At 68.2% G+C, this 43420-nt stretch carries 53 protein-coding genes (1 of these 53 only partly in view); 43 read left to right on the top strand and 10 right to left on the bottom strand.

The genetic code is table 11. From position 1 onward, the window contains the following. The coding region (locus tag ABD331_RS54165; RefSeq protein ID WP_486348512.1) for a DNA-directed RNA polymerase subunit beta at window positions 1-452 on the top strand (452 nt) is incomplete at its 5' end. Window positions 453-469: 17 nt separating this feature from the next. Beyond that, window positions 470-4345, top strand: a complete 3876-nt coding sequence (locus tag ABD331_RS54160) for a DNA-directed RNA polymerase subunit beta' (RefSeq protein ID WP_344494239.1) — start codon at window positions 470-472, stop codon at window positions 4343-4345. Window positions 4346-4625: 280 nt separating this feature from the next. On the opposite strand, the gene ABD331_RS54155 is transcribed toward ABD331_RS54160, so the two are convergent. Together ABD331_RS54155 and ABD331_RS54150 are read right to left on the bottom strand one after the other, a co-directional pair. Beyond that, on the bottom strand, window positions 4626-4994 hold the full coding sequence (locus ABD331_RS54155) for a DUF5955 family protein (protein ID WP_344494237.1): 369 nt from the start codon (window positions 4992-4994) through the stop codon (window positions 4626-4628). Then, entirely contained in the window at window positions 4991-6829 is a 1839-nt protein-coding gene (locus tag ABD331_RS54150) for an FHA domain-containing protein (protein WP_344494235.1), read from the bottom strand. The genes ABD331_RS54155 and ABD331_RS54150 overlap by 4 nt, the downstream gene beginning before the upstream one ends. 550 nt (window positions 6830-7379) lie before the next feature. On the opposite strand from ABD331_RS54150, the gene rpsL reads away from it, so the two are divergent. The 38 genes from rpsL to truA all read left to right on the top strand — a co-directional run bounded on the left by rpsL (window position 7380) and on the right by truA (window position 30857). Continuing rightward, window positions 7380-7754 (top strand): 30S ribosomal protein S12, encoded by a 375-nt coding sequence (rpsL, locus tag ABD331_RS54145; protein ID WP_020542315.1) that lies wholly within the window; start codon window positions 7380-7382, stop codon window positions 7752-7754. 2 nt (window positions 7755-7756) lie between these two features. Beyond that, window positions 7757-8227: a 30S ribosomal protein S7 gene (gene rpsG / locus ABD331_RS54140; protein ID WP_043623423.1), complete on the top strand. Its 471-nt coding sequence runs from the start codon at window positions 7757-7759 to the stop codon at window positions 8225-8227. Window positions 8228-8311: 84 nt separating this feature from the next. After that, window positions 8312-10360, top strand: coding sequence for an elongation factor G (gene fusA, locus ABD331_RS54135; RefSeq protein WP_425566266.1), 2049 nt, complete (start codon window positions 8312-8314; stop codon window positions 10358-10360). 150 nt (window positions 10361-10510) lie between these two features. Further along, window positions 10511-11704 carry an elongation factor Tu gene (gene tuf / locus ABD331_RS54130; protein WP_344494229.1) on the top strand — a complete coding sequence of 398 codons (1194 nt, stop codon included), beginning with the start codon at window positions 10511-10513 and terminating at the stop codon, window positions 11702-11704. 255 nt (window positions 11705-11959) lie between these two features. Beyond that, on the top strand, window positions 11960-12268 hold the full coding sequence (gene rpsJ / locus ABD331_RS54125) for a 30S ribosomal protein S10 (RefSeq protein WP_012887830.1): 309 nt from the start codon (window positions 11960-11962) through the stop codon (window positions 12266-12268). A 14-nt stretch (window positions 12269-12282) separates the two neighbouring features. Next, the gene (gene rplC, locus ABD331_RS54120) at window positions 12283-12936 is read left to right on the top strand and encodes a 50S ribosomal protein L3 (RefSeq protein ID WP_148439698.1); all 654 of its coding nucleotides are present in this window, start codon (window positions 12283-12285) and stop codon (window positions 12934-12936) included. Beyond that, window positions 12933-13580, top strand: coding sequence for a 50S ribosomal protein L4 (rplD, locus tag ABD331_RS54115; protein WP_344494226.1), 648 nt, complete (start codon window positions 12933-12935; stop codon window positions 13578-13580). The genes rplC and rplD overlap by 4 nt, the downstream gene beginning before the upstream one ends. Next, window positions 13580-13882, top strand: a complete 303-nt coding sequence (rplW, locus tag ABD331_RS54110) for a 50S ribosomal protein L23 (RefSeq protein WP_111180891.1) — start codon at window positions 13580-13582, stop codon at window positions 13880-13882. The genes rplD and rplW overlap by 1 nt, the downstream gene beginning before the upstream one ends. A gap of 105 nt (window positions 13883-13987) precedes the next feature. Continuing rightward, window positions 13988-14824, top strand: a complete 837-nt coding sequence (rplB, locus tag ABD331_RS54105; protein ID WP_043623439.1) for a 50S ribosomal protein L2 — start codon at window positions 13988-13990, stop codon at window positions 14822-14824. An 11-nt stretch (window positions 14825-14835) separates the two neighbouring features. Beyond that, window positions 14836-15114, top strand: coding sequence for a 30S ribosomal protein S19 (rpsS, locus tag ABD331_RS54100; RefSeq protein WP_012887835.1), 279 nt, complete (start codon window positions 14836-14838; stop codon window positions 15112-15114). 24 nt (window positions 15115-15138) lie between these two features. Next, window positions 15139-15492, top strand: coding sequence for a 50S ribosomal protein L22 (gene rplV, locus ABD331_RS54095; RefSeq protein WP_148439696.1), 354 nt, complete (start codon window positions 15139-15141; stop codon window positions 15490-15492). Continuing rightward, entirely contained in the window at window positions 15492-16337 is an 846-nt protein-coding gene (rpsC, locus tag ABD331_RS54090) for a 30S ribosomal protein S3 (RefSeq protein ID WP_080043234.1), read from the top strand. Before rplV ends, rpsC begins: the two co-directional genes overlap by 1 nt. 2 nt (window positions 16338-16339) lie before the next feature. Further along, entirely contained in the window at window positions 16340-16759 is a 420-nt protein-coding gene (rplP, locus tag ABD331_RS54085; RefSeq protein WP_125644673.1) for a 50S ribosomal protein L16, read from the top strand. Then, window positions 16759-16995 (top strand): 50S ribosomal protein L29, encoded by a 237-nt coding sequence (gene rpmC / locus ABD331_RS54080; RefSeq protein ID WP_080047279.1) that lies wholly within the window; start codon window positions 16759-16761, stop codon window positions 16993-16995. Before rplP ends, rpmC begins: the two co-directional genes overlap by 1 nt. Next, window positions 16988-17293: a 30S ribosomal protein S17 gene (gene rpsQ, locus ABD331_RS54075; RefSeq protein WP_344494218.1), complete on the top strand. Its 306-nt coding sequence runs from the start codon at window positions 16988-16990 to the stop codon at window positions 17291-17293. The genes rpmC and rpsQ overlap by 8 nt, the downstream gene beginning before the upstream one ends. A 191-nt stretch (window positions 17294-17484) precedes the next feature. After that, a complete protein-coding gene (gene rplN, locus ABD331_RS54070) occupies window positions 17485-17856 on the top strand; it encodes a 50S ribosomal protein L14 (protein WP_090769698.1) in 372 nt (123 codons plus the stop codon). Window positions 17857-17868: 12 nt separating this feature from the next. Next, window positions 17869-18162 (top strand): 50S ribosomal protein L24, encoded by a 294-nt coding sequence (gene rplX / locus ABD331_RS54065; protein WP_262380101.1) that lies wholly within the window; start codon window positions 17869-17871, stop codon window positions 18160-18162. Then, on the top strand, window positions 18162-18749 hold the full coding sequence (gene rplE / locus ABD331_RS54060) for a 50S ribosomal protein L5 (protein WP_148439692.1): 588 nt from the start codon (window positions 18162-18164) through the stop codon (window positions 18747-18749). The genes rplX and rplE overlap by 1 nt, the downstream gene beginning before the upstream one ends. A gap of 4 nt (window positions 18750-18753) precedes the next feature. Further along, complete coding sequence (locus ABD331_RS54055) at window positions 18754-18939, top strand: type Z 30S ribosomal protein S14 (protein ID WP_020542298.1); 186 nt, start codon at window positions 18754-18756, stop codon at window positions 18937-18939. A 146-nt stretch (window positions 18940-19085) separates the two neighbouring features. Further along, window positions 19086-19484 carry a 30S ribosomal protein S8 gene (gene rpsH, locus ABD331_RS54050; RefSeq protein WP_219467986.1) on the top strand — a complete coding sequence of 133 codons (399 nt, stop codon included), beginning with the start codon at window positions 19086-19088 and terminating at the stop codon, window positions 19482-19484. A 16-nt stretch (window positions 19485-19500) separates the two neighbouring features. Next, window positions 19501-20043, top strand: coding sequence for a 50S ribosomal protein L6 (gene rplF / locus ABD331_RS54045; protein WP_344494212.1), 543 nt, complete (start codon window positions 19501-19503; stop codon window positions 20041-20043). 2 nt (window positions 20044-20045) lie between these two features. Then, window positions 20046-20429 (top strand): 50S ribosomal protein L18, encoded by a 384-nt coding sequence (rplR, locus tag ABD331_RS54040; protein WP_344494210.1) that lies wholly within the window; start codon window positions 20046-20048, stop codon window positions 20427-20429. Window positions 20430-20457: 28 nt separating this feature from the next. Continuing rightward, window positions 20458-21087 (top strand): 30S ribosomal protein S5, encoded by a 630-nt coding sequence (gene rpsE / locus ABD331_RS54035; RefSeq protein WP_043623468.1) that lies wholly within the window; start codon window positions 20458-20460, stop codon window positions 21085-21087. Between the two features lie 2 nt (window positions 21088-21089). Beyond that, window positions 21090-21272, top strand: coding sequence for a 50S ribosomal protein L30 (rpmD, locus tag ABD331_RS54030; RefSeq protein ID WP_080043226.1), 183 nt, complete (start codon window positions 21090-21092; stop codon window positions 21270-21272). A gap of 2 nt (window positions 21273-21274) precedes the next feature. Continuing rightward, entirely contained in the window at window positions 21275-21730 is a 456-nt protein-coding gene (rplO, locus tag ABD331_RS54025) for a 50S ribosomal protein L15 (protein WP_344494207.1), read from the top strand. A 170-nt stretch (window positions 21731-21900) separates the two neighbouring features. Then, window positions 21901-23205, top strand: a complete 1305-nt coding sequence (gene secY / locus ABD331_RS54020) for a preprotein translocase subunit SecY (RefSeq protein WP_344494205.1) — start codon at window positions 21901-21903, stop codon at window positions 23203-23205. Beyond that, window positions 23205-23855 (top strand): adenylate kinase, encoded by a 651-nt coding sequence (locus tag ABD331_RS54015; protein WP_080043223.1) that lies wholly within the window; start codon window positions 23205-23207, stop codon window positions 23853-23855. The genes secY and ABD331_RS54015 overlap by 1 nt, the downstream gene beginning before the upstream one ends. A 111-nt stretch (window positions 23856-23966) precedes the next feature. After that, window positions 23967-24776, top strand: a complete 810-nt coding sequence (gene map / locus ABD331_RS54010; RefSeq protein ID WP_344494203.1) for a type I methionyl aminopeptidase — start codon at window positions 23967-23969, stop codon at window positions 24774-24776. A gap of 15 nt (window positions 24777-24791) precedes the next feature. Next, window positions 24792-25223, top strand: coding sequence for a DUF1707 SHOCT-like domain-containing protein (locus tag ABD331_RS54005; protein WP_344494202.1), 432 nt, complete (start codon window positions 24792-24794; stop codon window positions 25221-25223). A gap of 101 nt (window positions 25224-25324) precedes the next feature. Beyond that, window positions 25325-25726 carry a hypothetical protein gene (locus ABD331_RS54000; RefSeq protein ID WP_344494201.1) on the top strand — a complete coding sequence of 134 codons (402 nt, stop codon included), beginning with the start codon at window positions 25325-25327 and terminating at the stop codon, window positions 25724-25726. A 279-nt stretch (window positions 25727-26005) separates the two neighbouring features. Continuing rightward, window positions 26006-26227 (top strand): translation initiation factor IF-1, encoded by a 222-nt coding sequence (gene infA, locus ABD331_RS53995; protein ID WP_012887858.1) that lies wholly within the window; start codon window positions 26006-26008, stop codon window positions 26225-26227. Window positions 26228-26251: 24 nt separating this feature from the next. Then, window positions 26252-26365, top strand: a complete 114-nt coding sequence (rpmJ, locus tag ABD331_RS53990; protein ID WP_003956441.1) for a 50S ribosomal protein L36 — start codon at window positions 26252-26254, stop codon at window positions 26363-26365. A 213-nt stretch (window positions 26366-26578) separates the two neighbouring features. Beyond that, on the top strand, window positions 26579-26959 hold the full coding sequence (rpsM, locus tag ABD331_RS53985; RefSeq protein ID WP_132617274.1) for a 30S ribosomal protein S13: 381 nt from the start codon (window positions 26579-26581) through the stop codon (window positions 26957-26959). 43 nt (window positions 26960-27002) lie between these two features. Continuing rightward, window positions 27003-27407: a 30S ribosomal protein S11 gene (gene rpsK, locus ABD331_RS53980; RefSeq protein WP_020542285.1), complete on the top strand. Its 405-nt coding sequence runs from the start codon at window positions 27003-27005 to the stop codon at window positions 27405-27407. A gap of 23 nt (window positions 27408-27430) precedes the next feature. Then, window positions 27431-28057, top strand: a complete 627-nt coding sequence (rpsD, locus tag ABD331_RS53975; protein WP_344494198.1) for a 30S ribosomal protein S4 — start codon at window positions 27431-27433, stop codon at window positions 28055-28057. A gap of 105 nt (window positions 28058-28162) precedes the next feature. After that, on the top strand, window positions 28163-29179 hold the full coding sequence (locus tag ABD331_RS53970) for a DNA-directed RNA polymerase subunit alpha (RefSeq protein ID WP_043623495.1): 1017 nt from the start codon (window positions 28163-28165) through the stop codon (window positions 29177-29179). Between the two features lie 122 nt (window positions 29180-29301). Next, a complete protein-coding gene (rplQ, locus tag ABD331_RS53965) occupies window positions 29302-29838 on the top strand; it encodes a 50S ribosomal protein L17 (protein WP_344494194.1) in 537 nt (178 codons plus the stop codon). A 62-nt stretch (window positions 29839-29900) separates the two neighbouring features. Then, window positions 29901-30857, top strand: coding sequence for a tRNA pseudouridine(38-40) synthase TruA (gene truA, locus ABD331_RS53960; RefSeq protein WP_344494192.1), 957 nt, complete (start codon window positions 29901-29903; stop codon window positions 30855-30857). Here the strand turns inward: truA and ABD331_RS53955 are convergent. From ABD331_RS53955 to ABD331_RS53945, 3 genes are all read right to left on the bottom strand, one after another. After that, window positions 30822-33632, bottom strand: coding sequence for a chromosomal replication initiator protein DnaA (locus ABD331_RS53955; protein WP_344494190.1), 2811 nt, complete (start codon window positions 33630-33632; stop codon window positions 30822-30824). The two genes, truA and ABD331_RS53955, sit on opposite strands and share 36 nt — an antisense overlap. 101 nt (window positions 33633-33733) lie before the next feature. Continuing rightward, the gene (locus tag ABD331_RS53950) at window positions 33734-35986 is read right to left on the bottom strand and encodes a hypothetical protein (protein ID WP_344494188.1); all 2253 of its coding nucleotides are present in this window, start codon (window positions 35984-35986) and stop codon (window positions 33734-33736) included. Window positions 35987-36010: 24 nt separating this feature from the next. Next, a complete protein-coding gene (locus tag ABD331_RS53945) occupies window positions 36011-36694 on the bottom strand; it encodes a CAP domain-containing protein (RefSeq protein ID WP_344494187.1) in 684 nt (227 codons plus the stop codon). 385 nt (window positions 36695-37079) lie between these two features. Here ABD331_RS53945 and rplM point away from each other — a divergent pair, with 385 nt between their 5' ends. The 3 genes from rplM to glmM are packed head-to-tail and all read left to right on the top strand — an operon-like array spanning window position 37080 to window position 39422. After that, a complete protein-coding gene (rplM, locus tag ABD331_RS53940) occupies window positions 37080-37523 on the top strand; it encodes a 50S ribosomal protein L13 (RefSeq protein WP_148439680.1) in 444 nt (147 codons plus the stop codon). A gap of 26 nt (window positions 37524-37549) precedes the next feature. Beyond that, complete coding sequence (rpsI, locus tag ABD331_RS53935; protein WP_148439679.1) at window positions 37550-38074, top strand: 30S ribosomal protein S9; 525 nt, start codon at window positions 37550-37552, stop codon at window positions 38072-38074. A gap of 1 nt (window position 38075) precedes the next feature. Beyond that, window positions 38076-39422: a phosphoglucosamine mutase gene (gene glmM, locus ABD331_RS53930; RefSeq protein ID WP_344494184.1), complete on the top strand. Its 1347-nt coding sequence runs from the start codon at window positions 38076-38078 to the stop codon at window positions 39420-39422. 344 nt (window positions 39423-39766) lie between these two features. Here the strand turns inward: glmM and ABD331_RS53925 are convergent, their stop codons facing one another. The 5 genes in view from ABD331_RS53925 to ABD331_RS53905 are tightly spaced (at most 40 nt apart) and all read right to left on the bottom strand, a layout consistent with a single transcriptional unit that may run on beyond the window. Next, a complete protein-coding gene (locus ABD331_RS53925; protein ID WP_344494182.1) occupies window positions 39767-40483 on the bottom strand; it encodes an ABC transporter permease in 717 nt (238 codons plus the stop codon). After that, on the bottom strand, window positions 40484-41398 hold the full coding sequence (locus ABD331_RS53920) for an ABC transporter ATP-binding protein (RefSeq protein ID WP_344494180.1): 915 nt from the start codon (window positions 41396-41398) through the stop codon (window positions 40484-40486). Beyond that, entirely contained in the window at window positions 41395-42255 is an 861-nt protein-coding gene (locus tag ABD331_RS53915; protein ID WP_344494178.1) for an ABC transporter permease, read from the bottom strand. Before ABD331_RS53915 ends, ABD331_RS53920 begins: the two co-directional genes overlap by 4 nt. Continuing rightward, on the bottom strand, window positions 42248-43156 hold the full coding sequence (locus ABD331_RS53910; protein WP_344494176.1) for an ABC transporter ATP-binding protein: 909 nt from the start codon (window positions 43154-43156) through the stop codon (window positions 42248-42250). Before ABD331_RS53910 ends, ABD331_RS53915 begins: the two co-directional genes overlap by 8 nt. Window positions 43157-43196: 40 nt before the next feature. Next, window positions 43197-43420: the final stretch of a DUF389 domain-containing protein gene (locus ABD331_RS53905; RefSeq protein ID WP_344494174.1), read on the bottom strand. The gene runs 703 nt beyond the window's last position; only the last 224 of its 927 coding nucleotides appear in the window; its start codon lies beyond the right edge, outside the window; it ends in the stop codon at window positions 43197-43199.

Genomic DNA, 43420 nt, shown 5'->3' with positions numbered 1-43420 from the left:
ACATCTACATCCTCAAGCTGCTGCACCTGGTCGACGACAAGATCCACGCCCGGTCGACCGGCCCGTACTCCATGATCACCCAGCAGCCGCTCGGCGGTAAGGCCCAGTTCGGCGGCCAGCGCTTCGGTGAGATGGAGGTGTGGGCGCTGGAGGCGTACGGCGCCGCGTACGCGCTGCAGGAGCTGCTGACCATCAAGTCCGACGACGTTCTCGGCCGGGTGAAGGTCTACGAGGCCATCGTCAAGGGCGAGAACATTCCCGAGCCGGGCATCCCCGAGTCCTTCAAGGTGCTCATCAAGGAGATGCAGTCGCTGTGCCTCAACGTCGAGGTGCTCTCCAGCGACGGCATGTCCATCGAGATGCGTGACACCGACGAGGACGTCTTCCGCGCGGCGGAGGAGCTCGGTATCGACCTGTCCCGGCGTGAGCCGAGCAGCGTGGAAGAAGTCTGAGGGGGAGATCGCACACAATGCTAGACGTCAACTTCTTCGACGAGCTCAGGATCGGCCTTGCGACCGCAGACGACATCCGTCAGTGGTCGCACGGCGAGGTCAAGAAGCCCGAGACGATCAACTACCGAACCCTCAAGCCGGAAAAGGACGGGCTCTTCTGCGAGAAGATCTTCGGTCCGACCCGCGACTGGGAGTGCTACTGCGGTAAGTACAAGCGCGTCCGGTTCAAGGGCATCATCTGTGAGCGCTGTGGCGTCGAGGTGACCCGGGCCAAGGTGCGTCGTGAGCGGATGGGCCACATCGAGCTGGCCGCGCCCGTCACGCACATCTGGTACTTCAAGGGCGTCCCCTCGCGCCTCGGCTACCTGCTCGACCTGGCCCCGAAGGACCTGGAGAAGGTCATCTACTTCGCGGCGTACATGATCACGCATGTCGACACCGAGATGCGTGAGCGTGACCTGCCCTCGCTGGAGGCGAAGATCTCCGTCGAGCGGCAGCACATCGAGCAGCGCCGCGACGCCGACGTCGAGGCCCGGCAGAAGAAGCTCGAGGCCGACCTGGCCGAGCTGGAGGCCGCCGGAGCCAAGGGCGACCAGCGCCGCAAGGTCCGCGAGGGCGCCGAGCGCGAGATGCGTCAGCTGCGCGACCGCGCCCAGCGCGAGCTGGACCGGCTCGACGAGGTCTGGAGCCGCTTCAAGAACCTCAAGGTCCAGGACCTCGAGGGCGACGAGCTGCTCTACCGCGAGATGCGCGACCGCTTCGGCCGCTACTTCAAGGGCGGCATGGGCGCGCAGGCGATCCAGGACCGGCTGATCAGCTTCGACCTCGACGCCGAGGCCGAGAACCTGCGCGAGACGATCCGCAGCGGCAAGGGCCAGAAGAAGGCCCGCGCCCTCAAGCGGCTCAAGGTCGTGTCGGCGTTCCTGAACACCACCAACTCGCCGCGCGGCATGGTGCTCGACTGCATCCCGGTCATCCCGCCGGACCTGCGCCCGATGGTGCAGCTCGACGGTGGCCGGTTCGCCACGTCCGACCTCAACGACCTGTACCGCCGGGTCATCAACCGCAACAACCGCCTCAAGCGTCTGCTCGACCTCGGCGCGCCCGAGATCATCGTGAACAACGAGAAGCGGATGCTGCAGGAGGCCGTGGACGCGCTGTTCGACAACGGCCGCCGCGGTCGCCCGGTCACCGGTCCCGGCAACCGGCCGCTGAAGTCCCTCAGCGACATGCTGAAGGGCAAGCAGGGTCGTTTCCGCCAGAACCTGCTGGGCAAGCGAGTCGACTACTCCGGCCGTTCGGTCATCGTCGTCGGCCCGCAGCTCAAGCTGCACCAGTGCGGTCTGCCCAAGCAGATGGCGCTGGAGCTGTTCAAGCCGTTCGTGATGAAGCGGCTCGTGGACCTCAACCACGCGCAGAACATCAAGTCGGCCAAGCGGATGGTCGAGCGCGCCCGCCCCGTGGTGTGGGACGTGCTCGAAGAGGTCATCACCGAGCACCCGGTGCTGCTCAACCGCGCGCCGACGCTCCACCGCCTGGGCATCCAGGCGTTCGAGCCGCAGCTCGTCGAGGGCAAGGCCATCCAGATCCACCCGCTCGTCTGCACCGCCTTCAACGCGGACTTCGACGGCGACCAGATGGCCGTGCACCTGCCGCTGTCGGCTGAGGCCCAGGCCGAGGCACGCATCCTGATGCTCTCGACCAACAACATCCTCAAGCCGGCCGACGGCAAGCCCGTCACCATGCCCACCCAGGACATGGTCATCGGCCTCTACTGGCTGACCACCCAGAAGGACGGCGCGATCGGCGAGGGCCGCGTGTTCGGCTCCATCGCCGAGGCGCAGATGGCCTTCGACCGCCGCGAGCTGGAGATCCAGGCGAAGATCCAGATCCGGCTCAAGGACGTCCTGCCGCCGCGCGAGTGGGTGGCCCCCGAGGGCTGGGAGCAGGGCGACCCGATCCGGCTCGAGACCACCTTCGGCCGGTGCCTGTTCAACCAGACGCTGCCTGACAGCTACCCCTTCGTCGACTTCCAGGTCGGCAAGAAGCAGCTGTCCACGATCGTGAACGAGCTGGCGGAGACCTACCCCAAGATCGAGGTCGCCAACTCGCTCGACGCGCTCAAGGACGCCGGCTTCCGCTGGGCGACCCGCTCCGGTGTCACGATCTCGATCGAGGACGTCGTCGCGCCTCCGAACAAGCAAGACATCATGGAGAACTACGAGCGCCGGGCCGACAAGGTTCAGCGCGAGTACGAGCGCGGTCTGATCACCGACGAGGAGCGCCGTCAGGAGCTCATCGAGATCTGGACGCACGCGACGGCCGACGTCGAGACCGACATGGTCAACGCCTTCCCGGCGACCAACCCGGTCTGGATGATGGTCAACTCCGGCGCCCGCGGTAACAAGATGCAGGTCCGGCAGATCGCCGGCATCCGCGGCCTGGTGTCCAACACCAAGGGTGAGACGATCCCGCGGCCGATCAAGGCCTCGTTCCGCGAGGGCCTGTCGGTGCTGGAGTACTTCATCTCCACCCACGGTCAGCGAAAGGGTCTGGCCGACACCGCCCTGCGTACCGCCGACTCGGGTTACCTGACCCGTCGTCTGGTGGACGTGGCGCAGGACGTCATCGTCCGCGAGATCGACTGCGGCACCGACCGCGCGGTCCCGCTGCACGTGGCCGACCGCGACCCGGCGGGCAACCTGGTCAAGGCGGAGAACGCCGAGTCCAACGTGCACGGCCGCATCCTGGCCGAGGACGTCGAGGTCGACGGCAAGATCATCGCCCCGGCGGGTGTCGACATCAACGACATCCACGTGACGAAGCTGGTCGAGGCCGGCGTCGAGACCGTCCGCACCCGCAGCGCGCTCGTCTGCGAGGCCAAGATCGGTGTCTGCGCGACCTGCTACGGCCGCTCGCTGGCCACCGGCAAGCTCGTGGACGTCGGCGAGGCCGTCGGCATCATCGCCGCCCAGTCGATCGGTGAGCCCGGCACGCAGCTGACGATGCGTACCTTCCACACCGGTGGTGTGGCCGGCGCCGACATCACCCACGGTCTGCCCCGTGTCACGGAGCTCTTCGAGGCGCGCATCCCCAAGGGTGTCGCCCCGATCTCCGAGGCCGAGGGCCGGGCTCGCATCGACGAGACCGACAAGACCAGGAAGATCGTCATCACGCCGGACGACGGCTCGGAGGAGATCGCCTACCCGGTCTCGATGCGCTCGCGCCTGCTCGTGCAGGACGGGCAGCGCGTCACGGTCGGGCAGCAGCTCGTCGCCGGTGCCGTCAACCCCAACGAGGTGCTGCGCATCCTCGGCCCGCGGGCCGTGCAGCTGCACCTGGTGGCGGAGGTCCAGCAGGTCTACCGCTCGCAGGGTGTGTCGATCCACGACAAGCACATCGAGATCATCGTGCGGCAGATGCTCAAGCGCGTGAACGTGCTGGAGTCCGGTGACACCGACCTGCTGCCCGGCGAGCTCGTCGAGCGTCCGCGCTTCGAGAACATGAACCGCGAGACCGTGGCCGAGGGTGGCTCGCCCGCCGCCGGCCGTCCGGTCCTCATGGGCATCACGAAGGCGTCGCTGGCCACCGAGTCGTGGCTGTCGGCGGCCTCCTTCCAGGAGACGACCAGGGTGCTGACGGACGCGGCGATCCACGCCAAGTCCGACTCGCTGCTGGGCCTGAAGGAGAACGTCATCATCGGTAAGCTCATCCCGGCCGGTACGGGCATGCCCCAGTACCGCAACATCCGGGTCGAGCCGACCGAGGAGGCCAAGGCGGCCATGTACACCGTCGGCGGCTACGACGGCTCCGCGGCCGACTACACCTTCGGCACGGGCAGCGGCGAGGCCGTCCCGCTCGAGGAATACGACTTCGGCCAGTACAACCGGTAATTGCTCCAGGTGATGCGCCCGGGTCTCGTTTTCGAGAGGCCCGGGCGCGTTGCTTTTCCGGTGTGAGTGACGAGCCCGCGCACGGCCGTGCTGCTCCGACGTGAGTGGCGCGCCCGCGCGTGGGTGCGCTGCTTTCCGTGTGAGTGACGCGCCCGCACGCGGGCGCGCTTTTGTCTTTACGGCAAGCCGCCCCTCCACCACCCCCCGCACGGGGCTGAGGGCCTTCCAGGGAGACGCCCTCTGAGCCCTTCAGTGGCGGGCCGCCGTCACGGCGCCAGGTTCACAGCATCGCCGTGACGAGGTCCCTGACCTTGGTGGCCGCTTCGCTGATCGCCGTCACCCCGCCGGCCGAGGCCGTCAGCATGGTGAGGAAGCCCATGAGGCGGTTCGGCCGCTGGTCGCCCGCCACCTCCTCCCGCAGCAGCTCGACCGCCGTGCTCGCGCCGTCCGGGTCGGCGAGCTGGTTGTGGTGGCGGGCGACGGCGTTCATCAGCCCGTCGATGAGGGCGCGCAGCTCCTCCTGCTGGGCGGCGGTGCCGTGGTCGTGGACCACGCCGTGGAAGCGGGAGCCGGGGGCGTGGCCGAAGTTGGAGCCCGGGGCGTTGCCGTAGTTGGCGCCGCCGTGGTTGCCGCCCTCGTGGTGGGTCATGGGGTGTCGCCTTTCTGGGCTGGGCCGGTGTTGCCGCGGAAGTGGGAGCCCGGGGCGTTGCCGAAGTTGGAGCCGGGAGCGTTGCCGAAGTTCGAGCCGCGGGCGTCGATCTTGTTGTTGGTGATCTGGGTGATGCGCTGGGCGACCTCGCCGGTGTCGATGCCGTGCTCGACGAGGAAGCGGCTGATGGCCTTGAACACCGCCTCGTGCACGACCTGGTCGAACATCTCGACGTCGCGTTCGATGAAGAAGCGGCGCAGGTCGTCGCCCATGGCGAGCTCCCGCACGCTCCTGGAGGCGCCGTAGTCGTACAGGCCGCGGTTCTGGATGACGGTGCGGTCGTCGCGCTCCTGGCGGCGCAGGGCGGCGCCTCTGCCCCAGCGCCTGGCGATCCGGTACGGGGCGGTGACCAGCAGGGGGATCGTCCTGACGGCGCCGGCGCCGATGGCGACGGCGATGCCGGTGAGGACGTCGGAGGAGATCCGGTCCACCTGGGAGTACTCCGGCGCCAGCGGATACAGCATGTACGTGCTGCCCTCCAGGAACAGGGAGCCGCGCAGCCGGATGGCCCTGATGAAGACGGTCACGATGAGCTGGCCGCCCCAGCCGAGCACCTCCACGCAGAGGTAGACGCGGGCGGAGGACTCGGGGGTGCGCGACACCGCGCGCAGCAGCTCGGTGTCGGCCGTGACGAGCGGCGGGGCGAGGGGGTCCGGCAGCAGGTCGGGGGCGTGGTTGACGTCGACGCCGTTGATGAACAGGCGCTCGGTCAGCCGCAGGTTGGGCAGGCCGGTGGCGGCCACCTCCCTGGCGAGGTGGGCGTGCACGTCGTCGGAGTGGAACGGCTTGGGCGGGCGGTTCTTGGAGGCGGCCTTGGTGATGTCGATGGCGAAGGACCAGCCGTGGTACTCCTCGCCGCTGCCGACGAAGGGCCGGTAGCCGGAGAAGACCATGACGTTGCCGTGCTGGGCCTGGACGAGGCGGCCGACCTGGTGGCGGGCGCGCGGGCCGAGCGGGGCGGGCGCGGCGCCGGGGGAGAAGCGGCGGCTGGACAGGCGTCCGCCGAGCACGACGACCCTGGTGGTGAACAGGTGTGCCGCCACCACCGCCCAGGCCGCCGTGAGGGGGATCAGGGCGAGCAGGGCCAGGCGGAGCCGGCCGAGGTCGTCCAGGTCGTCCAGGAGGTCGTTCATCGTGTCCAGGGCGTCCACGTCCGGCAGTGCCGCAGCGGCCGCCAGGACGAGCGTGGCGGCGGCGAGGAGCAGCAGGAGGACGTCGCGGACCGCGCGATGCCGCTCGGCGGCGAGCGCGTGCCTGGCGACGGCGGGCAGGTCCACGCCGTAGGAGGGGGCGGTGGCGCGGTACGGGTGGCCGAGGGTCTCGCGGATGACCTCGTGGGCGAAGGAGTCGTCGAGATAGCCGGCGGCGCACAGGTAGCGGGTGGTGTTGGTGGGGCGCTGGATCGGGGCGGAGGTCGTGTGGTGCTCCTCCGGCAGGCCGCCGCCCTGGATCTGCAGGACCGCCTCCACACCGCCCATGCGGACCCGCTGTCCGACGGCCAGGCGTACGGGCTGCTGGATGCGCGTGTCGTTGACCCAGGTGCCGTTGGTGGAGCCGCAGTCGCTGATCCAGGCGGAGCCGCCGGCCAGCCAGATCCTGGCGTGCCTGCGGCTGATCTCCTCGGAGTCGATGCGCAACGGCGCGGTGCGGCCGATCTCGACCGGCGCCTCGGAGACGGGCAGGCGCACGCCGCGCAGCTCGTGCGGGCGCACGAGGACGAGCTCGAAGGGGGAGATGGGGGAACCGGGCCACAGCCCGCCGGCCGCCTCAGACAACGCGGCCTCCGTCCGGGCGCGGCCCTGGGAGGAGCTTGTGCATCTGCGTCAACCCTCTCGACGATTCGCCAGGTGACGCTAGCCGCGCGGTGAGGAGTCGGCGTCAGGGAGTGACCTGGGGATTACCCTAGGCACGGTCGTCCAGTCTTAACCAGACCGATGCCGCAGCTTCGGCGAAGCGCTCGCGAGATGGTCGCGGAGGCCGATATCATGACGTCCGGAGCTGTAGATGGGCTGGATGAGAAGGCCCCGGCGACCCGGAGTGACAAGGCTTGTCCGTCTTGTCGCGCCGTTTTGACGTGTCGCCAGGGCCTGGGTAGTCTTGAGCATCGTGCCCGTCTTCTAGCGGGCTCTCGACCGTGCGCTCATTGCGGGCGCGGGACGGCTTCCTGGCTCGTAATCCTCACGGACGTGTGTGTGCGGACAGCGCGACACGCCCGAGCGCGGGGGCACCGAGACAAGAAAAATCAGCAGGTCATGACACCGGCAGTACCTGCGAAAAGCAAGACCTTTTGACGTGACACCGGCCAAGGCACGAAACGGAGTGGCAGTGCCCACTATTCAGCAGTTGGTCCGCAAGGGCCGGCAGGACAAGGTCTCAAAGACCAAGACTCCTGCCCTCAAGGGGAGTCCGCAGCGGCGCGGCGTGTGCCAGCGCGTTTACACCACGACTCCGAAGAAGCCCAACTCGGCACTGCGCAAGGTGGCCCGCGTTCGGCTCACGAACGGCATCGAGGTCACGGCTTACATCCCCGGTGTGGGCCACAACCTTCAGGAGCACTCCATCGTGCTCGTGCGTGGCGGTCGTGTGAAGGACCTGCCTGGTGTTCGCTACAAGATCATCCGCGGTTCGCTCGACACCCAGGGTGTCCGCAACCGCAAGCAGGCCCGCAGCCGCTACGGCGCGAAGAAGGAGAAGAGCTAACCATGCCTCGTAAGGGTTCTCCTGGCCGCCGTCAGCTCATGTCTGACCCGGTTTACAGCTCGCCGCTGGTGACCGCCCTGATCAACAAGGTGCTCCTGGACGGCAAGCGCTCCATCGCGCAGTCGATCGTCTACGGCGCCCTCGAGGGCTGCAGGGAGAAGACGGGCAACGACCCGGTCGTCACCCTGAAGCGCGCGCTTGACAACGTCAAGCCGACCCTTGAGGTCCGCAGCCGTCGCGTCGGTGGCGCGACCTACCAGGTGCCGGTCGAGGTGCGCGCCGCGCGCAGCACCACCCTGGCCCTGCGCTGGCTGGTGCAGTACTCCCGCGCCCGCCGCGAGAAGACCATGACCGAGCGCCTCATGAACGAGCTCCTCGACGCCAGCAACGGCCTCGGGGCGAGCGTCAAGAAGCGCGAGGACACCCACAAGATGGCCGAGTCCAACAAGGCCTTCGCTCACTACCGCTGGTAGTGGGTTCGACGAGACGACGAGGACGCGAGAGAAGTGGCCACCCAGACCGCTCTTGACCTGGCCAAGGTCCGAAACATCGGGATCATGGCCCATATCGACGCGGGCAAGACCACCACGACCGAGCGCATCCTGTTCTACACCGGTATCAACTACAAGATCGGTGAGGTCCACGAAGGCGCTGCCACGATGGACTGGATGGAGCAGGAGCAGGAGCGCGGCATCACGATCACGTCTGCCGCGACCACCTGTGAGTGGATCGGTCACACGATCAACATCATCGACACTCCGGGTCACGTCGACTTCACCATCGAGGTCGAGCGCTCGCTGCGCGTCCTCGACGGTGCCGTCGCCGTGTTCGACGGGGTGGCCGGTGTCGAGCCGCAGTCGGAGACGGTGTGGCGTCAGGCCGACCGCTACGACGTCCCCCGGATCTGCTTCGTCAACAAGATGGACCGTGTCGGCGCGGAGTTCCACCGCTGCGTCGACATGATGATCGGCCGTCTGGGCGCGACCCCGGCCGTCATCCAGCTCCCGTGGGGTGTTGAGGCCGACTTCAAGGGCGTCATCGACCTCATCAAGATGAAGGGGCTCATCTGGAGCGCCGAGGCGGCCAAGGGCGAGATGTACGACACCGTCGACATCCCGGCCGACCACGCCGACGCCGCTCGCGAGTGGCGTGACCGCCTCATCGAGACGGTCGCCGAGAACGACGACGAGCTGATGGAGCTCTTCCTCGAGGGCACCGAGCCCACCGAGGAGCAGCTGGTCGCGGCGATCCGCCGCGCGACGCTGGCCAGCGCCATCAACCCCGTCCTGTGCGGCACCGCGTTCAAGAACAAGGGTGTTCAGCCCCTGCTCGACGCGATCGTGGCCTACCTCCCCGCCCCGACCGACATCCCGGCCTTCAAGGGCCACGCGGTCGGCAACGAGGAGAAGGTCATCGAGCGTCACGCGGACCCGACGGAGCCGTTCTCCGCGCTGGCCTTCAAGATTGCCAGCGACCCGCACCTGGGCAAGATCACCTACATCCGCATCTACTCGGGCACGCTCGAGGCCGGTTCACAGGTCATCAACTCTGTGAAGGGCAAGAAGGAGCGGATCGGCAAGATCTACCAGATGCACGCCAACAAGCGCGAGGAGCGCCCGACGGCGATCGCCGGTCAGATCGTCGCCGTGATGGGTCTGAAGGACACCACCACCGGCGACACCCTGTCCGACCCGACCCACCAGGTCGTGCTCGAGTCGATGACGTTCCCGGCCCCGGTCATCAACGTCGCCATCGAGCCGAAGACCAAGGGTGACCAGGAGAAGCTGTCCACCGCCATCCAGCGGCTGGCCGAGGAGGACCCGTCCTTCCAGGTCCGCCGTGACGAGGAGACCGGTCAGACGGTCATCTGGGGCATGGGCGAGCTTCACCTCGAGATCCTCGTCGACCGCATGCGTCGCGAGTTCAAGGTCGAGGCCAACGTCGGCCGCCCGCAGGTGGCCTACCGCGAGACCATCCGCCGCAAGGTGGAGAAGATCGACTACACCCACAAGAAGCAGACCGGTGGTTCCGGTCAGTTCGCGCGGGTGATCATCAACCTCGAGCCGCTGGGCGAAGGCAACGACGGCTACGAGTTCGAGAACAAGGTCACCGGTGGCCGCGTCCCGAGGGAGTACATCCCGTCGGTCGACGCCGGCGCCCAGGAGGCCGCCGAGTTCGGCGTGCTGGCCGGTTACCCGATGGTGGGCGTGAAGGTTACGCTGACCGACGGTGCGGCCCACGACGTGGACTCCTCGGAAATGGCGTTCAAGATCGCCGGTTCGATGGCCTTCAAGGAGGCCGCGCGCAAGGCGGACGCCGTGCTCCTCGAGCCGATGATGGCCGTCGAGGTGACCACGCCCGAGGACTACATGGGTGACGTCATCGGTGACCTCAACGGTCGCCGCGGGCAGATCCAGGCGATGGACGACCGGGCCGGCGCCAAGGTCGTCCAGGCGCTCGTGCCGCTGTCTGAGATGTTCGGCTACGTGGGTGACCTGCGTAGCAAGACGCAGGGGCGCGCGAGCTACAGCATGCAGTTCGACTCCTACGCGGAGGTGCCTCCGGGCATCGCCAAGGAGATCGTCGCGAAGGCCCGGGGCGAGTAGTTTCCAGTCCGATCCCGCGAGGGATCGGACCGGGACTTCTGTCCTGGTCCCTGGTGGGGTGGTGAGAGCCACCCCACCGCCAAGGGGTTCGGGAGTTCCCGGGCCCGAGTGTGTAGACGAAAGTCAGTCAGATTCTCAAGGAGAGAACCAGTGGCTAAGGCCAAGTTCGAGCGGACCAAGCCGCACATGAACATCGGCACCATTGGGCACATCGACCACGGCAAGACCACGCTGACCGCGGCGATCACCAAGGTGCTCCACGACCGTTTCCCCGAGCTCAACAAGGCGACCCCGTTCGACAAGATCGACAAGGCGCCGGAGGAGAAGGCTCGCGGTATTACGATCTCCATCGCGCACGTCGAGTACCAGACGGAGAAGCGTCACTACGCGCACGTTGACTGCCCGGGTCACGCCGACTACGTCAAGAACATGATCACCGGTGCCGCTCAGATGGACGGCGCCATCCTCGTGGTCGCCGCCACCGACGGCCCGATGCCGCAGACGAAGGAGCACGTCCTCCTGGCCCGCCAGGTCGGCGTTCCCTACATCGTCGTGGCTCTGAACAAGTCCGACATGGTGGACGACGAGGAGATCCTGGAGCTCGTCGAGCTCGAGGTCCGTGAGCTCCTGTCCGCTCAGGAGTTCCCCGGCGACGACCTGCCCGTCGTCCGCGTCTCCGCGCTCAAGGCTCTTGAGGGCGACGAGAAGTGGGCCGACAGCATCGTCGAGCTGATGAACGCCGTGGACGAGAACGTCCCCGAGCCCCCGCGTGAGACGGAGAAGCCGTTCCTCATGCCGGTCGAGGACGTCTTCTCGATCACCGGTCGCGGCACCGTCGTCACCGGTCGTATCGAGCGCGGCATCGTCAAGGTCAACGAGCAGGTCGACATCATCGGCATCAAGCCGGAGAAGACGACGACCACCGTCACCAGCATCGAGATGTTCAACAAGATGCTCGACGAGGGTCACGCGGGTGACAACGCCGCCCTGCTGCTCCGCGGCATCAAGCGCGACGACGTCGAGCGCGGCCAGTGCATCATCAAGCCGGGCACGACCACCCCGCACACCGAGTTCACCGGCCAGGTCTACATCCTGTCCAAGGACGAGGGCGGCCGTCACACGCCGTTCTTCAACAACTACCGTCCTCAGTTCTACTTCCGTACGACTGACGTGACCGGTGTTGTGAACCTCCCCGAGGGCACCGAGATGGTCATGCCGGGCGACAACACCGAGATGCGCGTTGAGCTGATCCAGCCCATCGCCATGGAGGAAGGCCTCAAGTTCGCGATCCGTGAGGGTGGCCGCACCGTCGGCGCCGGCCGGGTCGTGAAGATCATCAAGTAGCTTGACCGTCGGGGCGGCGGTCGGCCCCGAACCTTCGGGCCGACCGCCGCACCACGTAGGGCCCCCATGCAGAGGCGCCGTGATCCAGCAGTCACTTCGGCCGAGTGACCGAAGTCACTGCCGGATCACGGAAGAAAAGGCAGATCGACTACGTCTGCCTCGTGGGGTAAATGCGGGGTTGCACCTGCATGAACACACAGCGGCACAGGCCGCACGATACTTTTTCAGACGACAGCGAAGGACACCGAGGCCACTATGGCGGGACAGAAGATCCGCATTCGGCTCAAGGCCTATGACCACGAGGTCATCGACAGCTCGGCCAAGAAGATCGTCGAGACGGTGACGCGGACTGGCGCGAAGGTCGCGGGCCCGGTGCCGCTGCCGACCGAGAAGAACGTGTACTGCGTCATCCGCTCGCCGCACAAGTACAAGGACAGCCGCGAGCACTTCGAGATGCGCACGCACAAGCGGCTGATTGACATCATCGACCCGACCCCCAAGACGGTTGACTCGCTCATGCGGCTCGACCTCCCCGCGGGTGTCGACATTTCGATCAAGCTCTGAGGGAACGCACTGACATGGCTAAGACGATCAAGGGCGTCCTGGGCAAGAAGCTCGGCATGACCCAGGTCTTCGACGCGGACAACCGGCTCGTTCCGGTCACCGTGGTCGAGGCCGGTCCGTGCGTGGTGACCCGCGTCCGCACCGCAGAGAAGGACGGCTACTCCGCCGTTCAGCTCGGCTTCGGGCAGGTCGACCCCCGGAAGGTCAACAAGCCGCTCGGCGACTACCTGCGTAAGCACGACATCACCCCGCGCCGTTACTTCGCGGAGATCCGCACCGACGACGCGAGCGACTACACCCTGGGCCAGGAGCTGCTGGCCGACACCTTCGAGGCGGGCCAGTTCGTCGACGTGACGGGCAAGAGCAAGGGCAAGGGCTTCGCCGGTGTCATGAAGCGGCACGGCTTCGGTGGTCTGGGCGCGTCGCACGGTACGCAGCGCAAGCACCGCTCGCCGGGTTCCATCGGTGGCTGCGCCACCCCGGGCCGCGTTTTCAAGGGTCTGCGCATGGCTGGTCGGATGGGTAACGTCCGCACCACTGTGCAGAGCCTCAAGGTTCACGCCGTGGACGCCGAGAAGGGCCTCATCCTGATCAAGGGTGCGATCCCCGGCGCCAACGGCAGCCTGGTCCTCGTCCGTACCGCTGCCAAGAAGGGGGCTGCCAAGTGAGCACCACTATTGACGTCCTCGACGCCAGCGGCGCGAAGGCCGGCACCGTTGACCTGCCCGAAGACATCTTCGGCGCCAAGGTCAACGTCCCGCTGATCCACCAGGTGGTCGTGGCCCAGCTCGCCGCTCGCCGGCAGGGCACCCACAAGGCCAAGACCCGTGGTGAGGTCTCCGGCGGCGGCAAGAAGCCGTACCGCCAGAAGGGCACCGGCCGCGCCCGCCAGGGCTCGACCCGCGCGCCGCAGTTCACCGGCGGTGGCGTCGTCCACGGCCCCGTGCCGCGCGACTACTCGCAGCGCACGCCCAAGAAGATGAAGGTCGCCGCCCTGCGTGGCGCCCTGTCCGACCGGGCGAGCGGCAACCGCGTGCACGTGGTGAGCTCCCTGGTCTCGGGCGAGACGCCCAAGACCAAGGCCGCTCTGGAGGCCCTGCGCAAGGTCACCCAGTCCGCCCGCGTCCTTGTCGTGGTCGACAGCGACGACGAGCTGACCTGGATGAGCCTGCGCAACGCTCCCGAGGTCCACCTGCTGGACGCCGGGCAGCTCAACACCTACGACGTGCTCGTGCACGACGACGTCGTTTTCACCCAGGAGGCGTACGACCAGGTCGTGGCGCGGCTGAGTGGCGGGAAGGAAGACGCCTGATGGAGAAGATCGCCGACCCGCGCGACATCATCATCAAGCCGGTCGTCTCTGAGAAGAGCTACGGCCTGATCGATGAGAACAACAAGTACACGTTCCTGGTGAAGAAGACCGCGAACAAGACCCAGGTCAAGATCGCCGTTGAGCAGATCTTCGGGGTCAAGGTCACCAGCGTGAACACGATCAACCGGCAGGGCAAGCGCAAGCGCACCCGTACCGGCTTCGGCAAGCGTCCCGACACCAAGCGCGCGATCGTGAGCCTGGTCGAGGGCGATCGGATCGACATCTTCGGTCAGATCGGCTAGCAGCCATAGAAGTGAGTGGGCTCCCCGAGGAGCCCGCGGGGTGAGACCGTCGCACTTCGGTGCGGCGGGCTCACCCATGTAACCGACGAAGGATGAACGAAAAAGATGGGCATCCGTAAATACAAGCCGACGACTCCGGGTCGCCGCGGATCCAGTGTCTCGGACTTCTCCGAGATCACCCGCAGCACTCCTGAGAAGTCGCTGCTTGCGCCCCTTCACAGCAAGGGCGGCCGCAACGTACACGGCCGGGTCACCGCTCGCCACCAGGGCGGCGGTCACAAGCGCGCCTACCGGATCATTGACTTCCGCAGGCATGACAAGGACGGCATCCCGGCCAAGGTCGCTCACATCGAGTACGACCCCAACCGCACCGCCAACATCGCACTGCTCCACTACGCCGACGGCGAGAAGCGCTACATCATCGCGCCGACCGGCCTCAAGCAGGGTGACCGGATCGAGAACGGTCCCGCCGCCGACATCAAGCCGGGCAACTGCCTGCCGCTGCGCAACATCCCGACCGGTACCTTCATCCACGCGGTGGAGCTCCGTCCGGGTGGTGGCGCCAAGCTCGGTCGTTCCGCGGGCGCTCAGATCCAGCTCCTCGCCAAGGAGGGCACCTACGCCACGCTGCGTATGCCGTCCGGTGAGATGCGCATGGTGGACGTGCGCTGCCGCGCCACCGTCGGTCAGGTCGGCAACGCCGAGCAGGCCAACATCAACTGGGGCAAGGCCGGTCGTATGCGGTGGAAGGGCAAGCGCCCGACCGTCCGCGGTGTCGCCATGAACCCCGTCGACCACCCGCACGGTGGTGGTGAGGGTAAGACCTCCGGTGGTCGTCACCCGGTGAACCCCAAGGGCAAGCCCGAGGGCCGTACCCGTCAGGCGAACAAGGCCAGCGACAGGCTGATCATCCGCCGTCGGTCCAAGAGGAAGAAGCGGTAGGAGCAGCCGAAATGCCACGTAGCCTTAAGAAGGGCCCCTTCGTGGACGACCACCTTCAGAAGAAGGTCGACGTCCAGAACGAGAAGGGCACCAAGAACGTCATCAAGACGTGGTCGCGTCGCTCCATGATCGTTCCCGACATGCTCGGGCACACGATCGCTGTGCACGACGGCCGCAAGCACGTCCCGGTGTTCGTCACCGAGTCGATGATCGGTCACAAGCTCGGAGAGTTCGCCCCGACGCGGACGTTCCGCAGCCACGTCAAGGAAGACCGCCGCAGCCGGCGGTAAGCGTCCCGGAAGTAGGAGAAAGCGATGGAAGCCAGGGCTCAGGCGCGGTTCGTCCGTGTCACGCCCCTCAAGGCCCGCCGCGTGGTGGACCTTATTCGCGGGCTGCCCGCTTCGGAGGCGCAGGCCGTGCTGCAGTTCGCTCCCCAGTCGGCGAGCGAGCCGATCTACAAGGTGCTCAGCTCCGCCATGGCGAACGCCGAGCACAACTTCGATCTCGACCCCAACACGCTCTTCGTGAGCCGTGCGTGGGTCGACGAGGGCCCGACGCTGAAGCGGTTCCGTCCGCGTGCACAGGGTCGCGCCTATCGGATCAACAAGCGGACGAGCCACATCACCGTGATCGTGGAGTCCCGCGAGCCGAAGGGAAGGACCCGATAGTGGGCCAGAAGGTTAACCCGCACGGGTTCCGCCTCGGCATCACGACCGACTTCAAGAGCCGGTGGTACGCCGACAAGCTGTACAAGTCGTATGTCGCCGAGGACGTGGCGATCCGTCGCATGCTGCAGAAGGGCATGGAGCGGGCCGGCATCTCCAAGGTCGAGATCGAGCGCACGACGGACCGCGTGCAGGTGGACATCCACACCGCGCGTCCCGGCATCGTCATCGGCCGCCGCGGCGCCGAGGCCGACCGGATCCGTGGCGACCTGGAGAAGCTGACCAAGAAGCAGGTCCAGCTCAACATCCTCGAGGTCAAGAACCCGGAGATCGACGCGCAGCTCGTCGCGCAGGGCGTGGCCGAGCAGCTGTCGAGCCGTGTGTCGTTCCGCCGCGCCATGCGCAAGGCGATGCAGTCGGCCATGAAGTCCGGCGCCAAGGGCATCCGTGTCCAGTGCTCCGGTCGTCTGGGCGGCGCCGAGATGTCCCGCTCGGAGTTCTACCGCGAGGGCCGCGTGCCCCTGCACACGCTCCGCGCGGACATCGACTACGGCTTCTACGAGGCCCGTACGACCTTCGGCCGCATCGGCGTGAAGGTCTGGATCTACAAGGGCGAGGCTCCGACGAGCCGCGCCGAGCGTGAGGCGGCCGCCGCCGGCGCTCGTGCCGGCCAGCGTCGCGAGCGCGACGACCGTCGTGGTGGCGGCGGCGACCGTCCGCGTCGTGGTGGCGGCGACCGCCCCCGTCGTGGCGGCGGCCGTGGCGACCGCGCCCCCCGCAACGAGGCGGCCTCGCAGGCCGCCCCCGAGACCGGCCCGGCTGCGCAGCCGGGTGCTGAAGGGAGCTGACCATGCTGATCCCGCGCAGGGTCAAGCACCGCAAGCAGCACCGGCCTGACCGCAGCGGAGCCGCCAAGGGCGGCACCAGGGTCGTGTTCGGCGAGTTCGGCATCCAGGCTGTTGAGCACTCCTACGTGACCAACCGCCAGATCGAGTCCGCTCGTATCGCCATGACCCGTCACATCCGCCGTGGCGGCAAGGTGTGGATCAACATCTACCCCGACCGTCCCCTCACCAAGAAGCCCGCCGAGACCCGCATGGGTTCCGGTAAGGGCTCGCCGGAGTGGTGGATCGCCAACGTCAAGCCCGGACGCGTGATGTTCGAGCTGTCCGGCGTTGCGGAGTCGGTCGCGCGTGAGGCGCTCACCAGGGCGATCCACAAGCTGCCGATGAAGTGCAAGATCGTTAAGCGTGAAGTGGGTGAGGCGTGATGGCTAAGGGCCTGACCGCCGGCGAGCTGCGAGTGGAGGACCAGGACACCCTGGTCCAGAAGCTCAAGGAGGCCAAGGAGGAGCTGTTCAACCTCCGCTTCCAGGCGGCGACCGGTCAGTTGGAGAGCCACGGGCGGCTGCGCGCCGTCCGCCGCGAGATCGCCCGTATCTACACCGTGATGCGCGAGCGCGAGCTGGGCATCGTCACGGTCGAGAAGGAGACGAGCGATGGCTGAGACCACCGAGACCACCGAGACCACCGAGACCACCGAGAACGGCGACTCCCGGAACTTCCGCAAGGTCCGCGAGGGCCTCGTCGTCAGCGACAAGATGGACAAGACCGTCGTCGTCGCCGTCGAGGACCGCGTGAAGCACCGTCTGTACGGCAAGGTCATCCGCCGTACGACCAAGTACAAGGCGCACGACGAGGCCAACGCCTGCGGCGTCGGCGACCGCGTGCTGCTGATGGAGACCCGCCCCCTCTCCGCCACCAAGCGGTGGAGGGTCGTGGAGATCCTGGAGAAGGCCAAGTAAGGCCCTCTCGACATACCGCGCCTCGTGGGGGCTCCCAGAGCCCCCATGACGGCGTCCAAGGACGCGGGGCCGCAAAGCCCCGCGTCGCCTGCGGTGCGGCGCCCTCTGGGGCGCTGTGGCCGTGGGAACAAGACAATGCCAGGTTCCGCCAGGCTCAGAGATGAGAACCGGCGCGACTAACAGGAGTAGACGTGATCCAGCAGGAGTCGCGGCTCAAGGTCGCCGACAACACGGGCGCGAAGGAGATCCTTTGCATCCGCGTTCTCGGTGGCTCGGGCCGACGCTACGCCGGTATCGGCGACATCATCGTCGCGACAGTCAAGGACGCGCTGCCGGGCAGCACGGGCGTCAAGAAGGGCGACGTGGTCAAGGCCGTCGTCGTCCGCACGGTCAAGGAGCGGCGCCGGCCCGACGGCTCCTACATCCGCTTCGACGAGAACGCCGCCGTCATCATCAAGGACAGCGGTGACCCTCGTGGCACTCGTATCTTCGGCCCGGTCGGCCGCGAGCTGCGCGACAAGAAGTTCATGCGCATCATCTCGCTCGCCCCGGAGGTGTTGTAAATGCCGAAGTCGCTGCACGTGAAGAAGGGTGACCTGGTCCAGGTCATCGCGGGCAAGGACAAGGGTGCCAAGGGCCGTGTGATCGCCACTCTCCCGCGCGAGGACCGCGTGGTGGTCGAGGGCATCAACATGATCAAGAAGCACTCCAAGGAGACCCACCAGGGCCCGCGCGGCGCCAAGACCGGCGGCGTGCAGACCCTCGAGGCTCCGATCCACGTCTCGAACGTGAAGAAGCTCAAGGACGACAAGCCCGCCGACAAGAAGGCCGACGAGAAGAAGGCCGACGAGACGGGTGAGGACAGCTGATGACTGCCACGACCACTGAGAACGAGACCGCGACCGAGCGTCCGACGCCGCGACTCAAGACGAAGTACCGCGAGGAGATCGCGGCTCAGCTTCGCGAGCAGTTCGGCATCGAGAACGTCATGCAGATCCCGGCCCTGACCAAGATCAAGGTCAACATGGGCGTGGGCGAGGCGGCTCGCGACTCCAAGCTCATCGAAGGCGCCGTCCGCGACCTCACCGCGATCACCGGCCAGAAGCCGGCCGTCGTCCGGGCGCGCAAGTCCATCGCGCAGTTCAAGCTGCGCGAGGGCATGCCGATCGGCGCGCACGTCACGCTGCGCGGCGACCGCATGTGGGAGTTCCTCGACCGGCTGCTGGCGCTGGCCCTGCCCCGAATCAGGGACTTCCGCGGCCTGTCGCCCAAGCAGTTCGACGGCAACGGGAACTACACCTTCGGTCTGACCGAGCAGGTCATGTTCCACGAGGTCGACCAGGACAAGGTCGACCGGCCGCGGGGCATGGACATCACGATCGTGACCACCGCGAAGAACGACGACCAGGGCCGGGCGCTGCTGAAGCTCCTCGGCTTCCCGTTCAAGGAGGCCTGATCCAATGGCGAAGAAGTCGCTGATCGCCAAGGCGGGGCGCAAGCAGAAGTTCGAGGTCCGGGCCTACACGCGGTGCTCGCGCTGCGGGCGTCCGCGCGCCGTGTACAGGAAGTTCGGCCTGTGCCGTGTGTGCTTCCGTGAGATGGCGCACCGGGGCGAGCTGCCCGGCATCACCAAGTCGAGCTGGTAGATATCCTGAAGGGCGGCTCTCTCACGGGGCCGCCCCTCATGTTCGTAGTAGATCAGGGCGCCCAACGCGCCCACGACCACGCCATAGGTCCACCGGCAGAGCGCTGCTTGGCCGACTGGAAACCGTGGTGAGGAAGGCCACTGGCCATGACGATGACCGACCCGATCGCAGACATGCTCACGCGTCTGCGTAATGCGAATTCGGCGTACCACGACAGCGTGTCGATGCCGTACTCGAAGATCAAGGCGCACATCGCCGAGATCCTCCAGCAGGAGGGTTACATCCAGGCTTGGACCGTCGAAGACGCCAAGGTCGGGAAGAACCTCGTGGTGGAGCTCAAGTTCGGGCCCACCCGTGAGCGGTCGCTCGCGGGCGTGCGCCGGGTTTCCAAGCCCGGTCTGCGCGTTTATGCGAAGAAGGACAACCTGCCTCGAGTCCTGGGCGGACTGGGCGTCGCGATCATCTCGACGTCCCACGGCCTCATGACCGACAAGCAGGCCGGCAAGCGTGGCGTGGGCGGCGAAGTCCTCGCCTACGTCTGGTAGAGGGGAGGAACACAGCATGTCGCGAATCGGACGGCTGCCCATCCCTGTGCCGAGTGGCGTCGACATCACGATCGACGGCCAGGATGTCCAGGTAAAGGGCCCGAAGGGCACGCTCATTCACAAGGTCGCCGAGCCCATCAAGGTCGGGCGCGACGACGACGGCGCGATCGCCGTCACCCGGCCGAACGACGAGAACAAGGTCCGTGCGCTGCACGGCCTGTCCCGGACGCTGATCGCCAACATGGTGCAGGGCGTCACTCAGGGCTACTCCAAGAGCCTTGAGATCGTCGGCGTCGGTTACCGCGTCCAGGCCAAGGGCCCGACGCAGCTGGAGTTCTCGCTGGGCTTCAGCCACCCGGTCATCGTCGACGCCCCCGACGGCGTCAGCTTCCGCGTCGAGAAGCCGACCCTGTTCCACGTGGACGGCATCGACAAGCAGAAGGTCGGCGAGGTCGCGGCCAACATCCGCAAGTTGCGCAAGCCTGACCCGTACAAGGGCAAGGGCGTGCGTTACCAGGGCGAACAGATCCGCCGCAAGGTCGGAAAGGCTGGTAAGTAGGCATGGCTCCGAAGGTTGCGTTCAGCAAGCACACGGCTGCCCGCACCGTTTCGCGGGCCCGCCGTCACCGCCGCGTCCGCAAGTTCGTCGTCGGTACGGCCGCGCGTCCGCGCCTGGTCGTCAATCGCTCGACGCGTCACATGTTCGTCCAGATCGTGGACGACTCCGTCGGCCACACGCTGGTGAGCGCGTCCACCATGGACCCCTCGCTGCGCACGCTGGAGGCGGACAAGACGGAGAAGGCGAAGAAGGTCGGCGAGCTCCTCGCTCAGCGGGCCAAGGAAGCCGGGATCACCAAGGTCGTCTTCGACCGCGGTGGCAACCGCTACGCCGGGCGCATCGCCGCTCTGGCGGACAGCGCTCGCGAAGGCGGGCTCGAGTTCTAATGACCAACGCTGAGAAGAGGAACCACTGATGGCTGCAGCTCCGCGTCGCGGTGGCGGCACCGGTGGCGAGCGGCGGGACCGTCGTGACGATCGCCGCGGTGGCGCCGCCGACAAGGGCGTCTCGTACATCGAGCGCGTAGTGAAGATCAACCGAGTGGCCAAGGTCGTGAAGGGTGGTCGTCGCTTCAGCTTCACCGCCCTCGTCGTCGTCGGTGACGGTAACGGCCTGGTCGGCGTCGGCTACGGCAAGGCCAAGGAAGTCCCCGCGGCCATCGCCAAGGGCGTCGAAGAGGCCAAGAAGCACTTCTTCAAGGTGCCTCGGATCCAGGGCACCATCCCGCACACCGTGCAGGGCGAGGAGGCGGCCGGCGTCGTCTTCCTGCGTCCGGCCTCGGCCGGTACCGGCGTCATCGCCGGTGGCCCGGTGCGCGCGGTGCTGGAGTGCGCGGGCATCCACGACGTGCTCTCCAAGTCGCTCGGCTCCGACAACCCGATCAACATCGTGCACGCCACCGTGGCGGCTCTGAAGGGCCTCTCGCGCCCCGAGGAGATCGCCGCCCGCCGTGGCCTGCCGATCGAGGACGTGGCCCCGCCTGCCATGCTCAAGGCTCAGCGCGAGGGCCTGGCGGAGGCGGCTGCCGCGAAGGCGGTGAGCTAGTCATGGCACGCCTGAAGATCACTCAGGTTCGCTCGAAGATCGGTGGCAAGCAGAACCAGCGTGACTCGCTGCGTTCGCTTGGCCTGAAGCGAATCGGCGACGTCGTCGTCAAGGAGGACCGGCCCGAGATTCGCGGCATGGTCTCCGTGGTGACGCACCTCGTCGAGGTGGAAGAGGTCGACTAGTCATGACTGACAAGGCTCCGCTCAAGATTCACGACCTGCGTCCGGCCCCCGGCGCCAACAAGTCGAAGATCCGCAAGGGTCGCGGCGAGGCGTCCAAGGGCAAGACCGCCGGTCGCGGCACCAAGGGCTCGCACGCCCGTACCACTGTGCCTCTCGGTTTCGAGGGTGGCCAGGTGCCGCTGCAGAGGCGTCTGCCGAAGCTCAAGGGCTTCTCCAACGCCCTGTTCAAGACGACCTACCAGGTCGTCAACCTCGACAGGATCGGCGAGCTGTTCCCCGAGGGTGGCGAGGTCACCGTCGAGACTCTGGTCGCCAAGGGTGCTGTTCGCAAGAACCAGCTCGTGAAGGTGCTCGGCACCGGCGAGATCTCGGTCGCGGTGAACGTGACGGCTCACGCCTTCTCGTCCTCCGCGAAGGAGAAGATCGCCGCCGCCGGTGGTTCCGTTACCGAGCTGTAGTAACGCTATGACGAGGCGTGGGGGCTCTGACAATGGGCCCCCACGCCCGTAGTGCGTTAGAGTTCGCGAGACGGCAGGCTTCTGTCCGGCTCGTTCGACATGAGACTTCAGATGGCAGATCCCCGCACCATCGCTTACTCACAACGCCGTAAAGGCGCGCAGGAGGGACCGTGCTGACCGCGTTTACCCGGGCGTTCCGGACACCGGACCTGCGCAAGAAGTTGCTCTTCACCCTGGGCATCATCGCGCTTTTCCGTCTCGGCTCGGTTCTGCCGACCCCGGGAGTCCACGTCCAGAACCTCGCCGCCTGTTTCGACCAGGCCCGTAGTGGCGACACCGGCAACATCTACGGGATGGTCCAGCTCTTCAGCGGCGGTGCGCTGCTTAAACTGTCGGTGTTCGCGCTGGGCATCATGCCTTATATCACCGCGAGCATCATTCTCCAGCTGCTCGTCGTGGTCATTCCGCGACTCGAAGCGCTGAAGAAGGAAGGCCAATCCGGTCAGACCAAGATCACGCAGTATACGCGTTATCTGACGATCGGGCTCGCGATCCTGCAGTCGACGGCCTTCATCGCGCTGGCCCGCACCGGCCAGCTCTTCCCGAACTGCCAGCAGGACGTCCTGCTGGACCCCGACAACATCTTCATGATCGTGACGATGGTCATCATCATGACCGCCGGTACGTCGGTGATCATGTGGCTGGGCGAGCTCATCACCGACCGCGGCGTCGGCAACGGCATGTCCATCCTGATCTTCACGCAGGTCGTCGCGGTCTTCCCCTCCGAGCTGGCCAACATCTTCCAGGCGAACAAGTTCACCTTCGCCGTCGTCATGGTGGTCGGCATCTTCATGATCGCCGCGGTGGTCTTCGTCGAGCAGGCGCAGCGGCGCATCCCGGTCCAGTACGCCAAGCGCATGGTGGGCCGCAGGATGTACGGCGGCACGTCCACCTACATCCCGCTGAAGGTCAACCAGGCCGGCATCATCCCGGTCATCTTCGCCTCGTCCCTGCTCTACCTGCCGCAGCTCATCACGTCGCTCTTCCAGACCAGCGACAACGCGGTGGTCACCTGGATCTCGCAGAACCTGGCCACGGGCGACACCCCGATCTACATGGCCACGTTCTTCCTGCTGATCATCTTCTTCACCTACTTCTACGTGTCGATTACCTTCAACCCCACTGAAGTCGCCGACAACATGAAGAAGTACGGTGGATTCATTCCGGGCATCCGCCCCGGCCGTCCGACGGCTGAATACCTGAACTTCGTGCTCACCCGTCTGACCGCGCCTGGCGCGCTCTATCTGGGTCTGATCTCCATGGTCCCGATCGTCGCGCTGGCGGTGGCCGGTGCGAGCCAGAACTTCCCGTTCGGAGGGACGAGCATTCTGATCATGGTAGGCGTCGGCCTGGACACGGTGAAGCAGATCGAGAGCCAGCTGCAGCAGCGTAACTACGAAGGTTTCCTGCGGTAGTGCGTCTCGTTCTGGTTGGGCCCCCTGGAGCGGGTAAGGGGACACAGGCCCAGTACATCGCATCGAACCTGTCCATCCCGAAGATTTCGACAGGTGACATCTTCCGTGCCAACGTCTCCGGCGGCACGGATCTTGGCAAGCTGGCCAAGACGTACATGGACCGTGGTGATCTGGTGCCCGACGAGGTCACCATCGCCATGGTCCGTGACCGTCTGTCCGAGGACGACGCGCAGGACGGCTTCCTGCTCGACGGCTTCCCGAGGAACGTCGCGCAGGCGGAGATCCTGCGCGACATGCTCAAGGACTGGGGCCAGGCACTGGATCTCGTACTCGAGCTCGTCGTCGACGATGACGAGGTGGTCAGGCGGCTCGCCGGCCGGCGGACCTGCAGCCAGTGCGGACGCATCTGGCACGTCGAGTTCGACGACAAGAAGGACGACAAGTGTGACGCGTGCGGGGGCGCGCTGTTCCAGCGGGACGACGACAAGGAGGAGACCGTCAGGCACCGCCTGGAGGTCTACCAGGAGCAGACGGCTCCGCTGGTCTCCTACTACGCCGACGAGGGCATCCTGGTCGGCGTTGACGCGACCGGCCCGGTCGAGGAGGTCACTCAGCGGGCCATGGACGCGATCCGGCCGTTCCTGGGCTAGCCCAGAAGCGGCCGATTTGCGGAGGTGGCACGGGTTTCCGTGCCACCTCGCGGCTATTGTGGGGGGAATTGGGCCCCCACTGTGGCCCGTTGAGACCCAGGGGGGCAGAAGATGTTCAAGCGCAACAAACACGGCATCCAGATCAAGTCGCCGGAGCAGCTCGAGAAGATGCGGGCCGCCGGCCTCGTCGTCGGGCGCACGCTCGACCTGCTGAGGCGCTCGGTCGAGCCCGGCATGACGCCGCTCGACCTCGACGTCATCGCCGAGAAGGCGATCAGGGACGCGGGCGCCATCCCGTCCTTCAAGGGCTACCAGGGCTTCCCCGCCACCATCTGCGCGTCGGTGAACGACGAGGTGGTGCACGGCATCCCGACCAACGCCCGCAAGCTCCAAGAGGGCGACATCATCTCGATCGACTGTGGAGCGATCCTGGAGGGCTGGCACGGCGACTCCGCCGTCACCGTCCCGATCGGCGAGGTGGACCCGAAGCTGACCGAGCTGATGCGGGTCACCGAGGAGGCCATGTGGCGCGGTATCGCCGCGCTGAGGCCCGGGCGGCACCTGTCCGACATCGGGTACGAGGTCGAGCGTTACGTGAAGTCTCAGGGCCGCTACGGCATCCCTCCGGAGTACGGAGGCCACGGCATCGGCACCGAGATGCACATGGACCCGTGGATCGCCAACCACGGCAAGCCCGGCCGGGGCCCCGCGCTGGAGGAGGGCATGTGCCTGGCGATCGAGCCCATGGTCAACCTGGGCACGGAGCGCACCCGCGTGCTGGCCGACGACTGGACCGTGGTGACGATCGACGGCAAGCACTCCGCACACTTCGAACACAGCGTTGCCGTGACACATAATGGTCCTTGGGTGCTTACCGCCCTAGACGGGGGCGAATCGCGCCTGGCTCAACTTCAGCCCTAGCCGGGAGTGGGTGGGATGGCCAACAGCCCCGAGATGCGTGCCTCCGATGGTGACCGTGACCGGGTCGCCGCCATCCTCCGCGAGCACACCGCGCAGGGTCGCATCACGATGGACGAGTTCAACGAGCGGCTCGAGAACCTCTACAAGAGCAAGACCTACGGCGAACTGGCCAAGCTGACGGCCGACCTGCCCGACGTGGACTTAAGACACCTGCCCGTCAAGGCGTCCGCGGCCCAGAAGCCCTCGCAGCAGGGCATGCACAGCGGCCTGCGGGCGGCCTGGAGCGCCTGGGCGGCCGCCAGCGGCATCAACTGGGTGATCTGGCTGATCGTGAGCGTCACGGCCGGTGACCTGATCTATCCGTGGCCGCTGTGGGTGATGGGGCCGTGGGGCGTCATCCTGCTGGTCAGCACGGTCTTCGGGAACAACCAGCCGAAGCGTACGTAGGGGCTTTGTGCAGTAGTGCACTGTGTGGATTCATGCGCAGTACGGATATGCCCGGCTTCTTAACGTGAGCTGTGTCGACCACGACTCACGGAGGAAACCACATGCGCAAGCTCCTTGCGGCCACCGCCCTCGCCGGCTCGATGGCGTTCGCCGGTCTGGCCGTCGCCCCCGCCGCGCAGGCCGCCACCACCGCGTCCGCCTCCACGGCGAGCGCGAGCTGGGGCAAGTACTACTCCAGCAACAACAAGGCCTACACCTACGGCAAGACCTACAAGTCCGGCTCCAAGGTCTACACCCACTGGTACGGCAAGGAGTACTCGCCGAAGCACGGCTACGTCTGGTTCAAGTACTACTCCGGCGGCAAGTGGCACAAGTTCTACCGCCACTGGAACGGCTCGTACGACGCGACCTGGTCGGGCAAGGGGATCAAGAAGATCTACACCTGGACCTGCTGGGGCGGCAAGTACAAGTACTGCGGCTCGCAGCACCGCATCTGGGGATAGCCCGCACGACCGTGGAAGGGCCCGCCGAGAACCTCCGGCGGGCCCTTCCATGTGTGTCAGGCACCCGGGGCGTGGGGTAGACTCTTTCATGGTTGTGTCAGGACACCTGGCACGCGTTTCGCGTTTTAGGCTCAGGTGTCGTACACTCCTTAGTCGGCTCACTATGACTTTCCACGCGTCGGCGATCCTTGCTGATCGTCGCTCTCTTCGAAGCGTGAAGGTCGCGGCTGCGTAGTGAACCGGAGCCTCAGACGACCGATCAGTGAAACGCGAGGAATTTTGGCCAAGAAAGACGGCGCCATCGAGATCGAGGGCACTGTGGTCGAATCGCTCCCGAACGCCATGTTCAGGGTGCAGCTCGACAACGGCCACAAAGTCCTGGCCCACATCAGCGGACGGATGCGGATGCACTACATCCGAATTCTTCCTGACGACCGGGTTGTCGTTGAGCTGAGCCCCTACGACCTGAGTCGTGGGCGGATCGTCTACCGATACAAGTAAAGACGTCTGAGGACACGAAGGACAATGAAGGTAAAGCCGAGCGTCAAGAAGATCTGCGACAAGTGCAAGGTGATCCGCCGGCACGGTCGCGTCATGGTGATCTGCGACAACCTGCGCCACAAGCAGCGTCAGGGTTAGTCGCCGCGAGGCTTCTCCGAGTCCGCCCCGTCAGGGTGCGGGCTCGATGCATGAGGAGCCCGCAACAAGTAGTCGCGTCACACACCTGAGCAGGCAGTGATTCACTGAACCGCTCAGGAGACCCCCGGTCGGAGGCCGGGGCCCTCACCCCGGGCATTGGGGAGGGGTAGTGCGGCGCAAGACCTCCGCCACAAAGAAGGAGAATGCCCGACCATGGCTCGCCTGGTTGGCGTCGACCTCCCCCGCGACAAGCGGCTGGAGATCGCTCTCACCTACATCTACGGAATCGGCCGCACCCGTGCCCAGGAGATCCTCCAGGCCACCGGCGTGAGCGGCGACCTGCGTGTGCACCAGCTCTCCGACACCGAGCTCGTCCCGATGCGTGACTACATCGAGGCGAACTACAAGATCGAGGGTGACCTGCGCCGCGAGGTCCAGGCCGACATCCGCCGCAAGATCGAGATCGGTTGCTACCAGGGCATTCGGCACCGCAAGGGCCTGCCCGTGCACGGTCAGCGCACGCAGACCAACGCGCGCACCCGTAAGGGCAAGAAGAAGACCGTCGCCGGCAAGAAGAAGCCCGGTAAGAAGTAGTCCCGCAGCCGCGGACCGAAGACCTCAGGAGTGAAGGCAAAGAATGCCTCCTAAGAGCCGCCAGGGTGCGCCGAAGAAGGTGCGCCGCAAGGAGAAGAAGAACGTCGCTCACGGGCACGCCCACATCAAGAGCACGTTCAACAACACGATCGTCTCGATCACCGACCCCAACGGGAACGTGATCTCCTGGGCCAGCGCCGGCCACGTGGGTTTCAAGGGCTCCCGCAAGTCCACCCCGTTCGCCGCCCAGATGGCCGCCGAGAACGCCGCCCGCCGCGCCATGGAGCACGGCATGCGCAAGGTCGACGTCTTCGTCAAGGGTCCCGGCTCCGGCCGCGAGACCGCGATCCGCTCGCTGCAGGCCACCGGCCTGGAGGTGGGTTCGATCCAGGACGTCACCCCGGTTCCGCACAACGGTTGCCGGCCGCCGAAGCGCCGCCGCGTCTGAATTAGCCCAGGAGATACAGAGAAATGGCTCGTTACACGGGCGCGGACTGCAAGCTCTGCCGTCGCGAGAAGACCAAGCTCTTCCTCAAGGGCAGCAAGTGCGAATCCGCCAAGTGCCCCATCGAGATCCGTCCTTACCCCCCGGGTGAGCACGGCCGCGGACGCCCCAAGGAGTCCGAGTACCAGCTTCAGCTTCGCGAGAAGCAGAAGACCCGCCGCATCTACGGCGTCCTCGAGAAGCAGTTCCACAACTACTACGAGGAGGCCGCGGGCAAGACCGGCAAGTCGGGTGAGGTGCTGCTCCAGATCCTGGAGAGCCGTCTCGACAACGTCGTCTACCGCGCCGGTTTCGCGCAGTCGCGTGACGCCGCCCGCCAGCAGGTCCGTCACGGGCACTTCCTGGTGAACGGCAAGAAGGTCGACATCCCGTCGTACCGCGTTCGCGAGCACGACATCATCGAGGTGCGCGAGACCAAGCGCAACCTGCTGCCGTACGAGGTGGCCCGCGCCACCGCCGGCGAGCGCACGGTTCCCGCGTGGCTCGGCGTCGTGCCCGAGAAGCTCCGCGTCCTGGTTCACCAGCTGCCGGTTCGCCAGCAGATCGACACCCAGGTCCAGGAGCAGCTCATCGTCGAGTACTACTCGAAGTAAGTAGTAACTCGTCCGGTCGGGGTGCGGCATGCCGTGCCCCGACTAGGCTGTTTATCGGAGTGGCGTCATATAGCGGTCGCCACACGAACAAGGGGAGACCCGCACATGCTGATCGCTCAGCGTCCGACTCTTCTCGAAGAGTCGATCGACGAGACCCGGTCCCGATTCGTCATCGAGCCGCTGGAGCCGGGCTTCGGCTACACCATCGGCAACTCCCTGCGGCGCACGCTGCTGTCGTCCATCCCGGGCGCGGCCGTGACGAGCATCCGCATCGAGGGCGTGCTGCACGAGTTCTCGACCGTTCCCGGGGTCAAGGAAGACGTCACCGACATCATCCTGAACCTCAAGGAGCTGGTCGTCTCCTCCGAGCACGACGAGCCGGTCGTGATGTACCTGCGCAAGCAGGGCCCGGGTGAGGTCACCGCCGCCGACATCGCGCCTCCGGCCGGTGTCGAGGTGCACAACCCCGAGCTGCGCATCGCCACGCTCAACGGCAAGGCGAAGCTGGAGATGGAGCTGACCGTCGAGCGCGGTCGCGGCTACGTCTCCGCCGCGCAGAACAAGCAGCCGGGCCAGGAGATCGGCCGGATCCCGATCGACTCCATCTACTCCCCGGTGCTCAAGGTCACCTACAAGGTCGAGGCGACCCGAGTCGAGCAGCGCACCGACTTCGACCGCCTCATCCTCGACGTCGAGACCAAGCCGGCGATGAAGCCCCGCGACGCGGTGGCCTCCGCCGGTAAGACCCTCGTCGAGCTCTTCGGCCTGGCCCGCGAGCTCAACGTCGAGGCCGAGGGCATCGACATCGGCCCCTCGCCGACCGACGCCGCCCTCGCCGCCGATCTGGCACTGCCGATCGAGGAGCTTAACCTCACCGTCCGCTCCTACAACTGCCTCAAGCGCGAGGGCATCCACACCGTGGGTGAGCTCGTCGCCCGCAGCGAGCAGGACCTGCTCGACATAAGGAACTTCGGCGCCAAGTCGATCGAAGAGGTCAAGCAGAAGCTGCACGAGATGTCGCTGGCGCTCAAGGACTCCCCGCCCGGGTTCGACCCGAGCGCGGTGGCCGGCGGCGGCTACGACGACGACGACAGCGCGTACGTCGAGACCGAGCAGTACTGATTCACCGTCAGCCCCCGCGTGTGATCGCGGGGGCTCAATAACGGACCGCGCTGTGACCGCGGTCCGGCCCGACTCCGGTACCTGGTACGGCCGGGGCGGGTTCATCCAGGAGGAGAAAGACCATGCCCAAGCCCACCAAGGGTGCACGTCTTGGCGGCAGCCCGGCGCACGAGCGGCTGATCCTGGCCAACCTGGCCACCGATCTGTTCCGCCACGGCAAGATCCGCACGACGGTCACGAAGGCCAAGCGCCTGCGTCCGCTGGCGGAGCGCCTGATCACCAAGGCGAAGAAGGGCGACATCCACAACCGGCGTCAGGTCCTGACCGTCGTTCGGGACAAGGGCGTCGTGCACCACCTGTTCACCGAGCTGGCGGTCACGTTCGCCGAGCGTCCCGGTGGCTACACCCGCATCACCAAGATCGGTCCGCGTAAGGGCGACAACGCCCCGATGGCGGTCATCGAGCTGGTGACGGAGCCGCTGAACGGTGTCACCACCCGCCGCACCGAGGCTCAGGCCGCCCCGGCCGCTGCGGCTGCTCCGGCTGAGGAGGAGACCGAGGCTGAGGCCCCCGCCGAGGAGCCGAAGGCTGAGGCCTCTGAGGCCGCTGCCGACGAGGCTCCCGCTGAGGCTCCTGAGGCGAAGAAGGACGAGGCCTGATCTTTCAGGCTGGATGAGACGGGCCCGGATCCCCTGGCGGGGGTTCGGGCCCGTTTCCGTATATGAGGGAGAACATCGTGGTACGGCTCCGCCTCGACCTCGCGTACGACGGGACGGACTTCTCCGGCTGGGCCAGGCAGCCGGGGCTGCGCACCGTCCAGGGGGAGATCGAGCAGGCGCTCGGCCGGATCCTGCGGCTCGACGGGCCCGTGATGCTGACCGTGGCCGGGCGCACCGACGCGGGGGTGCACGCGCGGGGGCAGGTGGCCCACGTGGACGTGCCTGAGGCGGCGCTGGGGGAGCTGGACGGGAATCGGGGGCCCCTGGACGTCGATGAGCGGCTCTCTGCGCTCGTGCGGCGGCTCGGTGGTGTCCTGGAGCCAGATGTACGGATTTATCGGGTCTCGGTGGCTCCTGAGGGCTTTGACGCACGATTCTCCGCCATGTTCCGGCGGTACGCGTACCGGGTGAGTGACGCTCCCGGCGGCGTCGACCCGCTGCGGCGGCGCGAGGTGGTCTGGCACAACCGGCCCCTCGACCTCGACGCGATGAACGCGGCCGCCGCCCGGCTGGTCGGGGAGCACGACTTCGCGGCGTTCTGCAAGAAACGCGAAGGGGCCACGACGATCAGGGAGCTGCAGCGGCTGGAGTGGGCCCGCCAGGCGGACGGCGTGCTGGAGGCCACGGTCGTGGCCGACGCGTTCTGCCACTCGATGGTGCGGGCGCTGGTCGGGTCGCTGCTGGCGGCCGGTGACGGACGGCGGCCGGTGGAATGGCCGGGCGAGGTGCTGGCGCGGGCCGTACGGGACTCGGGGGTGCATGTCGCGCCCGCGCACGGCCTGTGCCTGGAAGAGGTGGGGTACCCGCCGGAGGCTGAGCTCGCCGCGCGGGCGCTAGCCACGCGGCGAGTACGGACGGCGGCCTCGGCCCCTGCCTCAGGTTCTGCCTCGGCCTCTGCCCAAGGCCCTGCCTCGACCCCTGGCTCAGCCCTTCGTGATGCGGCGTTCGAGGACGAGTGACGTCTGGTCCCGGAACGCCCCGCTGACCTTGGGCAACGTCTTGTCCTTGGCCTCCGGCGTGTGGCCGTCGGCGTGGGTGGCGTAGCTGAAGACGATGTAGCGGCCCCAGACCAGGCCCGCCGCGTAACCGCCGGCGATGTGCACCCGCTCGCCGCCCGAGTCGTCCGGGCCGGGCAGCGGGCGGAACCAGACGTTGCGGGACAGGTTCTTGACCTGGTCGGCGGTGGCCGCGGCCGTCTTGTCGGGCAGGACGGCGATGCCGGTGGTGACGGCGTAACGGCGCTTGCTGTCGACGTAGGTCGCCCGCAGGACGCGGCTGCACTTCTGCTCCTTCAGCGCGTCGGCGAACGCGCCCGTGGCCGCCTTCTCGCAGGTCGTCTCCATGTGCGCCTTGACCCTGGTGAACGTGGTGCCCGCCGCGCTCACCTTCTTCTTCGGGAACGCCTCCGACAGCGACAACTTCTGCGGGTCCGTCTGCTCCGAGTTCAGGATCGACGTGCCGGCCGCCTCCGGTGGGGAGGACTGCTCGGTGGTGATGCTCGGTGATGCGCCGACGCGGGTCGCGGCCGTCGTGGGCGGGGCGCCGCTCACCGCCTGGAAGGCGAAGAAACCGCCCGTCGCCACGCCTGCCAGGGCCAGCGCGCCCAGCGTGACCAGCAGGGCCCGCTTGCTCTTCGCCGGTGGCGGGGGTGGGGGCGGGGTCTGGAACGGGGGCTGTTTGAACGCGCCCGGAGGGAAGACCGGGGCGCCTGCCTGGGGTCTGGCCACGTCCAGGGATGTGGACGGGCGGTGGCCCCAGGTGTCTCGGGAGAAAGGGAGCTCGGGCAGTTTGTCACCGGTGGGGGGTGTGGGGGGCCAGACGGGGACGTCGCCTGGCTCGGGTGGGCGGGGGTGCTCTTCCGTTGCTGGTACGGGGGCCGACAGGGGGGTGGAGTGGGCGCCGGGGAGGGGGAGGCCCAGCCTTGTGTCGTCGGGCTGGAGGTCGTCGGGGTGGCCCTCATGGGGTGTCGCCTGGGTGGTCTCGTCGGCGTTCCCATGGGCGGCGTTCCCGTGGGAGGCGCTTCCGTGGGCGATCTTTTCGGCGGGGGGCGGGTGGGGGGTGGCGGGCGTGCCGGGGTGGGGCGAATGGTCGGGCGCGTTCGAGGCTCCGGGCGCGTCGGGGTGGCGCGATGGGCCGGGCGCGTTCGAGGCTCCGGGCGCGTCGGGGTGGCGCGATGGGCCGGGCGCGTTCGAGGCTCCGGGCGCGTCGGAGTAGTGCGGTGAGCCGGTCGCGTCTGAGGCTCCCGGCGTGTCGAGGTAGTGCGATGGGCCGGGCGCGTCGGCATGGTGTGCGGTGCCGGGGGCGTCTTGGGGGGTTGGGAGCGGGTGGATGCCGTCCGGTGGGGTGGTGGCGTCTTCGGGCGACGGGTCGGTGGCAGGGTGGAACGGGTGGGGGCCCGCGGGGTTCGTGGCGTCCTGCTCGGTGGGCGCGGGCGTGCCCTGGGACGGGTGCTGGGCGGCGTCCCGCTTGGCGGCCTCGGGGTCGAAGTAGTGGGCCGGGCGGGGGAAGCCCTCGGGGTTGGTGGCGTTCGGGTCGAAGGGCGGTAGGAGGTTCGGCTCGTCGGGCTCGGCCTCCAGCTCGCCCGTCGCGGCCGGCCACGGGGGGATGGCGTGCGGGTCCAGGGGGGCGGGCCAGGCCGGCATGCCCGCCGCGGCGGCGGTGAACGCCGGTGGCGGCTCCCAGGGCGGGGCGCCGGGGACCACCGGGTCCGTCGGCCAGCGGTTCGTGTCCCGGGCTTGATCGTCGTGCGGCTGGTCCCAGGGGCGGATGTCCTGGAGGCGGCCCGGACGGGTCTGGTCGTCTCCGGCCTGCCAGGGGTGGTCGGGGGCGGGGGTGCCGAAGGGGGTGAAGCCGGTCGGGGGTGCGGCGAACGGCTCCTGGTAGGCGGGCGGCCTGAAACCCTGATCGGCGGGCGGCTCCTGGCCTGGCTGCGGCGCGAACGGCGGCTGGCCGGGCGCGGGCTCCTGACCGGGCTGGGCGTTGAACGGCGGGTGGCCCGGGTCCTGGGTGGGGTGCTGTGGGTTGAAGGCGTGCTGGTCGCCGGGTGGCGGGCCGAAGGGCGAGGGGTCGGCGGGTGGCTCCCAGCTCGGGTGTTGCCGGGCGAAGGCGTGCTGGTCGGACGACGGCTGGCCGAAGGGCGGGTAATCCTGCCCGAGAGCGGTGTGCTCATGCCTGAGAGCTGGGTGCTGACGCCCGGGCGCCGGGTGCGTCGGTCCGGGAGCCGGGTGCTCATGCTCGGGTGCCGGGTGCGTCGGTCCGGGAGCCGGGTGCTCATGCTCGGGCGCCGGGTGCGTCGGCCCGGGGGACGGGTGCTCATGCCCGGAGGCTGGGTGCGTCGGCCCGGGAGGCGGGTGCTCCTCGCTGTGGTGGCCGAAGGCGTGCGGGCCGGACTGGGGGACGCCGGAGGGCCCGTGGTCGGGGTGGGCATGGTCGGGGTGGGCGGGGTCCGAGAACCAGTCGTATTGGGTGGCGTCGTCGCCCGGCACCTCCCATGGCTGGGCGCCGGGCGACGCCTCCAGGTCGGACGACGGCCCCCGCAGGACGGGCGGGACGGGACGCGCGTCGGCGTCCGCCGTCTCGTCGGATGGAGTGTCGAAGGGAACGTCGGATGGAGTGAACGCCGCTGGAACGTCTCGCCCGTTGGTCTGGCCGAAGCTCGGCGGTGGCGTCGCGGGGGCGGCCGAGCGGTCGGCTTCCCTGCGATCGTGCTCAGACCCGGGTTCCTGGCCACGCATAGCTGGAAGCGTAGCGAGAGTAGCGAGATCGTTATGTCGGTATGGGCGTTCCCACAGGCATCACGGGTTCCCTACATGCGCATATGCCCCACAAAGACCGCTCAGCTCAGTGCGCTGCCGGACAGCGCACGGTGGTCCATGGCCTGGAACACGGTGGCCTTGGTGATGTCGTTGATGGCCTCGGAGATCCGCTTCTGCCCCTTGGAGTCGGGTTTCGTGCCGTCCTTGTTCTGGAACCAGACCAAGATCGCATAGTGCCCGTACGTGGACACCTTCGCACCGCCCGCGCCCGAGCCGAGGAGCTTCGTGACGCTGTCCTTGCCCGCCAGCGGCTTGACGTAGTTCTGGTCGTCGCCGCTCTTGGCCACCTTGCCGGCGTTCTTGCTCGTGCTCAGGTTCGCCACGCCGACCGTGCCGATCACCTTGCCCGCCTTGTCGCGGAAGCTCGCGCGCAGGAACTGGGTGCACTTCGCCGACTTCAGCGCCTTCTTGAGCGCGTCGCCCAGAGCGCCGTCGTCGCACTTCTTGTCCTTGCTGGTGACCGTCATCTCGTAGCCGCGGCCCGACACCGTGAACTTCTTCTTCGAGCCGAAGACCTCCTTGACCGAGATCGCGTCCGGGTCGGTCTCGCGGTCGGCCGCGAACCCGTACTTGCCGGGCGGGGCCGACGGCAGCGGCGCCGAGGTCTGCCTGGGGGCGGCGGTCTCGGCCGAGGTGGGGGAGTCGGCGTTCCACATCAGGTAGAGGCCGCCGCCGAGCAGGCCGAGCACGACCACGCCGCCGATCGTGGCCAGCAGCGGCCCGCGCGAGCGGCCGCCCTCGTCGTACGGGCTCCAGCCGACCTTGCTCTGCGGGGCTCGCGAGGGGTCGTCCGCCTTGTTGTTCTTCTGCTGGTCGGTGTCGTCCGCGTCCGCGCGGTCCTTGCGGTCCTTGCGGGAGCGGCGGGACTTGCCGGACGCGGGGGCGTCGTCGGCGAAGGGGTCCGCGGCGAACGGGTCCTTGCCGCGGGGGCCGGGCTCGGGGCCGTCGGGGTCGGCCGCGCGCTTGCCGCGGCGTCCTGGGCCGCGTCCTCCCGGGCGGGCGTCGGGACGTGCGTCGGGGCCGGATCCTGCGTTGGGACGTCCGTCGGGACCGGAGTTGGGACGTCCGTCGGGGCCGGGACCGCCTTGCCCGGGGCCCTGTCCAGGACCTTGTCCGGGTCCGGGCCCCTGACCGAAGCCGTGTGCGCCGGGGCCGCCTGGGCCGTGTGCGCCTGGGCCCTGTGAGCCTGGACCTTGTGCGCCTGGACCCTGTGGGCCTGGGCCTTGCGAGCCGAGGCCGGGAGCGGGGCCGTGGGGGCCGCCGCCGCCGAAGGGGCCGCCCGCGAAGGGGTCGCCGCCGAACGGGTCGGCGCCGAAGGGGTTGCCGGACTGCGGGCCGTTCTGGGGGCCGCCGGAGGATCGGCCGGGGCCGCCAGGGCCTCCGTCGGCTCCGCGACCGGGGCCACCGCCCAGACCGTCGCGCTGGCCGCCGTTGCCGGGGGCACCGGGGTCGCCGCCGGGATTGCTGCCGCCTGGGCCGCCGGGGTTGCCGCTGGTGAAGAAGCTGCCGGAGGGGCCGCCGAAGCTGCCGGGCTCGCCGCCGCCAAAGCCGTCGGGGCCGCCTGGGCCGCTCGGGCGTCCGCCGTCGCGGGGGCCGCCGTTGCCGGGGCCGCCGTTGCCGCCGCCGGGATTGCTGCCGCCTGGGCCGCCGGGGTTGCCGCTGGTGAAGAAGCTGCCGGAGGGGCCGCCGAAACCGCCGGGCCCGCTGTCGAAGGGGTCGCGCGGCCTGCTGCCGAAGGGGTCGGTGGCGCCGTTGCCCGAAGGCCGGTCCTGCCCGTTGCCGGAGGGGCCGTTGCCGGAGGGGCCGTCGCTGAAGAAGCCGCCGGAGGGCCCGTTGCCCGAGGGGCGGTCCTGTCCGTTGCCGGAAGGGCCGTCGCCGAAGAAGCCCCCGGAGGATGAGCCGTTGCCGGAGGAGGGGCCGTCGTCGAAGAAGCCGCCGGACGAGCCGTTGCCCGAGGGGCTGTCGCCGAAGAAACCGCCGGAGGACGGGCCGTTGCCGGAGGAGGGGGCGTCGCCGAAGAAGCCGCCGGAGGATGATCCGCTGCTGGAGGGGTCGCCGTTCGCCGGGTTGCGGCTGGTGAAGAAGCCGCCGGAGGATCCGTTGCCGGAGGGGCCGCCGTTCATGAAGGAACCGCCGTCAGCGGGGCCGCCACCGAAGGGGTCGTCGGGAGCGCCGCCCCGCGGGGCGCCGCCCTGGCCCTTCGGGCCGCCTCCCATCCCGTAGGGGGCGCTGCCCGTGCCGTTCTCACGTTCCCCACTGCCGTTGGAAACCATGCGGCGACATTACCGTGATGTTCGTCATTGGGTTCCGAAGTCCTGAGTCCACCATGGTCCTCCAGGTCCTGAGGCGACGCCGACGCCGATGGCTCTGAGGCCGCAGTCGAGGATGTTCTTGCGGTGGTCGGGGCTGTCCAGCCAGCCGTTCACGGCCTCCTCGGCGGTGCTGTAGCCGGCGCCGATGTTCTCGGCGGCGCCCCAGCGGTATCCGGCGCGCTCCATGCGGTCCCAGGGGGAGGCGCCGTCGGGGGAGGTGTGCGACAGCCGTCCCGTGCGGGCCATCTCCAGCGAGTGCGTACGCGCGGAGCGGGTGAGCGCGGCGTTGACCCGCAGCGGCCCGCAGCCGCGACGGGCCCTGGCGGCGTTGGTCAGGGTGACGACCTTGGAGGCCAGCCCCGCCAGGACCTGCACGCCGTCGCCCTGGGGTTCGGCGACGACGGCGGGGTCGTCCTGGGTGTTGAAGCCGTCGATCTGGTCCTTCGACGATCGGGTGGGCCTGGGGGTGGCCGTGCCGCGGGGCGTCTTCTTGGTGGTGATGCCGCGGGGGATGCGTTCGGCCTGCGGTTGCGCCTTCTTGGCCGCCGTGGGGGCGGGGTTGGCGGTGGCGGCGGCGGGCGGGGCCGTCTCGTTGAGGTAGACGTGCGGGGCGGGCTCGGGGCCGTTGGAGAGCCGGCCGATGAGGACGCCGGTGAGGAGCACGGCCATGAGGCAGGTCAGCAGACCCAGTCGGCTCCGGCGCCGAAGGCCGCGCTGGGTTTGCCGGGTGTGAGAGATCCGCCACATACCGCCGCTAACGATAGAGATGTCTGGTCCTGGGAAAGAAGGGGTTCCAGGGAAACGAAATCGAACCGTTCTGCGGTCGGGTAGACTCGCCTCGGGTTACCGGTCACTTTGACCTGCACGCCTTTGGGCGGGTAGCTTAGGTTCGTTGTGTGCATAGGTCCAGCGAGACCAATGCGCGGCGCGTCCGGCGTCATCTCCCGTGTTGAGGAGACGGAAGGTCCGGGCCGTCGTGTGCCCGCACCGACCGACCAATGTAGCTGTCGCATCCGACAGCGCCGAAGACGCGAGCATAAAGAAGGCTACGACCGTGCGCACGTACTCACCGAAGCCCGCCGACGTCCAGCGTCAGTGGTACGTCATCGACGCGACCGATGTCGTGCTGGGCCGGCTGGCCAGCCACGTCGCGACCCTGCTCCGCGGCAAGCACAAGCCGATCTTCGCGAACCACGTCGACACCGGTGACTTCGTCATCGTCATCAACGCCGACAAGATCGCGCTGAGCGGCAACAAGCGTGAGCAGAAGAAGGCGTACCGCCACTCGGGCTACCCGGGCGGTCTGCGTTCCGTCAGCTATGGCGAGCTCATGGACAAGCGGCCCGACAAGGCTGTCGAGAAGGCCGTCAAGGGCATGCTGCCGAAGAACTCCCTCGGCCGGAAGATGGCCAAGAAGCTCAAGGTGTACGCGGGTGCCGAGCACCCGCACCAGGCTCAGCAGCCCGTGCCGTTCGAGATCACCCAGATCGCCCAGTAGTAGTTCGAAAGATTTAGAGGAGAACCGTGGCTGAGCCCACCGGTGTCGAGACGGTCGTAGAGACGGCCGAGCTGGAGGAGTACTCCGGCGAGGACTTCCCGTCCGAGTACACCACCGAGTCCGCCGCCAGCGCTGACGCCCCCGTGCGCAAGCCCGTCACCACGGGCAACTCGTACGGCACCGGCCGCCGCAAGGAGGCGATCGCCCGCGTGCGCATCGTCCCCGGCACCGGCAAGTGGACGATCAACGGTCGTTCGCTGGACGTCTACTTCCCGAACAAGGTCCACCAGCAGATCGTCAACGAGCCCTTCGTGGTGCTCGGCGCCGAAGAGGCGTTCGACGTCATCGCCCGCATCGACGGCGGCGGCGTCACCGGTCAGGCCGGCGCGCTGCGCATGGGCCTGTCCCGCGCCCTGGCGATCCTGGACGTCGAAGTCAACCGCCCGCCGCTGAAGAAGGCCGGCTTCCTCACCCGTGACGCCCGCGCCACGGAGCGGAAGAAGTACGGCCTCAAGAAGGCCCGTAAGGCTCCGCAGTACAGCAAGCGCTAAGTTGGCGCGCCTTTTCGGCACCGACGGGGTACGTGGGGTCGCTGGTCGCGACCTCACCGCTGAGCTCGCCATGGACCTGTCCGTGGCGGCTGCTCACGTCCTCGGCGATGCAGGCGCGTTCGCCGCTACCGGACGCCGTCCGGTAGCGGTCGTAGGCCGGGACCCGCGTGCCTCGGGAGAATTTCTCGAGGCCGCCGTGGTCGCCGGCCTCGCGGCGTCTGGAGTGGACGTGCTGCGCCTCGGCGTGCTGCCCACCCCGGCCGTCGCCCACCTCACGGCCGCGCTCGGCGCCGACCTCGGCGTCATGCTGTCGGCGTCGCACAACCCGGCGCCCGACAACGGCATCAAGTTCCTGGCGCGCGGCGGCTTCAAGCTGTCCGACGCGGTGGAGGACGAGATCGAGCGGCGGCTCGGCGAGGAATGGAGCTTCCCCGTCGGCTCGGGCGTCGGCCGGGTGCGCGACGCGTACGGGGAGGCCGACCGCTACATCTCGCACGTGCTGACCACGATGACCTCGCCGCTCGACGGGCTGAACGTGGTGATCGACTGCGCTCACGGAGCCGCCCACATGGTGGCGCCCGAGGCGCTGGTGCGCGCCGGCGCGCGGGTCGAGGCCATCGGCGCCAGGCCCGACGGCCTGAACATCAACAGGGGCCACGGCTCGACCCACCTGGACAAGCTCCAGCAGGTCGTCATCTCGCGCGGCGCCGACCTGGGCGTGGCCTACGACGGCGACGCCGACCGCTGCCTGGCGGTCGACCACACGGGCGCCATCGTCGACGGCGACCACATCATGGCCATCCTCGCCGCCGCCATGCACGGCGAGGGCCTGCTGGCCAAGGACACCGTGGTCGCGACCGTGATGTCCAACCTGGGCTTCAAGCTGGCGATGCGCGACGCGGGGATCACCGTGGTGGAGACCGCGGTGGGCGACCGCTACGTGCTGGAGCGGATGAAGTCCGACGGGTTCAACCTGGGCGGCGAGCAGTCGGGGCACGTCATCATGCTCGACCACGCCACCACGGGCGACGGCCTGCTCACCTCGCTGCACCTGCTGGGCGTGGTGGCCAAGTCGGGCGTGCCGCTGCGGGAGCTGGCCGCGGTGATGACGCCGCTGCCGCAGATCCTGATCAACGTCAAGGACGTCGACAAGGGCAAGGCCTCGGTGCCCGAGCTCGTCGCCGCCGTCGCCGAGGCGGAGGCCGAGCTGGGGGAGACCGGCCGGGTGCTGATCCGGCCGAGCGGGACCGAGCCCATGATCCGGGTCATGGTGGAGGCCGCGTCGGAGGAGCACGCCACGCGGGTTGCGGGGCGGCTGGCCGACGTCGTGCGCACGGCCTGCGTCTGAACACCCTTTTTTCGTACGGCCCGCGGGAACAACACGTTCCCGCGGGCCGTACGCGTGTCGTGGTGCGGGCGGACCAACGCAAGCCGCACGCGTCGCGGGCGCCGTAGGTGTGCGGCCCAACGCGTGTCGCGCGTGTGCAGGCCTGCGCGTGTCGTGCGCGTGTGAGCCAACGCGTGTCGCGCGCGCAGGCCTGCGCGTGTCGTGGGCGTGCGAGCCGACGCGTGTCGCGCGTGTGCGGGCCTGCGCACGTCGCACGCGTCGTGGGCGCCGTACGCGTGCGGGCGTGCGCCTGTTGTACGTGGGCGAGCCGACGCATGCCGCACGCGTACGGCAAGAACGCGCCGCTACTCGTCGCCCGTGAGGGAGAAGACGCGCAGGCGCTGGCCGGCCCAGAAGACCGCGCCGGCGGTGACTACGATCAGGGCAGGGATCGCGAAGCCGAGCGTGACGTCGGCCTTGAAGAAGGGCGAGTCGCTGAGCTGGTCGGCGATCGACTGCCCCCAGTACTGGATGGAGAACCTGCGGGCGCCCGGGATGAGGTTGCCCACCAGGCTCTCCCAGACCAGCGCGTAGATGATGCCGATCGTGACGGCGTGCCGGGTGACGACGCCGAGCAGCAGGAAGACGGCGGCGTAGGCGATGCCGGCGACCAGGGTGCCGGCGGCGAAGCCGGTCGCGATGCCGTCCTCGTTGCCGATCAGCAGCCAGCCCGCGACGTAGGTGGGCACGGCGCCGAAGACGGCCAGCAGCGAGGCCGCGACGAGGAACTTGGTCTGGATGATGACGGGCCGTGAGATCGGCTTGGACATCAGGTGGATGATGGTGCCGTCGTCGATCTCGGGGGCGATGACGCCGGTGCCCGCGATGAGGCCGAGCAGCGGCAGCATGGTGCTGATGGCGAAGCTCTGCAGCAGCAGCACGGCGGAGCGCTGGTCGCCGCTGCCGACGAGGCGGAACAGCACGGCCAGGGCGATGAGGGCGAGGGGGAGCAGCAGGAGCAGGATGATGCGCCGGCGGCCCAGCAGGGAGCGGTAGGTGATGCCCGCCACCACGGTGTTCATTCAGGTGCTCCTGTTGATCAGGTAGGAGAAGACGCTCTCCAGGTCCTCGTCCGCCGGGGACACCTGGTGCAGGCGCACGCCCTCCTCGCGGGCCACTCTGGGCAGCAGGCGGGCGAACCGGCGGAACTCGGTGGCCTGGATCTCCAGGCCTTCTGGGCGCAGCGTGATGCCGCCGGTCGAGGTGTCGCGGACGAGGGCGGCGGCGAGCTTCCTGTCGTCGCTGGAGCGGATCAGGAACAGGTGGGGCCGGTCCGTCATCAGCCGCCGGATCTCGCGGAAGTTGCCGGACGCGGCGTGCCGGCCCGCGACGAGCACCTCGATGTGCTGCGCGACCCGTTCGACCTCCTCCAGGATGTGGGAGCTGAACAGGATGGTCTTGCCGGCCGTGCCCATGCCTCTGATGAGGTCCATGAGGTGGAGGCGCTGGCGCGGGTCCATGCCGTTGAACGGCTCGTCCAGCAGGAGGACGGGCGGGTCGTGGACGAGGGCGGCGGCGACCTTGACGCGCTGGCGCATGCCCTTGGAGTACGTCTCGACGCGCCGGTCCTTCGGCTCCTCCATCTCCACGGTGGCCAGGGCCTTGCGGGCGGCCTCCTCCGGGGAGGGCAGGCCGTGCAGGCGGGCGGCGGATAGGACGAACTGCCAGCCGGTCAGGAAGCCGTATACGCCCTCCTTTTCCGGCACTAAGCCGATATTTCGGTAAATGTGGTGGTTCTTCCAGACGGTGGTGCCGTCCAGGGTGACCGTGCCGCCCGATGGGGCCAGGAAGCCGGCCATCATGTGCAGCAGCGTCGACTTGCCCGCGCCGTTCGGCCCGAGCAGCCCCGTGACGCCTGGCCCGATGGTCATGGTGACGTCGTTGACCGCCACCACGTTGCCGTACCAGCGGGAGACCTGCGAGAGCTCGATCTTCATCGCGCGGCCGCCTTCCTGTAGCGCAGTCCGAGAGCGGCCAGGCCGAGGGCGATCAGCAGCACCAGGACGACGGCCGAGGCGGGACCGCTCGGGTAGGCGGCGCTCTCGATGGAGTGCGGCGGCGTGCCGAACAGCCAGACCTGCACGGAGTCGACGAGCCAGAACGGGTTCGCCAGCCACGCCCAGGCCGCCGCCGACTCGTTGCCCGTGGAGTACAGCGAGCCGTAGATGATCGGGACGGACGCCGACGACAACAGGTAGACGGTGATCACGGAGGCCACGCCGAGCCCGCGCCGCGGCGTGAACGACGCCAGCGCCAGCCCGAACGCCGACAGCAGCACCGCCAGCAGCAGCGCCATGAGCAGAGCGCCGAAGTACTCGCCCGTGGCCGGCGGCCCCGGCATGTCCACGACCAGCTCGCCCAGGTAGGTCAGCGTGAGCGGCACCGCGATCAGCGCGAACACCGCCACGGTCATCGCCGCCACCTTGGCGCCGACGTACTCGGCGATCGTGACGGGCCGCGACAGGTAGAGCGGCAGCACGCGGTAGCGCAGGTCGGGCGCGACCACGGTGGGGGCCTGCGCGGCCAGGAAGATGGCTACCACGGCCTGCATGACGACCGCGAACCCGCTGTAGGGGATGCCGCGCTGCTGCGCCAGGGCCATCAGGGCGATGCCCACGATCGAGGGCAGCACCATGATGGCCGCCAGCGCGAACGGCACGATCTTGCTGCGTGCCGGGCGGCCGAGGCCGAAGACGCCGCGCAGGCTGTGCACGGCCAGCGCCCTGGTCGAGTAGCCGCGGCCGAGCCGGGGTCCGTCGTAGTGGCGGTAGCCGATGTCGTAGATCTCAGACATGTGCGACCTCCTCCCTGAAGACGTCCTCGATGCGGTGGCGTCCCTGTTCGAGACGGATGAGGCACAGGTCCAGCTCGGCCGTCGCGTCGCGGATCGCGTCGAACGTCTCGGGCCCCTGCACCTTGACCACCAGCAGGCGGCCCTGCTGGGAGACGGTCTGCCCGCCGCCGGACAGCCGGGCGGCCAGCGCGTCGAGCCCCTCGTCCACCTCGACCGTCACGGTCTGCGTGGCCTGCGTGAACTCGCCGATGGCGGACGAGCGCAGCAGCCGCCCCGCGTCGATGACGACGACGTGGTCGCAGATGCGCTCCAGCTCGCCGAGCAGGTGGGAGGTGACGAGCACGCTGATGCCGAACTCGGTGCCGATGCGCCTGATCAGCGTCAGCATCTCGTCGCGGCCGCGCGGGTCGAGGCCGTTGGTCGGCTCGTCGAGGAAGATCAGCTTCGGGTCGTGGACGAGCGCCTGGGCCAGCTTGACCCGTTGCTTCATGCCGGTCGAGTACCCCCCGACGGGCCGGTAGCGCTCTTCGGCCAGCCCGACGTGGCGCAGCACGTCGGCCGCGCGCTCGCGGGCGGCGGTGCGCGGCAGGCCGGACATCCGGGCGAGGTGGACGACCAGCTCGGTGGCGGAGACGTCGGGGGGCAGGCATTCGTGCTCGGGCATGTAACCGACGAAGCGGCGGATCTCGGCCCCCTGCGTCGTGACGTCCAGGTCCAGCACGCGCGCGCTGCCGCCGGAGGGCGGCAACAGGCCGAGCAGGATCTTGATCAGCGTCGACTTGCCCGCGCCGTTCGCGCCGACCAGCCCGGTCACGCCGGGCCCCACGGTGACCGTGAGCTGGTCGACCGCGGTGACGGTGGGGAAGCGTTTGGTCAGCCCCTCGGTGGCGAGGATGTGCATGTGCCGGACCCTACTAGCCGCCCCGGCTGTGTGGCCTCGGTCATATGGATGAACGTCGTCCTACTTGAGGCCAGAATTTCCGCTGGACCATCAGGGTGACCGTGCCCGAGATGACCATCCCCAGGATGTTGATGCCGAGCTGGGAGACGGCCGCCGCGACCTCCCCCCAGTCGGACACCGCCATCGCGACGGCCACGTAGCCGGCCGCGGGCACTGTGGTGACCGAGATGAAGACGCCGACCAGCGCCGACGACTTGCCCGCCG

This window comes from Nonomuraea monospora, from assembly GCF_039531895.1.
Lineage (GTDB): Bacteria > Actinomycetota > Actinomycetes > Streptosporangiales > Streptosporangiaceae > Nonomuraea > Nonomuraea monospora.
Note: the sequence above shows the minus strand (reverse complement) of the source record. Positions and strands in the feature narration are given on the sequence as shown.

What these genes read in the sequence shown, in the direction of transcription:
- rplV (WP_148439696.1), top strand. Translation starts at nt 15,139, where the DNA reads ATGGAAGCCAGGGCTCAGGCGCGGTTCGTCCGTGTCACGCCCCTCAAG.
- ABD331_RS53925 (WP_344494182.1), bottom strand. Translation starts at nt 40,483, where the DNA reads ATGAACACCGTGGTGGCGGGCATCACCTACCGCTCCCTGCTGGGCCGC.
- rplC (WP_148439698.1), top strand. Translation starts at nt 12,283, where the DNA reads ATGGCTAAGACGATCAAGGGCGTCCTGGGCAAGAAGCTCGGCATGACC.
- ABD331_RS53920 (WP_344494180.1), bottom strand. Translation starts at nt 41,398, where the DNA reads ATGAAGATCGAGCTCTCGCAGGTCTCCCGCTGGTACGGCAACGTGGTG.
- rpmC (WP_080047279.1), top strand. Translation starts at nt 16,759, where the DNA reads ATGGCTAAGGGCCTGACCGCCGGCGAGCTGCGAGTGGAGGACCAGGAC.
- ABD331_RS53970 (WP_043623495.1), top strand. Translation starts at nt 28,163, where the DNA reads ATGCTGATCGCTCAGCGTCCGACTCTTCTCGAAGAGTCGATCGACGAG.
- ABD331_RS53910 (WP_344494176.1), bottom strand. Translation starts at nt 43,156, where the DNA reads ATGCACATCCTCGCCACCGAGGGGCTGACCAAACGCTTCCCCACCGTC.
- rpsH (WP_219467986.1), top strand. Translation starts at nt 19,086, where the DNA reads ATGACGATGACCGACCCGATCGCAGACATGCTCACGCGTCTGCGTAAT.
- rplQ (WP_344494194.1), top strand. Translation starts at nt 29,302, where the DNA reads ATGCCCAAGCCCACCAAGGGTGCACGTCTTGGCGGCAGCCCGGCGCAC.
- map (WP_344494203.1), top strand. Translation starts at nt 23,967, where the DNA reads ATGTTCAAGCGCAACAAACACGGCATCCAGATCAAGTCGCCGGAGCAG.
- ABD331_RS53915 (WP_344494178.1), bottom strand. Translation starts at nt 42,255, where the DNA reads ATGTCTGAGATCTACGACATCGGCTACCGCCACTACGACGGACCCCGG.
- rplF (WP_344494212.1), top strand. Translation starts at nt 19,501, where the DNA reads ATGTCGCGAATCGGACGGCTGCCCATCCCTGTGCCGAGTGGCGTCGAC.
- ABD331_RS54005 (WP_344494202.1), top strand. Translation starts at nt 24,792, where the DNA reads ATGGCCAACAGCCCCGAGATGCGTGCCTCCGATGGTGACCGTGACCGG.
- rpsM (WP_132617274.1), top strand. Translation starts at nt 26,579, where the DNA reads ATGGCTCGCCTGGTTGGCGTCGACCTCCCCCGCGACAAGCGGCTGGAG.
- ABD331_RS54000 (WP_344494201.1), top strand. Translation starts at nt 25,325, where the DNA reads ATGCGCAAGCTCCTTGCGGCCACCGCCCTCGCCGGCTCGATGGCGTTC.
- ABD331_RS53950 (WP_344494188.1), bottom strand. Translation starts at nt 35,986, where the DNA reads ATGGTTTCCAACGGCAGTGGGGAACGTGAGAACGGCACGGGCAGCGCC.
- rpsG (WP_043623423.1), top strand. Translation starts at nt 7,757, where the DNA reads ATGCCTCGTAAGGGTTCTCCTGGCCGCCGTCAGCTCATGTCTGACCCG.
- rpsD (WP_344494198.1), top strand. Translation starts at nt 27,431, where the DNA reads ATGGCTCGTTACACGGGCGCGGACTGCAAGCTCTGCCGTCGCGAGAAG.
- truA (WP_344494192.1), top strand. Translation starts at nt 29,901, where the DNA reads ATGAGGGAGAACATCGTGGTACGGCTCCGCCTCGACCTCGCGTACGAC.
- rplO (WP_344494207.1), top strand. Translation starts at nt 21,275, where the DNA reads ATGACTGACAAGGCTCCGCTCAAGATTCACGACCTGCGTCCGGCCCCC.
- ABD331_RS54155 (WP_344494237.1), bottom strand. Translation starts at nt 4,994, where the DNA reads ATGACCCACCACGAGGGCGGCAACCACGGCGGCGCCAACTACGGCAAC.
- rplP (WP_125644673.1), top strand. Translation starts at nt 16,340, where the DNA reads ATGCTGATCCCGCGCAGGGTCAAGCACCGCAAGCAGCACCGGCCTGAC.
- rplR (WP_344494210.1), top strand. Translation starts at nt 20,046, where the DNA reads ATGGCTCCGAAGGTTGCGTTCAGCAAGCACACGGCTGCCCGCACCGTT.
- ABD331_RS54055 (WP_020542298.1), top strand. Translation starts at nt 18,754, where the DNA reads ATGGCGAAGAAGTCGCTGATCGCCAAGGCGGGGCGCAAGCAGAAGTTC.
- ABD331_RS53945 (WP_344494187.1), bottom strand. Translation starts at nt 36,694, where the DNA reads ATGGCCGTGCTCCTCACCGGCGTCCTCATCGGCCGGCTCTCCAACGGC.
- ABD331_RS54160 (WP_344494239.1), top strand. Translation starts at nt 470, where the DNA reads ATGCTAGACGTCAACTTCTTCGACGAGCTCAGGATCGGCCTTGCGACC.
- rplW (WP_111180891.1), top strand. Translation starts at nt 13,580, where the DNA reads ATGGAGAAGATCGCCGACCCGCGCGACATCATCATCAAGCCGGTCGTC.
- fusA (WP_425566266.1), top strand. Translation starts at nt 8,312, where the DNA reads ATGGCCCATATCGACGCGGGCAAGACCACCACGACCGAGCGCATCCTG.
- rpsE (WP_043623468.1), top strand. Translation starts at nt 20,458, where the DNA reads ATGGCTGCAGCTCCGCGTCGCGGTGGCGGCACCGGTGGCGAGCGGCGG.
- rplB (WP_043623439.1), top strand. Translation starts at nt 13,988, where the DNA reads ATGGGCATCCGTAAATACAAGCCGACGACTCCGGGTCGCCGCGGATCC.
- rpsK (WP_020542285.1), top strand. Translation starts at nt 27,003, where the DNA reads ATGCCTCCTAAGAGCCGCCAGGGTGCGCCGAAGAAGGTGCGCCGCAAG.
- rpsQ (WP_344494218.1), top strand. Translation starts at nt 16,988, where the DNA reads ATGGCTGAGACCACCGAGACCACCGAGACCACCGAGACCACCGAGAAC.
- rpsS (WP_012887835.1), top strand. Translation starts at nt 14,836, where the DNA reads ATGCCACGTAGCCTTAAGAAGGGCCCCTTCGTGGACGACCACCTTCAG.
- rpmD (WP_080043226.1), top strand. Translation starts at nt 21,090, where the DNA reads ATGGCACGCCTGAAGATCACTCAGGTTCGCTCGAAGATCGGTGGCAAG.
- rplE (WP_148439692.1), top strand. Translation starts at nt 18,162, where the DNA reads ATGACTGCCACGACCACTGAGAACGAGACCGCGACCGAGCGTCCGACG.
- ABD331_RS53955 (WP_344494190.1), bottom strand. Translation starts at nt 33,632, where the DNA reads ATGCGTGGCCAGGAACCCGGGTCTGAGCACGATCGCAGGGAAGCCGAC.
- rpmJ (WP_003956441.1), top strand. Translation starts at nt 26,252, where the DNA reads ATGAAGGTAAAGCCGAGCGTCAAGAAGATCTGCGACAAGTGCAAGGTG.
- rpsJ (WP_012887830.1), top strand. Translation starts at nt 11,960, where the DNA reads ATGGCGGGACAGAAGATCCGCATTCGGCTCAAGGCCTATGACCACGAG.